Source organism: Acinetobacter sp. YH12131 (assembly GCF_013418635.1).
In the GTDB taxonomy this organism is placed as follows: Bacteria; Pseudomonadota; Gammaproteobacteria; order Pseudomonadales; family Moraxellaceae; genus Acinetobacter; species Acinetobacter towneri.
This window is the reverse complement of sequence record NZ_VPBQ01000021.1, coordinates 1-44,077: the sequence shown is the minus strand read 5'-3', so window position 1 is coordinate 44,077 and position 44,077 is coordinate 1. Positions and strand designations below refer to the sequence as shown.

Below are 44,077 nucleotides of genomic sequence, written 5' to 3'. Positions count from 1 at the left end.
TGATATTGCCAAATATACGAAAGGCACATCCAAAGAATGTAATTTACATAGTCAAACCATTCAGGCTGTAACTGAAGAATTAGTCACCCGAAGAAAGCAATTTAAAAAGGCAAAGCTGAAATGGCGTGTCAGCAATAAAAAATCAGCAAGGCGCTCTTTGGGATGGGTTCCCTTTAAAAAGTTGGCTATCAAATATGCCACTGGATATGTCCAGTATGGAAAACACCAATTTAAGCTTTGGGATAGCTACTGTTTAAGCAAATACACGTTAAAAACAGGTTCATTTGTAGAGGATAGCCGTGGGCGTTGGTATGTATGTCTTGTTGTTGAATCGCCTAAGCAAGATAAATCGACAGCAACCAAAGCGATTGGTATTGATCTAGGCTTAAAAGATATTGCCACCTGTTCTGATGGCACTGTAATTTCAAATCCAAAATTCTATCGAAAATATGAGCAGAAATTAGGTATTGCTCAGAGAGCCAGGAATAAGAAGCGTGTTCGTGCATTACACGCCAAGATTGCAAATAGTCGAAAAGATCATTTGCATAAAGCAAGCACCAAGCTTGTGAATGAAAATGCATTGATTATTGTAGGTGACTTGAGTGCTAAAAAATTAGTAAAAACCAAAATGGCAAAATCTGTTTTGGATACAGGATTTTCGGCACTAAAAACAATGCTCAAGTATAAATGCGAGAACGCAGGCGTATTGTTTGAAGAAGTCCAAGAAGCCTATACCACCCAAATCTGTTCGTGCTGCGGTGAGATCACCTCAAGTAGTCCCAAAGGTAGTACAGATCTTGGAATAAGAGAATGGGAGTGCATGAGCTGTGGTACAGTTCATGATCGAGATATAAACTCAGCTCTAAACATTCTTGCGCTTGGGCATAAGCGTCTAGCTGTAGGAATCACCCTCTTTTAAGGGGGGGAGGATGTCAATTCTCCTGACTGTGTTTTCATCTGTTTGGTGCGAGTGGTTCAGCTGCATCTCGCAATCAATCGGTGTGCATTTTTTTGCATCCATCCCGCAAAAGACAATCTGAAATTGTGTTCATCTTGCCTAGAATTGTGTAGGCGGTAAGTGATGCATAAATTGTCGGCAGACTATTGCTGTTTTGATAAAAAGCCTGTGAAAAACGTGCAGGAAGGTGCAAATTTTCATACAATAAGCCCACCTTGATATTGGTGCAGAGCATGCTTGATACCCAACCAGATTTCCAAAGTAATGAATTTTTGTTAGATCATTATGTGGGCAAAACCCCATTGGTGCGTTTACAGCGTTTGGCAAGTCATACGCAGGCAACGGTTTTGGCAAAACTGGAAGGCAATAACCCTGCGGGTTCTGTTAAAGATCGTCCTGCCTACAACATGATTATGCAGGCAGAAAAACGCGGTGAAATTCAACCAGGCGATACTTTAATTGAGGCAACCAGTGGCAATACCGGCATTGCTTTGGCGATGGTTGCAGCTATGCGTGGCTATAAAATGCAGCTGATCATGCCTGATAATATGAGCCAAGAACGTAAAGATGCCATGCGTGCCTATGGTGCAGAATTGATTGAAGTGACCAAAGCACAAGGCATGGAAGGCGCGCGTGATTTGGCTTTGCAAATGCAGCGCGAAGGCAAAGGCTTGGTGTTGAACCAATTTGGTAATCCAGATAATGTTGAAGCACATTACCTGACCACAGGGCCTGAAATTTGGCAGCAAACGGGTGGTAAAATTACTCACTTTGTCAGTTCTATGGGCACAACAGGCACCATTATGGGGGTGTCTAAATACTTAAAAGAACAAAACCCAGAGATTCAAATTATTGGTTTACAACCTTCAGATGGTTCAAGCATTGCGGGGATTCGCCGTTGGCCTGAAGCATATTTACCAACCATTTTTGACCGCAGTCGTGTTGACCGTATTATTGATATTCCGCAAATTGAAGCGGAAAAAACCATGCGTAAACTGGCGCAAAAAGAAGGCATCAGCGCAGGCACATCATCGGGCGGTGCGGTATGGGCAGCTTTAAAAATTGCCGAAGAAAATCCAGATGCAGTGATTGTTTGTATTATCTGTGACCGTGGTGATCGTTATTTATCGACAGGTTTATTCTCTGTTCAAGATACTGAATCGTGATATTCATTTTTCTATCACCCATTGAGTAAGATTTTATGCGTTTACCTGTGCTGATTTTCGATATAGAAACCGTTACCGATTTGAAGTCAGGCGCGCATTTATATCAACTCGATTTACCCGAAGCAGAGCTTGAACAAGCTTTAATGAAGCTGCGTCGCCAAGAAGCGGGCACCGATTTTCAGCGTTTGCCTTTGCATGAAATTGTATGTATTTCGGGCCTGTGGATTGATGAACACGGCATGAAGCTGTTTTCCTTTAGCCGTGAACACGACAGCGAAGCGACAATGCTGAAAAAGTTTTTGTCTATTTTTGATAAGCGTCATCCGACTTTGGTCAGTTGGAACGGTTCGCAGTTTGACTTGCCAGTGATTTTATTCCGCGCCATGTATCACGGGCTGTCTGCACCAAGTTTATTTGATCAGGGCGAGATTGATCAGCAAAAGCGCTATAACAATTATCAAAACCGTTACCATCAGCGTCATGTCGATTTAATGGATGTGATGGCAATGTTTAATGGTCGTCATTTTCAAAAGTTGGATGACATTGCGTATTTGCTAGGTTTTCCGGGTAAACGTGTAGATGCGGGCTATCATGTTCCTGCATTTATGCAAAGCGGCGAATGGTCAAGGCTGACGCGTTATTGTGAAGGCGATGTCTTAAATACTTGGTTGATTTATTTGCGTTGGCTGCTGCTCAAAGGGCAATTGCTGCTTGAAGAGCATACTTTATGGGTACAGCATACCATTCAATATTTGCATACTCAGCCGCAGCATGCAGACTTTTTAAGCGTGTGGCAGCACAGTTCGCAGCAAACTGAATTTACCCGTACAGATTTTCCTGAACAAAGTGTCACCACGCCTTCAAATGAATCCGTGATGCCTTTTCAATCTTCCCCATCTTCCGATATTTAGACTGATATGAAACATCGCAGTAAAAACCGTACCACGCAGCAGGCTGAATATTGCTTTCAGGTGGAATCGTTGTCACATGAAGGGCGCGGGATTGCACACTACACAGCTCAGTCGGGTCATCCAGCCGAGAAGCAGGGGAAAACAGTTTTTATAGAGGGCGCATTGCCTGGTGAAACAGTACGCGCCAAAATTACGCATAGTAACAAACGCTTAGAAGAAGCCGAGTGTCTAGAAGTGCTGGGTGAGCCTTCGACATTACGGGTTACGCCACAATGTCCACATTATCAGAGTTGCGGTGGTTGTAGCATGCAGCATATTCAGTTGGATGAGCAGATTCATCTCAAACAACAGGTGTTGCAGTCGCATCTGCAACATTTTGCGCAAATTCAGCCTGAAGAATGGTTAGCGCCTTTGCGTTCACAGCGTGAAGATTATCGCCGCAAAGCCCGTGTTGGGGTGCGTTATATTGCCAGTCAAGACAAATTGGTGGTCGGTTTTCGTGAGCGCAATAGCAATAAACTGACCTCAATTGACCGCTGTATGGTGTTGGATCAGGCATTTGGTTCGTTAACACGAATCAAGCAGCTACTCCAAAGTCTAACAGGCAAGGCCCATATTGGTCATATAGAATTGGCGATGGGAGATCAAGAGATTGCTTTGGTGGTGCGGCATACAGAACAACTATCTGCAGCCGATATCAACCAGTTACAGCAGTTTGCGTTACAGAAACACTGGCAATTGTATTTGCAGCCTGAAGGTCCAGACAGTTTGCATCGGGTTGATGATCCGCATGCAGCAATGCGTTTGCATTATCGTTTAGATGATTTTGATGTGAGTTTTGGCTTTCATCCCCAAGACTTTACCCAAGTCAATTCTACAATTAATCCACAAATGGTTAAGCTGGCATGTGATTTGCTTAACTTAAAATCAGGTGATCGGGTGCTTGATCTGTTTTGTGGATTAGGCAACTTTTCATTGCCGCTTGCACGTTGTGTAGGTGCAACAGGAAAGGTGGTTGCTGTAGAGGGTTCAGAGCAAATGGTGCAGCGTGGTGCAGAGAATGCACAACGTAATGATTTAGACAATGTTAAGTTTTATTCACAAGATTTAACAAAAGATTTTTCGCATCATTCTTGGGCAAATCAAGGATTTGAGGCATTATTAATTGACCCTCCGCGTTCAGGCGCAGAGGAAGTGATGTATTATGTGCCCAAATTTGGCGCAGATAGAATCGTTTATGTGTCTTGTAATCCAGCCACACTCGCAAGGGATGCAGGTGTATTGGTCAAGCAGGGCTATCAATTGAAAAAAGCAGGCGTGATGGATATGTTTCCGCATACGGGGCATGTCGAATCCATTGCCTTGTTTGAGAAAGAAAAGCAAATAAACGATTTATAATATGAAGTACATAGAGGTAGGAGAAGGGTATGGTCACAGTACGTGAACAACTTCCTGGACGTTTAAATGAACTGTCTGAGGAAACGACTGTAGAACATGCCGAGCAAGCCCGACAGGATTTAGCAGAATGGCTAGACCGAGTACGCGGGATTTACGATGGGGCGGCACTTGAACAATTAGAACGCGTTGCCAATTACACCCTGAAAAAAGAGCTGGAAACAGACGTCAGTCATCCATCGCATACCTTATATACAGGTATTGAGATGGCGAATATTTTAGCGCACTTGCATGTCGATGAAGACACTTTGTCTGCAGCCATGCTCTATCGTAGCGTGCGTGAAAATGTCATGCAGTTAGATGAAGTGCGTGAAGAATTTGGTGAAGCAGTTTATGGCTTGATCAAAGGCACCTTGTCGATGGGTAAGTTGTCTGAACTGATTGAGAAAAATAAGCGTTTAGAAGACCATTTTAATAATAACCAGCGTGAACATTTAACAGGCATTTATAAAATGCTGATTTCCATGACGGAAGATGTGCGCGTGGTGCTAATTAAACTGGCAGAACGTACCTATTCATTACGTGAGTTGGCAACCGCTTCCAAAGAACGTCAGGAGCGTGTGGCGCGAGAAATTTTAACCATTTACTCGCCATTGGCACACCGTTTAGGCATTGCCCAACTGAAATGGGAACTCGAAGATTTAGCCTTCCGTTATTTGGCGCCAGACCGTTATAAAGAAATTGCGACGTTACTGAATGAAAAGCGTTTGGAGCGTGAAAACTACATTCAAAACGTAATTGAGCAATTGCGTACAGAGCTGGGCAATAATGGTATTCATGCCGAAATTAGCGGGCGGGTGAAACACATTTATTCGATTTATCGAAAAATGAAGAGTAAAAACCTCAGCTTCGATCAGCTCTATGACATTCGTGCTGTACGTGTTTTGGTGAAAACCATTCCAGAGTGTTACCACTCTTTGGGCATCGTACATCAATTGTGGCGGCATATTCCGCACCAGTTTGATGATTACATTACCAATCCAAAAGCCAATGGTTATCGCTCATTGCATACTGCCGTAATTGCAGAAAACAAGTCGCTTGAAGTGCAAATTCGTACCCTAGATATGCACGAAGAAGCCGAGCTTGGGGTATGTTCACACTTTAATTATAAAGAAGGTTCTAAAGCCACAGACCATTCGTTTAATCATCGTTTACATTCTTTGCGTTCTGTTTTGGAGCATTATCAGGAACGTAACGATGCCAGCGCACATAAAGAAGATGATGATTCTGAAAACTTTGAACAAATCCAAGAGTTTGAAGATTTTGAGAAAATTTATGTGTTCAGCCGTGATGGTGATATTAAAGAATTGCCACGTGGCTCAACGGTGCTGGACTTTGCTTATCATGTGCATACCGAAGTCGGCAATAAATGCTATGCCGCACGGGTCAATCAGCGCTATGTGCCGCTCACCTATACTTTAAAAACAGGCGAGCAGGTCGAGATTTTGACCAAAAAAGACCGTGAACCGAACCGTGATTGGTTGGTGAATTCTTTAGGTTATATTAAGACAGCACGTGCGCGCGATAAGCTGCGTCATTGGTTTAGACAGCAAGACCGCAGTAAAAATCTGGAAGTTGGGCGTGAAGTGCTCAATAAAGAATTGTCACGTTTGGCGATTCATCCAAAAAGTATTGATTTAAATGATTATTGCAATCACTTTAACGTCAAAACAGGTGAAGACATTCTGATTGGTTTGGTGAATGGTGATATTAGCCTGCATGCCTTAATTAATCAGGTCAATCGTCACATGCACTTAGATCAGGATGAACCTGAACTGGTGTTGAAGCCAACCTTGAACCCACGTGCCAGCCATACCTTATCGGCACATGGCATTTTGATTGATGGTTTGGATAACGTTGAACTGCATATCGCACAATGCTGTCAGCCTGTGCATGGTGAAGCGATTGCGGGGTATATTACCCTGAACCGTGGTGTGAGTATTCACAAAGTGGCGTGTTCGGACTATGTGCGTATGATTGGCAACGAACCTGAACGTGCGGTAGAAGCCGATTGGGAAATGCAGCCAACCCGTGGTCAAAGCGTGCAAATTGTGGTGGAAGCCTATGACCGCCGTGGTTTGCTCAAAGACTTAACCCAAGTGATTTTTGCCGATCAAATTAACATTCGTCAGGTGAATACTATTTCTGAAAGTGATGGTATTGCCAATATGAAACTGTTAATTGAGGTTAAAGGCTTGGCGCAACTTTCTCGTTTGTTAGCACGTTTAGAGCAGCAACCGGGGATTATCAGCGCACGTCGTTTGGTGCAGGGCAGCTAAGCGACTAAGCTTTAAAAAACCAGCATGTTTGCTGGTTTTTTTCTATCGTATTTCAGCCAAAATGGAGAAGGGCGGATGAATAAAACACCTAAAAAAATTTGTGTGAATGTTAGCCGCATTCAGCAGATTTTTAGCCCCGATCCAAGCACTGCACGCAATGAACAGATTCAGCAACAAAAACAGGCGATTTATCGGCATCGGAATCAATTGTTGTCTGGATACTTGGCACAAGATATTCAAAACAGCGATATTGAGCGTAACCTACATGGTAAACCATTTTTGACGGCATTCCCTCAATTGCAGTTTAACCATAGCCATAGCCGTCAACATTACGCTTTGGCAAGCAGCTTACAGGTGCAAGATCTAGGTATAGATGTCGAAGACTTAGAACGTAAGGTACGTTTTGATGCTTTGGCACAGCATGCGTTTCATCCCAATGAACTCCAATACTGGCAAGATTTGGAACACGATGCTGACTATTGGTTTCGAGTTTGGACCACCAAAGAAGCTGTGCTAAAAGCTTCGGGTTTAGGCATTCGTTTAAGTCTCAATGAGCTGGATACCCGTATGCATCCCAATGCACAGGGCGGCATTTGTCATCATCCACAGATTGGGCATTTTGCCTATCAAAACTTTCGTTTATCAGATTGTATGTTGACCGTAGCATGGCGAGCAGCACCATCTTGCGCAGGCTTTCAATTTCCACAGATTCATATTATTCAGCATTAACATCGCAACGTCAGCGCAAATATCGCAATGCTAAGGCGCAAAAAAGCCTATCCGAAGATAGGCTTGAATGTTGGTGTTAGCAGAAATGCATTATGGAATTTCTTGCTCTTCATCTTCAAATTCAGGTTTGACTTGAACAATGAAGTCCTGACGGTTCAAACCGCGCCATAAGGCAAAGGCTGTACCAATGTAAATAGATGAATATGTTCCGACAAAGACACCCACAAACATCGCAATCGAGAACCATTTCAGACCATCACCACCCATGAGCATCATCGCGACTACAACCAATAATAGGGTCATAGAGGTGTGAATGGTACGACGTAAAGTTTCTGTCAGCGCAATGTTTACCACTTCAAGTGGTGTTGCACCACGGATTTTACGGAAGTTTTCACGAATACGGTCAGATACAACAATGTTATCGTTGAGTGAGAAGCCAATAATCGCCAATAACGCTGCCAATACAGTCAGGTCAAATGGCCATTGCATCATGGCAAAAATACCCAGTGTCACCACAATATCGTGGAACAATGACAGTACCGCACCCATTGCCAGTTTGAATTCAAAGCGAATGGTGACGTATACCAACATCAATAACAGCGCTAAAGCTACAGCGCCCGCAGAACGTACGTACAGCTCATTACCGACTTGACCACCAACCACATCTACCTTTGGCACAGTTGCCGTGTTATTTGGTAGTTGTACCGCAGCAGTAATTGCTTTGGTTAAGTCTTCTGCTTCAACATCTTCTTGCACAGGCATACGTACCATTAGGTCGCGGTCTGAACCAAGCGTTTGTACCACAGGGTCGTTAAAGCCTGCTTTGACCAATGCGTTAGAAACATCGGTGGCTTTTACTGGATTGCTATAGTTGAGTTCTGCAGCAATACCCCCAGTAAAGTCCAAACCTAAGTTTAAACCTTTGGTGGCAATGAAGAAGATACTGGCAACCGTTAATAGAATAGAAAGCAATGCCGCAGGCAAAGCAATCTTCATAAACGGAATCACGCGCTCATCATCAGGGCGGCCATATTTTTTTGAAGGCAGTTGAGTATTCTCAGTCATCAGTGATCTCCTTAAATGCTCAACTTTTTCAAGTTACGTTTTTTGCCGTAGATGATTTGTACAATTGCACGGGTCACTGTAATTGCAGTAAACATCGAGCAGACAATACCAATCATGAGCGTCACAGCAAAGCCTTTGATTGGACCTGTACCAATCGCAAACAGAATGAATGCCACCAAGAATGTGGTTAAGTTCGAGTCGAAAATAGTGTTATACGCTCGGTCATAACCCGCCACAATGGCTTGTTTGGGCGAGGCCCCCCACTTAATTTCTTCTCGTATTCGCTCACAAATCAAGACGTTGGCATCCACCGCCATACCAATGGTAATTACGATACCCGCAATACCCGGCAAGGTGAGTGATGCACCAATCCAAGACATGACGGTTAAAATCATGGCTAAGTTAAACACTAAAGCGAAGTTGGCAATCAGACCAAACAGACGGAAGAACACCACCATCCAGATTGCAACCAAAATGAAGCCAATCTGAGTCGACAATACGCCTTTATCAATGTTTTCTTGACCCAAGCTTGGACCAATCACACGTTCTTCGACAAAGTACATTGGCGCTGCCAAGGCACCTGCACGAAGCATTAAGGCCAATTCAGAGGCTTCTTGCGGGGAATCTAGACCTGTAATACGGAACTGCGAACCCAATACCGCCTGAATGGTTGCAGCATTAATGACGACAGATTCGGTATATGGGGTGCGTACTTCAGTTTGTGTGCCAGTTTCATCGGTCACATAGCTAATACGTTGTTTGTTTTCAATAAACAATACCGCCATACGTTTACCCACAGCGTTACGTGTCGCATCTGCCATGAGCTTACCGCCCGCAGCATCTAGGGTAATGTTAACTTCTGCACCGCCTGTATCTTGGCTAAAGCCACTTGACGCATTTTGAACACGCTCACCCGTTAAAATACGGCTGCGGTTCAATAATAACTGGCGACCACTGTCCAAAGATTCAAAGGCAAAAGCTTCTGTGCCAGGTGGTACGGTACCTGTAGCCTGACCTGTGTACGGATCAATATATTGATCATTTAAGTCAGACACCAAGCGGAATTCGAGGTTCGCAGTACGACCGAGTACACGCTTCGCTTCAGCAGTATCTTGTACGCCTGGCAATTCCACTACAATACGGTTGCTACCTTGAGTTTGTACCAAAGCTTCAGCCACACCTAACTCGTTAATACGGTTACGTAAAGTAGTTAAGTTCTGATTGACCGCATACGACTGAATTTCCTGTTTACGGACATCGGTATAGTTCAGACGTAAGCTAGAGCCTTCTGTGGTGGCTACAGCTTGCTGTGTGTATTCATTGCCGTTACGACGCAAGAAATCCATCACTGCATCACGGTCTGCATTATTGGCAAACTGTAGGGTGATGGTGTTGTTATTCAGCGAAAGGCTATTAAATTTCAGCTTGTTGTCACGCAATTGACGGCGTAAATCGGTGGCTGAAGTTTCCATACGCTGGCTGATGGCCTTGTCCATATCCACTTCTAATAAGAAGTGCACACCACCACGTAAGTCCAGACCGAGTTTCATTGGTTTTGCACCAATTTTTTGTAGCCATTCTGGTGTGGTTGGCGCAAGGTTCAGTGCCACGACATAGTCATCACCTAAACCGCGACGTAAAGCTTCTTTGGCTTTGAGTTGGGCTTCTGAGGTGTCTAAACGCAACAATGCAGCATTGTTGGTAAAGCTGTTGTCATGACTGGCAATATTTTCTGATTGTAAAATTTGCTCTGCTTTTTGTATGATGCTTTGATCAATTTGGGTACCAGCTTTGGCACCTGAAATTTGAACAGCAGGTTCATCTGGATACAAGCTAGGCAGGGCATATAATGTACTCACCACAAGAACAACGAGGATGAGCAGATATTTCCATGCTGGGTAACGCATTTATTTTCTTCTTAAAATGAAAAAGTCGTGCGTGAGCACGACTCTTTTTGATTAGAGGTTGTTTAATGTGCCTTCAGGAAGAACTGAAATGACACTCGCGCGTTGTACTTTTACTTCTACACCACGGTTCAGCTCTACCACTGCAAAATCACCTTCAATTTTCGTGATTTTACCCATAAGACCACCTGCGAATACCACTTCACTGCCTACGCCCAAGCTTTCAATCAGTGTACGATGCTCTTTGGCACGCTTTGATTGTGGACGCCAAATCAGGAAGTAGAAAATTGCAATGAAGACTGCAATCATTAAAAGGTTAGCCACAAGGCTTGGTTGTTGTGCAGCTTCACCTGCTGCGTGAGCGGTCGAAATAAAAAGGCTCATTTCATTTTCCTAAACTAAAAACTGGCGATCAGTGATCTGATAATAAATTGGGTTTGTTCTGCAATTTACCTTGTCTTTTTACTCAGCGCAAATACTGAAAAGACTAATCTTCAGGACAAGGCGGTACTTCTAGGCCACGACGGGCATAAAAGTCCTGTACAAATTCATCGAAAGTGCCGTTATCTAAGGCATTGCGAATATCTTGGGTAAAGCGTTGGTAATAACGTAAGTTATGAATAGTGCCCAACATTGACCCCAACATTTCGCCACATTTTTCTAAATGAAACAAATAAGCGCGGGTAAAGTTCTTGCAAGTATAGCAATCACAATGCGGATCGAGCGGGCTTTGGTCATGACGATACTTACTGTTACGAATACGCACCAAGCCATCGGTTACAAAGTAATGACCATTGCGCGCATTACGGGTTGGCATCACGCAGTCGAACATATCGACGCCACGACGAATTGCTTCCACAATATCTTCTGGCTTGCCGACGCCCATCAAATAACGTGGTTTATCTTCTGGCATTTTAGCTGGCAAATAATCCAGGACTTTGATCATTTCTTCTTTCGGTTCACCCACCGAAAGACCGCCAATGGCATAACCATCAAAACCAATTTCAAGTAAGCCGTTTAAAGATTCAACACGTAAATCTTCGTACATACCGCCTTGAATAATCCCGAACAGCGCGTTGCTGTTTTGTAGTTCATCATGGTGATGGGTTTTACAGCGTTTTGCCCAGCGTAAAGACAATTGCAAAGATTTTTGCGCTTCTTCATGTGTTGCAGGATAAGGCGTACATTCGTCAAAAATCATCACGATGTCAGAGTTCAAGGTTTTTTGAATTTCCATCGAGATTTCTGGCGAAAGAAAAACCTTTGAGCCATCAATAGGCGAACGGAAGGTCACACCTTCTTCTTTAATTTTACGCATTGCGCCTAAGCTAAACACCTGAAAGCCACCAGAGTCAGTCAAAATAGGCTTATCCCATTTGATGAATTCATGTAGACCGCCGTGTTGCTGAATCACTTCTAGCCCTGGACGCAAATATAAATGAAAGGTATTGCCTAAAATAACCTGTGCCTGAATTTCTTCAATATCGCGTGGCAGCATGCCTTTGACTGTGCCATACGTCCCCACAGGCATAAACACAGGGGTTTCTACCACACCATGAGCAAGTGTTAAACGACCACGACGGGCGCGCCCCGACTGACCTAATTTCTCAAACTTCATATATGTTCCAAATCAAGGCGAAAAAACAGTTCGCTGATTGTTCATGCTAAAAGTGCAATATTTTCCTAGATTCTGCACGGAATTGCCAGTTGAGATACGTTTTCCTTGGTAAAAATTGCGAGTAAATATTTTGTTCAAATCCATTGTGCTTACATGGCGTAAAATTGCTGAATACGTTGGGTAATTTCTTTATGTAAGGCAATTTCACCTTGTTCATGATTGTCCATTGCAGCAACGTGCTGAATTAAACGCTGAATATATAAATTACTGTCATTGACATCCTCACCTCCCTTAAACGGAGGTGATTCCTACAGCTAGACGCTTATGCCCAAGCGCAAGAATGTTCATGGCACTATTTAAGTCCCTATCGTGAGTGACACCACACTCACATGACCATTCTCTTATTCCAAGACCTGTCCTACCTCTCGGACTACTTGAGGTGATCTCACCGCAGCACGAACAGATTTGGGTGGTATAGGCTTCATTGACTTCTTCAAACATTACCCCTGCGTTCTCGCATTTATACTTGAGCATTGTTTTTAGTGCTGAAAACCCTGTATCTAAAACAGACTTTGCCATTTTAGTTTTTACAAGCTTTTTGGCACTTAAGTCACCTACAATTATGAGTGCATTATTTTTAACAAGTAATGTACTTGCCTTATGCAAATGGTCTTTACGGCAATTTGCAATCTTGGCGTGTAATGCACGTACACGTTTTTTATTCCTTGCTCGTTGAGCAATACCTAATTTCTTTTCGTATTGGCGATAGAACTTGGGGTTTGAAATAACCGTACCATCAGAACAGGTTGCAATATCTTTTAAACCTAGATCAATACCTATGGCTTTGGTTGCTGTTGGTTTTTCTTGATTCGATGAATCGACCACAAGGCACACGTACCAACGCCCACGGCTGTCCTCAACAAATGAACCAGTTCTAACAGCATATTTGCTTAATCCATAGCTATCCCATAGTTTGAATTGATGTTTACCATATTGAACATATCCATCAGCGTATTTGATCGCTACTTTCTTAAACGGTATCCATCCAAGTGATTTTCTTGCTGACTTCTTGTTGCTAACACGCCATTTGAGTTTGGCTTTCTTAAACTGCTTTCTGCGTGTGATTAATTCTTCGGTGACAGCCTGTATGGTTTGGCTGTGCAAACCACACTCTTTAGATGCGCCTTTGGTGTATTGAGCAATATCAAATGCAGATAGAAACTCACCTTTTCTTTTTAGGTGCTTAAAACTTAAATCATTCACATAATTCCAAACAAAGTTCACCTCAGATGCTAATTTAATCAGCACCTTTGCGTGTTTGTCTTTTATGCGGAGTTTAAGTGTTTTCATGTGCTTATTTTAACAATAATATTTTAAGTAATGAACAACAAAGATATTTAATACGACATTCCATGTCGTATGGCTTACGCCAGTCGCTTATATCCTCGTGCTGAACCACGAGGTTTTACGCTCCAAGTGATAAAACTCGGTTCTAATGTGAGCAAATAGGCTTCATGTGCAATGCTCAAATAATCATACGGTTCCACTTCTAAAAGTTGTGCCAGATCAATCAGCAAGTCTTTATCCACTTGTTGTAGTTTGAGCTTGGGTTGTGCGGTGGATTGTTCCATCGTGGTTTGAGGCGCTTTGTTGTGCAGGAATTCATCGAGCAAAGCACTTGGAGTGTTTAGAAATTGCGCTGAGTGGATTTCTACATCGACCTGTTTGGGCACATGAATAAAAAACAGAATTTGGCTTAAATCTAAGCCATAAGCGCCCGATAAAGATTGTTTAGCCTGCTGAAATATATCCAGTAAAAGTTCAAGATGGTTGTATTGCAGCGTGTCATTGGAATTCAGCAGAGGATTGCCATAGATATGTCGCTGTTTAAAATAATCTGCAAAAATATTTTTAAATTGCTGCAGACCGCTAGAATTGTTGGCTTGAGTGCGATAACGCCATTTTTCTATATTCCATTTATTTACTTCAGATAAATATTGTGCTTCATCTTCCTGTTCATTAAACAGGCTGCGTTGGCTTGAAACAGCTAAATAATCGACCCCAAGATATTCATTAAAGACCAGTACACAGGCATAAATTTGGTCTTGTTCATATTGCTCATAGAGTTGGAAAAACTCTTGAATGAGGGGTTTTTCAGGTTCTGAATATGTTCTAACATTTTATCGGCTTACTTTTTATTTTGGGATTTATGTTTTGAGCAATTGTTGTTTATATTTTGCTCAACCTCATGATTGTGTCAAAGCTGAGAAAAATGTCAATAAGACAAAACAAATTGTAGTCAAAGCTCACTTAAGTTGTTAAATTGTAATTAAAATCAATTCATAGAGGTGGGCTATGAGTGAATTAAACAGTGCACTAAAAGAAGACCAATTCTATAAAACACTTTTGGAAACCACGAATGCAATTCCGTGGCAGATTAACTGGAAAACCAAAGCTTTTAGCTATATTGGCCCACAAATTGAGTCTTTACTGGGTTGGACGCAAGACAGCTGGAAAACTGCACAAGATTGGATTGATCGGATGCATCCTGAAGATCGGGACAAGACCGTGAATATGTGTGTGAGTCTGTCCGATCAAGGCACAGACCACGAAGCGGATTATCGTGCCTTAACCGCTACAGGAGATTATGTCTGGATTCGTGATGTGGTGCATGTGATTCGTGAAAATAACGAAACTGTGGCGATTATTGGGTTTATGTTTGATATTTCTGCGCGTAAACAAATGGAGTTGGAACTCGAAGCGTTGAGTCGCAAAAATCTGGCTTTGAGCTTACAAGACCCGCTGACCTTGGTTGCCAATCGAAAGGCGCTCAGTGAGCGTATAGAAAACGAATTTAAACGTGCTGTGCGTCATCAACATGCATTGTCTCTCTTGTTTATCGACATCGACCATTTCAAGCCTTATAACGACAATTATGGACATTTACAGGGTGATCATTGTTTGATTAGTGTGGCGCAGTTGCTTAAACAACACTTTGCTCGTGCATCTGACTTTGTGGCTCGCTTTGGTGGCGAAGAGTTTGTGGTGCTGTTGCCTGAAACACCATTGGCAGATGCTGTACAACTTGCTGAAAACTTTAGACAGGCAGTATATGCGCTGGAAATTCCACATACCAAGACAGGGGAGACGACCCAAGTTACTGTGAGTATTGGTGTAAATAGCTATCACCAAAATCAGCAGTATCACAATGTGGTCGATTTTCTGCATTCAGCCGATGAATTGTTGTATTTGGCAAAAAACAAAGGACGTAATCAGGTGCAGTATCTGACACAGTCTTGTGTTTAGTCGAAATCTGAAAAAACAGCAAGCTTCGTGCTTGCTGTTTTTATAAATAATTTCAAAGGAGCGGCTTAGAATTAAATGGCTTAAAAGTTTGGACGATAATCAAAACTTTGTGCTGCACTGTTGTCCCGAAAGGCGCGCACAGGTTTTTTCGCTGTGGTTGCAGTGTTAATCATGTTGTTAGGAAAGACCTGAATATAGTTATTAAATAACTCGACATTGCGGTTATAAATAGTAATCGCAGCACCGACATTTTCGTTCTGCTCATCAATTTCATGCATCATTTTTAAATACAGTTGGTCGGCTTTGAGTTCAGGGTAATTTTCGACCACCACATTTAAGCTGCGCATCAATTCTTTGCTCAAGGCTTCAACACGTTGTAATTGGCTGACATCGGCATTGTTGATGTTTAGGTTCATAATATTTTGGCGCAGTTCAGTCACTTTTTCTAAAGTGCCTTTTTCCATACCTGCATATTGTTCGACCACTGGCGCAAGTTCTTCAAGCGTTTTTAACTTCTGTCGTTCAAAACTGGTCACATCTGCCCAAGCGCGGATGGTGGCGTTGTGGTGGCGTACGATGTTGTTACGAATCATGATGCCCAGCATCACCAAGACGATGACAACCAAAAGAAAAATTGCGATACCCATGTTTTGCCCCAAGACGATTTTCTTAGTCCAGAAAATCAACCAAATCTGTCTGTAATTGTTCTAAATAAGGTAATTTAAAAGTGCGTAAGTGTCCACGCAATGCGGAAATATCTTGAATATTTTTTGCTTTACTGGAAATTTCAAACAGGTTGCGATTGCCTAAAAAACAGAGCGTGTTCCGCTCAGGGTGAAATAACAAATCACCTTGCTGATGCTGAAAAAAATCATTCAGTTTTAACACCATTGCAGGGCTGAGCGTACGCGCCAGTTGAATTGCATCACTGCCAAAAAAGTTGAGTTTTTGATTCAGGCGAATGTCACTGGTATGCCACGGCACATGATAAGGCGCACCAAAGGTTTTATTGTTTGAGGTAACGGCTAAACCTTGTAGCTGCACATCAAAGACAAATACGCCCGATAAATGTCGCACCACTTCACGTACTTTGTAGTCATTGCCATTTTGATCTTTAATGCGGGTTTCACTGACATAGCGATATTCAAATACCAAAACCTGATGCTGCTTGCCTTGTTGATCTTGCCAAACTGTACTGGCGTAGCGGCGAATTTCATTGGACAGATTCCCCAAATTAAATAAAGGGAACAGACTTTTTAAATGGGCAATCAAATAAACGGGTTGTAGGGTTCGGGCAAGATGTTGCGGTGGTTGCTGCCATGCCAGTTGATAGCGCTGTGCAATGCTTTCTTGTTCTAAAAAAGTGATGACTTCTTCAATGGGGTCGTCTTGTTCATAGGTAATAAATGCCCAGAAGATACAGCCTAACCCAATCAGCAAGCAGAATTGCAGCCAAATATTACTCGGTTGAATCAAGAGCAATAAACAGAACAACACACCTATAATGCCAAGCAGGACAGGCAAAACATTTTCAAACTTGAGGGTGATGTCATCTTGCCAAGGGTGTAAGCCATCTAAAATATCTTGATGGCTTTGTGCTTTTTTTCCAATATCCCATAACCGCGCGATATTACGAAATACCCGTTGATTCTTCTTGCGTCGAATATGAATGGAGTGTTGCACGGTATTGAGCGGCATGGCGGTTTCTTTTACAGTTTGAAAATTAAGTCTGAGCTTGATCAATCAGCATGGCATCGCCATAGCTAAAGAAACGATAGCGTTCCGCCACAGCATGTTGATACGCCTGCATGACATTTTCACGGCTTGAAAGCGCAGATACCAACATTAATAAGGTGGATTCAGGCAAGTGGAAATTGGTGATTAGACGATCCACCACTTTAAACTGATAACCTGGGTAAATAAAAATTTGCGTATCACCCGACCACGCTGCAAGTTTGCCTGCATGGGCTTGGGCAGCACTTTCCACGGCACGGGTGGCAGTTGTGCCCACTGAAATAACTTTGTTGCCTCGTGCTTTGGTTTCACGAATCAGCGCTACGGCAGCTTCAGAAACTTCACACCATTCACTGTGCATGATGTGATTGGCAATATCATCGGTACGTACAGGCAGGAATGTGCCTGCGCCCACATGCAAGGTCACAAAGGTTTTTTGAATGCCTTTATCTGCTAGCTGTTGCAGTAAGGCTTCATCAAAGTGCAAGCTGGCAGTGGGTGCGGCAACACTAGCGAGTTTTGTTGGGTCGTTAAATACGGTTTGATAACGCTCGGTATCAATCGCTTCTGCTTCGCGGTTAAAGTAGGGTGGAATCGGCAACTGACCGTAGGCATCCAATACGTCTAAAATAGGCTGCGAAAACTCGACAATAAATAAGTTTTCATGGCGACCTTGTACGGTCACTTTTACAGCATCAGGCCCAATAAACAGTTCTGCACCTGCTTTTGGTGAGTTGCTGGCTTTAATATGGCAATGGGCAATAAATTGATCTTGCAGACGTTCTACCAAGACTTCCACTGCACCGCCTGTGGCACGTTTACCTTTAAGACGCGCTTTCATGACTTTGGTATCGTTAAGTACCAGTAAATCGCCCGCTTCGAGTAAATTCAGTAGGTTGGTAAATTGATGGTCATGATACTGACCTTGAGCATCAAGATGCAGCAGACGAGAGGCGCTACGACTTGCTAGTGGGTAACGAGCAATGAGTTCATCGGGGAGATTAAAATTAAAGTCAGAAAGCTGCATGATAAAAACAAGTTAGAACACTGGGAAAACTGCGCCTAGTATATGCTTTTTTAGGTTTTATGGATGAAATTGGTCGATTATAAATCAAAAAAATGACAGCTGATTTAATTTTAAACAATTGCAAAAAACTTGCGTTGACAAGCTGTCAAAAAAGTTTATTATACCCATCAACACCTACCCGAGGTGGTGAAATTGGTAGACGCGGCGGACTCAAAATCCGCTGTCAGAGATGACGTGTCGGTTCGAGTCCGACCCTCGGGACCATATAAAGGAAAAGCCCTCAAGCATATTAAGACTTGGGGGCTTTTTTATTGTCTGTATATTAATGGGGTGTGCCATTTTTTAGCTCCAGTCTTAATGATTCCATTAGCCACAATTCAGGTGGTCACTTTGGAAAATGAGTACCCAAATGAGTACCTGATTTTTCATTGGTACTCATGGTGGAATCAGATGCTAAGCTTAAATTATTAGATCAATACAATAATCAAATGTGATTGATCGGGTGTCTTATAGGGCTTGTAGTACTTAAAAGCTTTATTCACTATCTAAAGCTACTTTGATGACATCTGCAATTGTCTCAGTGGTGACGCCTCTTTTTCGAGCATTCTCAGAATGGAGCCAAGTTGCTAAGTCTTTATTGCCTTTAGATGCATTGCAGCCAATACAGCACAATGCAATATTGGATAAGGTTGTAATTCTTATATCGTTGATAATGTGTTCCCAAGACTTCTTATTAGCTCTTTCAGTGCCAAACTTTTTGCCGCAATATACACAGCACAGGTCTCGCTCCGAGACCGCATCTTCTATGTGCTTTGGTATTCCCCACGAATTTGCCATTTTAGGTTTTCCTTATTTTATGGCTCTAGTTGAATGAAAAATCCTAACCTTTGATAACTCACATTCATAAAATTTAGATCTAAGCATAAAATGAAATAGTTGTCATAACACTATATAAATGAGGGTGTAAAAAAACCAGCGCCGAAGCGCTGGTTTTTTACATCACTAACTTAGGTTAGTTTTGCATCATCTTATTGAGCTGCATCAAGAGCAGCATTGAATGTTGCGCTTGGACGCATTACTGCATTCACTTTAGCTTGATCTACTGCGTAGTAACCACCGATATCAACCGATTTACCTTGTACTTCCGCAAGTTCAGCAACAATTTTGTCTTCGTTTGCAGCTAAAGCTTGTGCAAGTGGTGCAAACTTCGCTTTCAACTCAGCATCTTCGTCTTGAGCAGCAAGTGCTTCTGCCCAGAATTTTGCCAAGTAGAAGTGGCTGCCACGGTTGTCCAGTTCGCCAGTACGACGTGATGGAGACTTGTCGTTATCAAGTAATTTGCTGGTCGCTTGATCAAGAGTTGATGCAAGTAATTTCGCACGAGTATTATCTTCTTTAATACCCATTTCTTCTAAAGAAGCAGCAAGCGCAAGGAACTCACCTAATGAATCCCAACGTAAGTGGTTTTCTTCAACAAGTTGTTGTACGTGTTTAGGCGCAGAACCACCCGCACCAGTTTCGTACATACCACCACCCGCCATTAACGGAACGATAGATAACATTTTCGCAGAAGTACCAAGCTCCATAATTGGGAACAAGTCAGTGAGGTAGTCACGTAAGATGTTACCTGTTACAGAAATGGTGTCTAAACCACGCGCAACACGCTCAAGCGTATAACGCATCGCACGAACTTGTGACATGATTTGAATATCTAAACCAGTCGTGTCGTGATCTTTTAAGTATTTTTGAACTTTCTTGATCACTTCGTTTTCGTGTGGACGGTACGGGTCTAACCAGAAAATTGCTGGCATACCAGAGTTACGTGCACGTGTTACTGCAAGTTTAACCCAGTCGCGAATAGGTGCATCTTTCACCTGACACATACGCCAGATGTCGCCTTCTTCTACGTTTTGAGTCATCAACACTTCACCCGTGTCAATGTCGGTGATGTTTGCAACACCTGCAGCAGGAACTTCAAAAGTCTTGTCGTGTGAGCCGTATTCTTCAGCTTTTTGCGCCATCAAACCTACGTTTGGCACAGTACCCATCGTACGTGGGTCGAAGTTACCATTCCACTTACAGAAATTGATCATTTCTTGGTAAATACGCGCGAAAGTAGATTCAGGCATTACTGCTTTACAGTCGTAAGGTTTACCGTCAGCACCCCACATTTTACCGCCACCACGAATCATTGCAGGCATAGAAGCATCTACAATTACGTCGTTTGGAGAGTGGAAGTTGGTGATGCCTTTTGCAGAATCCACCATTGCAAGTGCAGGGCGGTGTTCTTGGCATGCGTGTAAATCTTCGATGATTTCTTCACGTAAAGAAGTTGGTAAGGTTTCGATCTTTTCATAAAGACCTGCCATACCGTTGTTGACGTTAATGCCAAGTTCTTCAAACAATTTACCGTGTTTTTCAAACGCTTCTTTATAGTAAATTTTCACACAGTGACCGAATACAATCGGGTGTGAAACTTTCATCATGGTCGCTTTTACGTGTAAAGAGAACAAAATGCCTGCTTCTTTACAATCATCCAATTCTTTTTCATAGAAGTCGCAAAGCGCTTTCTTGCTCATGAACATAGAATCGATGATTTCGCCATCAAGTAACGCTACTTTTTCTTTCAATACAATGGTTTCACCAGAATGAGTGATGAGTTCCATTTTTACGTTACGTGCGCGGTCAAGCGTCATTGATTTTTCGCCATGGTAGAAGTCACCTTCATCCATGTGTGAAACGTGAGTTTGTGACCATTGCTTCCATTCACCCATAGAGTGAGGGTGTTTTTTTGCATAGTTTTTCACTGCAGCAGGTGCACGACGGTCAGAGTTACCTTCACGTAATACAGGGTTTACTGCTGAACCTAAGCATTTACCAAAACGAGCGAGTAAAGCTTTCTCTTCTTCAGTATCCGCATTTTCAGGATAGTCAGGAATTGCATAGCCTTTTGCTTGTAATTCCTTGATACATGCAATTAACTGAGCAACTGAAGCACTGATGTTCGGAAGTTTGATGATATTGGTATCTGGATCTTGCGTGAGACGTCCAAGCTCTGCGAGGTTGTCGGCTACCTTCTGTTCTTCGCTTAGGTATTCCGAGAATTCAGAGAGTACGCGTGCTGCGACAGAGATATCACTCTTGACAATCTCGATGCCAGCAGGCTTAGTAAAGGTCTCAATGATCGGCAGTAGAGAGTAGGTCGCCAACAATGGCGCCTCATCGGTCAGTGTATAAATGATTTTTGACTTTCCACCAGCCATATATAGCCCCTTGCTTTGATTGAGTTTTTTAGGAGCGAGATAATGACTCAGCCCCTGCGAACCGATTTGCCTAATTTAACCTTGAGAGTATCGACTCTCTATGCATTTCAGTCAACGTAATTACAGTGATGACGCCATTTCGCTACGAAATGATGTGTCGCATTTGTGCGAATCAAGACACGGTTTAATGTAAAAACGAGCCTATTTAAACCTAAAAATCGCCTTGAGTATTTAGTGTTGAAATACTAATCAAATCGTATGATGAAGATATGACATCAAAAATATATGTATATTTTATTATAAATTAACCAGTTGAGGGTTCGACTTAAGTCGTATGTTTGATAAATAATCGATGAAAATGATACGTAGATATATTTAGTTTATTTATTTTGTAAATTTATCAATATTTTACATTATTTTTTTACAGTATGAGGTAATGTAAATTCTTGTATAGAAGTTTAGATTTTCTTTAAAAACGGCTGCAAATCTACAGATAAAAAGCCTGATTGATATTTTAAAAGTTTAGATCTATTTTTATGGTCTAAATTTTACAAAAATCGGCGTATTTTTTTGCTGCTTTGAAGCAGTTCGATTCCTCTGAAAGCGTGGTTCATCATGATCTCAACTCTTATTCATACATAGATGAAAAAAAAGCATGAAAGAAGAGGCAGCGATTTGTTGCACAGTTTTTAAATTGTTTTGAAAGCTTATGTTTTGTGTTAAAGTTTGTAGGTTAACTCTGAATTCAATGGACGAATTTTGAAGAGAAAATAATTCATAACGTGTCAAACTTTAATTAACGAGGCAAAAATGAAAATACAGTTGCTTGAAATTGGTCCCGAAACGGAGCAACTCAGTGCTTGCACACTCTCGTTATTATTGGGCGTACATACGCCAACTAACCAAATTGATGGTTTTTTGAAGCTTGCCCGTCAAATGTTGCAGGTTGAGCATGCTATTTTAACCTTTCGCAATGAACCTTATATTTGGTATTCCAGTCACGAAACTTTTAAAGCTTTTCATTCCAATCCAAATGCACAGCTAGGTGCATTCTTTCAGGGTCAGCAATTGATTGAACCCAAGCATCCGCAATATGCTAACTTTGTGCAGCATATTGCAAGTTTGGGTATAGAGGCTGAACGCTTAATTGCCTTGGACTTGCTTAAAACCGATGGTGAATCGATTGGTCAGCTGTTGTTGTTTGATCATCATCATGAAGAATTCAGTTTGGGCGCAGTACCTACGGTTGCCGAGTTCGCAGCAGGTTTGGTGCGTTATACTGAATTAAAAGTTGATTATGTCGGGTTAAAAGAACTGTATGAGCAGCAGTCGGCTTTAAATTTTAGTAAAACTAAGTTTTTCCAGATTATTGCACATGACCTGCGTGCACCCTTTCATGGTTTATTGGGTTTTTCTGAAGTTTTGGCGCAAGAGCGTGAAACTTTGGATGATTCGAGTATTCAAAATATTGCGGACTATTTATTCGATACCGCGCAATCGACCTACAATTTATTGGAAAGTCTGTTGAATTGGGCAATGGCTGAGGGCGGACGGTTTGTCTACCATCCAATCAATTTTGAGTTGAAGCAATCGACTAAAATTGTCTGTGATGTTTTAAGAAGTCTAGCCATTAAAAAGAATATTGAGCTAATTGATCAGGTGGATGAAGGCATAAAAGTCTATGCAGACATCAACATGATTACCTCGGTGATTCAAAATTTGGTGTCGAATGCGCTGAAATTTACCTTTACCGATGGCACAGGCAAAGTCATTTTACGTGCAGAGCAAACAGAAACCAGTGTGGATATTTATATTCAAGATACGGGTTTGGGCATGACTGCACAACAACTCGAAACGCTGTTCGAGCCTAAACTTACTGTTAGTTTTAAAGGCACTGCAGGTGAAAAGGGTATTGGTTTAGGTTTGGTGTTGTGTAAGCGTTTTGTCGATTTGAACCACGGGCAAATTGTGGTGGAATCGAAAGAAGGTGTGGGAACGACTTTTAAAGTCAGTTTGCCAATTGCGACCAGTAGCCATCAAGTATTAAGTAAAGAAGCGTTATTATCTGAGAAAACTTAATTTCAAAGTTTATATACAAAGCAAGCAAAAGCCTGTGGATGTTTAAAATCATCCACAGGCTTTTTTTATCGTGATCAATTTAGATCAACTCTTGCATTATTGAATGTTTTGAATCGGACTACCACCCAACGCTTGCAATAAAGTCACATAGGCGTTGTATTGGTTTTGCTTGGTCTGCAATAAACTTAAACGTGCATTGCGGGTGGTTTCTTGTGCATCTAGCAGGTTTTTTAAGGCAATCGCACCATGCCGATAACGCACCTCAGTTAAGCGTTCAGTTTTCTCTGCCAGTGCTAAATTGCGGCTTTGCAGCGCGACTTGTTGATTCAGCGCGGTTCGTGCTGACAGTGCATTTTCGACATCGGCAAAGGCTTTATATAAAGTTTGTCGATATTGCACAATGGCTTTTTCATATTCCAAAGCATTCACTTTTAGATCGCGCTGCATATCATTCCATTGCAAAAATGGCAGGGTTAAACCTGCACCTAAAGTGGCAATTGGGTTTTTTAGGGCATCGTTTAAAGAGGTATGCGCGCCTGTACCGACACCTGTACTGAGTGTGCCTGTAAGACTGATGGATGGGTAATAACTGGCTCGATTGGCATCTTTATTGGCCAAGGCTTTACGTAAACGTAATTCGGCTGCACGTAAGTCGGGACGACGTGACAGCAGTTCTGCAGGTAAGCCAGCAGTAATATTCGGTAAACGAACAGCGGCTAAACTCTGTGGTTCATTGATATTCAACATTTGCACAGGTTGATGCAGTAAAACTGCCAAGGCGGTGCGTGTTTCAACTTTTTGCTGTGCAATTTGGCTCAAGGTTGATTTTTGACTTTGCAGGGCTTGTTCGGCTTGGTTTAAATCCAATCCTGAAACTGCACCCGCGCGATATTGCGCACTGACCAATTGATACGTTTTTTGCGTACTGGCAAGGTTTTGTTGTGCGACAACATAGCGTTCATTTAAATAACCCAATTGCCAATATAAATTGGCAGTGGTTGCAATCAGGCTTTGTGCGGTGGCTTGTAAGTCTTGTTGGGTGGCTAAGGCTTCCCAACGTGCAGCTTCAGTCTGATTGGCAAGTTTACCGAATAAGTCCAATTCATAGCTCAGTCCGGGATAATTCAGCGAAATCCCACGCGCTGTATCACCATTGCCCTCTAAACTAAATTGATGCCCTGTAGAAATACCTGCATTGCCAATCCGGACACCTTGCTGACTTTGGCTTTGTTTGGCTTGTAATCTGGCTTGTTGTAAATTCAGTCCTGCAACCGCGAGGTCACTGTTGCGCGCCAAGACTTGTTCAACCAATTGATTTAAAGCAGCATCGTGAAAGAGTGTCCACCAACGGTCTGTATTTAGTTGTGCAAGGACTTGCTGGCTTTTTTGCTGCTGCTCAAACTGTTGAGGAATATTTACAGCAGGTGCCTGATAAGGTGTTTTGACTACGGCTGCACAACCCACTAAGCTGCTGCCAAGAAAAAGCGCAGTGACGAGTTGGCTGAATTGTCGTGACTTCTGGTTAAATCGCATCATCATTCCTTACTCTAATTCCTTATTCTCTAGATAGCGCATCGACAGGGTTCAGTTGGGCAGCATTACGTGCAGGAATAAAACCGAACACAATTCCAATCAGGCTTGAACAGACAAAAGCGGCTACAATCGAGGTGGTGGAGTACGCCATTTGAAAGGTTCCACCTGCCACATGATTAATCAATTGCCCAATTCCGAGTGCGAGCAAGACGCCAAGTACACCGCCTAAAATACACACCAAAATGGCTTCAATTAAAAATTGCTGCAAAATATCGCTTTGTCGTGCGCCGACTGCCATGCGTACCCCAATTTCTTGGGTGCGTTCTGTGACAGAGACCAACATGATGTTCATTACGCCAATTCCACCGACCACCAGTGAAATCACTGCAATAGCAGAAACCAGTAAGGTCATGGTGGCGGTAGTTTGCTGAATGGTTTCACGGATACTGTCGGCATTTTGAGTAAATACATCCTGCGCACCATGACGCTGTACCAACAGACTTAGGATGGCATTTTCTGCTGCAGCACTTGGATATTCATCTTTGACTCGTACAATAATGCTGCGCACATGGCTTTGACCGAGCATGCGACTCATTACCGTAGAGTAAGGCAAATACACATTTAAGCTGTCGGCATTGCCCATCATGCTTTTTTGTTCTTCGACCACGCCAATAATACGGCTGGGTACACTGCCTAATAAAATCACTTGCCCAACTGGGTTGCTGCCATCACTAAAGAAAGTATTTTTGGTATTGTGATCAATCACCACATCTTGCGCTTGTTCCAGTACGCTGTGTTTGTCAAAAGGCTGACCCGACTGGAAATTCATGCCGCGTACATAGAAAAAGTCTTCACTCACACCATTGACTGTGGCAGAAGCTTCTGTGTCTTTAAAGCGTACTGTGACATTGCTGTTGACTGAAGGGCTGACACCATCGACATAAGGTTGTTCTGCTAAAGCATCGGCATCGGCAGGAACCAGTGTTCTGACTTGAGAGGAGCGAGAGGTGTCCCCAAAACCTCGCCCCTGAAATACGGTGATGGTATTGGTGCCTAAACTGCTGATATTTTCTAAAATTTGTTTCTGTGAACCATTGCCGAGTGCCACAACAGATACAACTGAAGCGATCCCGATAATAATCCCGAGCATGGTTAAAAAGGTACGCATGCGATGCGCATTCATCGCCAGCAGTGCCATGCGGAAGGCTTCACCTAAACGATCAATTACAGAGCGCCAAGCTGAAGTTCTTTTTTGTGGCGAATGTTGCAAGGTTTGTTGGGCAATATCATGCTGATTGGCAGGTGTGTTGGGCTGATCAGAAATAATAAGCCCATCACTGATTTCAATAATCCGTGTGGCATTTTTAGCGACATTATGGTCATGTGTGACCAAGATGATAGTGTGACCTTTGGCATTCAGCTCACGCAAAATCCGCATCACTTCAATACCGCTATTCTTGTCGAGTGCACCTGTGGGTTCATCGGCAAGAATCACATCACCACCATTCATCAAGGCACGTGCAATCGATACACGTTGTTGTTGTCCACCTGAAAGCTGACTTGGACGGTTTTGAGTTTTATCGGCTAGACCTAAGTCACTGAGCAACGCAGTCGCGCGTGCTTGTCGTTCTTCAACATCGACACCTGCATAAATTGCAGGCACTTCGACGTTGCCCGCAGCGCTTAAATCGCCCAATAAGTGATAGCGCTGGAAAATAAAACCAAAATATTCACGACGGAGCTGTGCCAGTTCATCGGCTTCAAGTTGTCTGGTTTCACGTCCTTTGACTTTATAGCTGCCAGTGGTGGGTTGATCCAGACAGCCCAAAATATTCATGAGGGTGGATTTTCCCGAACCCGACTGACCTACAATGGCAACCAATTCACCTGGGTAAATTTTCAGATCAATGCCTTTGAGAATCTGCACTGTAGATTCACCCGCAGGGAATTCACGGGTCAGATTGGTGACCTCTAACAGAGGTTGTGACTGACTCATCTTACATTCTCACTGATGGGCCAACACGACCACCACGCTTCGCCGCATCGTTTGAGGTGTCAGAACCATCGGCAATAATGACTTGATCGCCCAGTTTTAGGCCGCGAATGACTTGTACCGTTGCACGGTTGTTTAAGCCAAGCAATACCGATTGTGGTCGAGCTGAACCATCGGCTTGTAGCACGCGTACCATGCCTAAAGAGGCTTTACCTTGATCAACCAAGGCTTTTTCATTGGCTGTCAATTCCAAACGGGCAGGGCGTTTGGCAGAGCTGGCATCGGTATTGTTGCGTTCAGTACGTGCGTTGCTGTCTGAGTTATTGCTGTTGCTACGACTGCGTGAACGGTTTGCACCTTGAACTGCAGCAGCAGGAATGGTCAGTACATTGCGTGCCTCTGCCAAAACAATGGACACTTGTGCGGTCATATTGATGCGTAGCTTGCCGTCTTCATTTGGTACGTCAAATAAAGCGTTGTAGTACACGGCAGAACTTGAAGATGATGAGGTGTTGTTATTGCTTTCGGTATTGATGGATTTGGGTGCAGGTTCTACCTGACGTAAAGTAGCGTAATGTTTTTTCTCGCTGTTGCCCAAGGTAGTGAAATAAACTGTTTGACCTTCTTCGACCTTCATCACATCTGCTTCAGAAATTTCTGCTTTCACGGTCATGGTGTCAAGTTTAGCTAATTTAACAATCGTGGGTGCGCTTTGATTAGCGTTCACGGTTTGACCTTCTTCGGTCACAATTGCGACGACAGTGCCATCCATCGGGGCAAGAATACGGGTGTAACCTAAATTTTCTTTAGACGTGTCTAAAGTTAGGCGTGATTGTTCAATTTGAGCGTTAATGGCAGCAATTTCTGCTTGCGAGGTTTTATAGTTAGCTAAGGCCGTTTCAAGTTCGGCGCGTGATGTCGCATCTTGCGCATACATGGCTTGTTGACGTTGATATTCTGCTGCGACTTTGGCGAGATTGGCTTGTCTGACTGCCAATTGTGCCTGCTGATTTTTAATGCTGGCTTGTGCGGTTTTAAATTCATTTTCTTGACGTACCGAATCAATTTGGGCAATCAATTGGCCTTGTTTGACCTGATCACCCAATTCGACATACATTTTTTTGACTTGACCTGAAACTTGCGCACCAACACTGACCATTTTGGTGGCTTCAAGTACGCCTGTTGCCAACACCGCACTTTCAATATCTCCACGGCTCACTTCGGCAGTAATGTATTGCGGTTGTTGTTCTTTGGGTTTTAAAAAATACCAAGCGGCAAATGCTAGCATCAGCGCAATGATAATTCCCGCAATAAGTTTGGTCGATTTTATTTTTGGCATGAGTCAAAAAACAGAAAAAGAAATTAAAAGGATTATAGAAGTGAAATAAGGATAAATCGTGAATTTTTTGAAGAAACTGCAAATGAGAATTATTTATTAGTGGTTTGAGCTAGATTTAATACAGTCTGAGTACGGTATTACATCCATAAAAAAAGTGAAAATAGCATCTATTAACGAGGTGGGGTAGTTTGTTTCATCTCTATGATAATTTTATGAATTTTTATGATAAATGCTGAAAAATACAACTATGGTCTAAGTTGCTTAAAAAACCTTATTTTCTATATGGATTTAAGAATTAAAAGCTGCTAGTATCAAATTCCATAAAATAATTATGGATTTAATCATTAGGATAATACGGCATCGGGACGATGCAATAAAACATGATGTTAAGCAAAAAATCTGAGGGGTAAATCATGGAGTGGAGTGAGAAATTTAATATCGGAATTGATGTGATTGACAATCAACATCGACAAATTCTGGACTATATTAATGCGCTGGAAAAAATTCGGGCGACAGGTGCGCGGGAGCAAATCAAAGAAGTCTTGGATGACTTGATTGACTATACGCAATCGCATTTTAGCTTTGAAGAAAACTTGTTGTCACAGGTCAATTATCAATACTTACCATCACATCGTGGTATTCACGAACTCTTTGTGAAGCGTTTGAATGATTGCCGTCAGCGTTTTGCCAATGGCGAATCGGTAGAACATGATTTGTATCGTTTGTTGTCTAAATGGTTGATTAACCATATTCAGCATGATGATCAGGATTATGTCGATGCGGTACGCGACAATATGCTGCATTATTTGCGTTCACAGGAACAGAAAAAAGGCAAAAGTTGGTTTGCACGTTTCTTTAGCTAATCCTCTGAAAAGCAGATGATTTTAAAAATTATTTGATGAAGTCTGCTTAATTAAGCCGAGTGAGAAGCAAACAGCGTTTTACCACAGAGTTCTGTAATGGCTTGTAGCACCAAATGTTCAGGGTTTTCCTTGGACATCCCTTTGATGGCGGCATCAATACGCAATAATAGGGCGGGCCATTGCAAGAAACTATTTGGATTTAAACGTCGCAAAGCTTGCTGATAAACACTGACTTTGTTTTTCCAAATACCCAGTTGCAAAGCATTTTGTGGTTGTTCAAATAATTGCATCAGTAAGCGCATTTCTTTGCTGATGCTCCACAAAATTAAACTCATGGCTTCACCCGAAGCCATGAGGTATTGAAAAATTTTCATAGCTTGCGCTAGATTTCCCGTCAGTAAAGCATCATTTAAATCATAAGTGCTATAACGAGATTGATCTTGTAAACAGGCATGCAAATGTTCAATTTGAATCTGTTGAATTTCAGGAAAGGTGTCACTCACCCGCATCAAGCTATTTTTGGCAGCCAAAAGGTTGTGTTCATGGTGCTGCTCTAACCATTGCCATGCATCATGCCCTAATTGGATACCTAATTTTTCTGCTTCTATGGCCAAAATCTGCTGTCGATCTTTGGGGTAATTGGCGGTCAGCGCAACATTGACTCCGTTGGCATCAATCAACTGGAAAAAACTGGATTTTAAGCTGTTGCTGTCCTGTTTGGGCATGATCACCAACAGCAAATTCTGTTCATTATGCTGAATATAGCTTTTCAGTTGTTTTAGGGTGGTGGCATCAGGCTTGATGTTGCCGTGCACTTCTACGGCCAATTGGCTAGAAAACAAGGATAAGCTATTTAAAGCATTAAATACATTTTTCCAGTCGCTAACGCTATTTAAATCATAGCGTTGGCGTTCGATCTCTTGTTTTTGCCAACTTGCACGAAAAGCATCCAGCAAGTTTTGCTCGAGTAAAGGTTCTTGACCATGCAAAATCCATGCGCCACGTGCTTCATCAACACGTTTTAGGGCTTGTAGATAGTCAAGTTTCATAGATTAATCTGAACTCAAGTCGCTTATTTACTAGGTGTGTAAACTGGTGGATTGACCAAAGGTAAACGGTTAGATGAAATTTGACGCACAATTTGCTGCGCAACATCATCAATAATCACTTCTCTTAAAAATTTTTGTTCCTGATCATCAGTGTTTACTGTTGCCACATCATATTGGTAACTACGGCTTGCCATGACGGTACGGGGTTCAGTCACAGGGTTGCCTTGCGCATCTTCAATGCGGAATGTCACACTTAAACGTAATAAAGTTTCAACCAATTTACCATTCAACTCTAGGCGACGTGGAGTATATTCCAATACACGCAACACATAAGCATTTGGGTCATTACTGAGTTGGACGCCTGCTGTGCCCATGTGAATAGAGAGCTTTTCTTCTAATTCTTCGGCATTGCTAGGGAGTGCCAGACTCATTTTTGAATAGGCCACTGGCGCAATGCTTGGATTGGTGCCTTTTAAATGAAAACCACAGCCGACTAAACCAGCACTGAGTCCGCAAGTTAAAACAATGACTGCTAAACGTTGGCTAAAGTGCATGTGTTGTCCTCTGTAATATTCTTGAAGGTTTAAAAGCGGAAGTTGAGAATATCTTGATTGTAGGTGCAAAGCCCGTTGACTGACAACGGGCTTTGTTTGGAAATTGTGAAATCCTTCAGAAAGTTCCTTCTCCTCAGGGATGAGGAATATATTCCGCAAGAGGATGAGGGGTTATATATTTACCTCTCTCTAGCCCTCTCCTAAAAGGAGATGGAACTTAAGGATTTAAACTACCAAATTCACTAACTTATTTGGTACTACAATTTCTTTCTTGGTTGGGCCAGTCAAGAAAGGTTGTACTTCTGGTAAAGCTTTGGCCAGTGCAAGGATGTCCTCTTTAGATGCATCTACAGCTACATCTAGCTTGCCACGTAATTTACCATTGACTTGCACCACAATCGTTTGTGTGTTGCGGGTTAAGGCAGACTCATCTACGGTTGGGAAGAGGGTTGAAGTTAACTCAATTCCGAACTGTGCCAATAAGGTCTGGCTTAAGTGTGGTGCAAAAGGTGCGAGCAAGGTTAATAAGGTCACAATCGCTTCACGCTCAACGGCAAGGTCTTGTTCATCTTGTGCTTCAAACTTGTTGCAAGCATTCAAGAGTTCCATCAATGCTGCAATTGCAGTGTTGAATGCATGACGACGCTCAATATCATCGCCCACTTTTTGAATGGTTTCATGGGTTTTGCGACGTAAGTCCTGCGCTGCTGTAGCAAGTTTGCTGCTTTCAATAGCTGTTGCATTGCTGCCTTTTTCAAGGAAGCCTGCCGCCAAACGCCATACACGTTTTAAGAAGCGGTTAGCACCTTCAACACCTGCATCTGACCATTCTAAAGACTGATCAGGTGGTGCTGCGAACATCATAAACACACGTGCAGTATCTGCACCGTATTGGTCAATAATCGCTTGCGGGTCGATACCGTTGTTTTTCGATTTCGACATTTTTTCCTGACCGCCAACAATCACAGCTTGACCATCGCCCATATATTTTGCAGAAAGCACACGGCCTTTTTCGTCTTTTTCAAGTTCGATGTCGGCAGGGTTAAACCAAGTTTTCTTACCGCTTTCTGCTTCACGGTAGAAGGTATCTGCCAGTACCATGCCTTGAGTCAGCAAATTGGTGAATGGTTCATTGCCTTGAACTACACCTTCATCACGCATAAGTTTGTGGAAGAAGCGTGCATACAATAAGTGAAGGATCGCATGTTCTACACCACCAATATATTGGTTTACAGGCAACCAAGTTTGCGCAGCTTCTGGTTTGACCATACCGCCAGTAAAGTCTGGAGATGCATAGCGTGCGTAGTACCAAGATGATTCTACAAAAGTATCCAAAGTGTCGGTTTCACGACGTGCTTCGCCACCACAGCAAGGGCAGGTGGTTTGGTAGAATTCAGGCATTTTATTGAGTGGGTTGCCTGAACCATCTGGCACAACATCGGTAGGTAAAATCACAGGCAGTTGATCTTCTGGAACAGGGACTTGGCCACACTTTTCACAGTTGATCATTGGAATTGGGCAACCCCAATAACGTTGGCGTGAAACACCCCAGTCACGTAAGCGGAATTGTACTTTTACATTGGCTAAACCTTGTGGTTCTAATTTTGCCAATAGTGCATCAAATGCTGCTTGGAAATCTAAACCATCAAATTCGCCTGAATTGACCAATTTACCTTCTTTAGAGCCGTACCATTCTTGCCACTGAGTTGCGTTAAAGTCCGTATCTTCAGCACCTTTGGCATCAATCACTTGAATAATTGGCAATTGGAATTTATTAGCAAACTCAAAGTCGCGTTCATCGTGTGAAGGCACGGCCATTACTGCGCCAGAACCGTAAGACATCAACACATAGTTGGCAATCCAAACTGGTAACTCTTTACCTGTCACAGGATGCTTCACAAATAAGCCTGTTGCCATGCCTTTTTTCTCGGCAGTGGCAAGGTCAGCTTCTGCCACAGAACCCATGCGGCATTCTTCAATAAAGGCTTTTAATTGTGCATTGTTTTCTGCTGCTTTTAACGCCATAGGATGCTCTGCAGCAACAGCCACATAAGTTGCACCCATTAACGTGTCAGCACGCGTTGTAAATACAGTCAGACCATCTGCATAAATTTCAGGATTTGCCGAAGGAAAGGTAATTTCCATCCCTTGAGAGCGGCCAATCCAGTTACGCTGCATGGTCAAGACTTGTTGCGGCCAACCATCTTTTAAAGTTTCTAAATCGTCTAATAATTCTTGGGCATAATCGGTAATGCGGAAGTAGTACATTGGAATATCGCGTTTTTCTACCAATGCACCTGAACGCCAACCACGGCCATTTTCGACCTGTTCATTGGCCAAAACTGTTTGATCGACAGGATCCCAGTTGACTGTCGAGAGTTTGCGATAAATTAACCCTTTTTTATACAGTTGCACGAATAACCATTGTTCCCAGTGGTAATACTCTGGAGTACAAGTGGCAAATTCACGATCCCAATCTATTGCCAAACCTAGTTTTTTCAATTGGTCGCGCATGTAGGCGATATTTTCAAAAGTCCATTTAGCTGGGGCAACCTGATGCGCAATCGCTGCGTTTTCTGCAGGTAAACCAAAAGCATCCCAACCCATAGGTTGTAAGACGGTTTCACCTTTTAAACGGTGAAAACGGCTAATTACATCACCAATGGTGTAGTTACGCACGTGACCCATGTGCAGTTTGCCGCTTGGGTAAGGGAACATCGAGAGGATATAACGATGTGGACCTTCGACTGTGTCGGCAACTTTAAAGGCTTTGCGAGATTCCCAGTCGCTTTGGACTTGGGGTTCAATCGCACTGGCTTGATATTCAGGGTCAATGTGAGTAGTCATAAGGTTAAATCAGGAATAAACGGTTAAAAAAAGTGTGTCACACAGCATAGCGCAAAATGCAGCTAAATTGAATTTTGCGCGTTGGATTGTGCAGGAAAATTTAAGCGAGTCGTACTTTATGGCTTAAAACTTAAAAAACTTGTGGGTTGGCACGTTCTTGTTGTGCCTGATTTAAAGCTGCATTGGCTTCACGTTGTTGCTGATCCATAGCTGGATTTCCTGCAGGATGATTTGTGGTAGGTGTCGCATGTTGGTTTGTTGTATTTGCAGCAGTAGGTGCAGGGTTGTCAGCAGGATTTGCAGGAGTGGCAACGGTTGGTGCTGAATTTCTCCAGCCATAGGTGTCGACTTTGCCTTTTTTCTTGGCAGTTTTTGGTGGAGGTGTGGTGGTGTAATGGGTCGAACCTTTTGCATCGACCCATTTATAGTATTGTTTTGCAGATACCGCACTGGTGCCTAAAATTAACATCAAGCTTGCAGAAAGATAACTCAAGCGACGAACGTGGTTTTTCATTGTAAATGTCCTGAGTAAAGGTGCAAAAGCAGACCTGAATAAACTAAAGATGAAATTGCCTAAATTTTAGCAAGGATGTGTCAGGATGACAGCACTTTTAGGGGCTTTTTTACACGATAACCTGCGCTATTTGATGAAGAGCGAAACGGCTTTAAAAATAGACGATGTTCATGGTGCTGTGTTCATTAAAAATGACGTCAAATTTAAAGCCAATTCATAAATAAACAATGTCTATTTTTTTTGACTTATTCTTTATTATTATGATTTTAATGTCAAAATTTTATAGAAAATAAGGCAAGTGTCTGAAATTATATGTTTTATATGGGGATATTGGATTTGAGTGGAAATTGTGAAGTGCAGCACAAAGCTTAAAAAATGCACTGTTTATGAATAAAGCAGAAAAAGCCGATTTTTAAACTTGACTTTAGTCGATGAAACTACAAAAATGCACACTTTAGTTTTATGTGCCTTAGATCGATCACCCTTCGAATAAGTGTCATGTCATGCAATGGGCAACTTCTCTAGCCGAGAAGCTGAACAAAGCTTATAAAATGTGTTTACCCCAACACGTTTTAGATCTCATATTGCTTATACGGTAATCAGATCGGAAATTTTTCCTATTGCCATGAAAACTATGAAATATGTGTGCTATAACAGTGCAGGAATTAATGAACAAAACACTGCAGGTGTCTCCCATTTTGCAGTGATAAGACTAGGGTGAATCACGTTGGAACTTTTATCTGGTGGTGAAATGCTCGTTCGCGCATTGGCGGACGAAGGCGTTGAGCATGTTTTTGGATACCCAGGCGGCGCAGTACTTCATATTTACGATGCGTTCTTTCAACAAGACAAAATTAATCATTATCTTGTGCGCCATGAGCAAGCTGCTGGTCATATGGCAGATGCATACTCGCGCGTAACAGGTAAAACAGGTGTGGTACTGGTGACTTCAGGTCCTGGTGCAACCAACACGGTAACTCCAATTGCAACGGCTTATATGGACTCAATCCCAATGGTGATTTTGTCTGGTCAGGTTGCAACACACTTAATTGGTGAAGATGCCTTCCAAGAAACCGATATGGTGGGTATTTCACGTCCGATTGTAAAACACAGTTTCCAAGTGCGTCATGCAAGCGAAATTCCTTCAGTGATTAAGAAGGCATTCTATATTGCATCTTCAGGTCGTCCTGGTCCTGTGGTGGTTGATATTCCTAAGGATGCAACCAACCCAGCAGAAAAATTTGCTTACGAATACCCAGAAAAAGTGAAGATGCGTTCGTATCAACCACCGCATCGTGGTCACTCAGGTCAAATTCGCAAAGCAATTGATGAGCTATTAAATGCCAAACGTCCTGTGATTTATTCAGGCGGTGGTGTTGTACAAGGCAATGCTTCTGAGCAATTGACTGAACTTGCACACATCTTGGGCTTCCCTGTAACCAATACATTAATGGGCTTGGGCGCGTTCCCGGGTAATGATCCACAATTTATTGGTATGTTGGGCATGCATGGTACGTATGAAGCCAACATGACCATGCACAATGCCGATGTGATTTTGTGTATTGGTGCACGTTTTGATGACCGTGTAACCAATAACCCTGCAAAATTCTGTCCAAATGCCAAAGTCATTCATATTGACATTGACCCTGCGACAATTTCAAAAACCATCATGGCACACATTCCAATTGTAGGTGCGGTTGAACCTGTACTTCAGGAAATGTTGGTTCAATTGAAGCAATTAAATGTGTCCAAGCCAAACCCTGAAGCGATTGCTGCATGGTGGAATCAGATTAATGAATGGCGTAAAGTTCATGGTTTGAAATATGACAAACCAACCGATGGCACGATGAAGCCGCAACAAGTGGTTGAAGCTTTAGACAAAGTGACCAATGGTGATGCGATCATTACTTCTGACGTAGGTCAGCACCAAATGTTTGGCGCGAACTACTATAAGTACAAGCGTCCACGTCAATGGTTGAACTCTGGTGGTCTAGGTACTATGGGTGTAGGTTTACCGTATGCTATGGCGGCTAAACTGGCGTATCCAGATCAACAGGTTGTATGTATCACGGGTGAAGCATCGATTCAGATGTGTATCCAAGAGCTTTCTACCTGTAAGCAATATGGTTTAAACGTTAAGATCTTATGCTTGAATAACCAAGCTTTAGGTATGGTTAAACAATGGCAAGACATGAACTATGAAGGTCGTCACTCAAGTTCTTATGTTGACTCATTGCCTGACTTCCCTAAATTGATGGAAGCTTATGGTCACGTTGGTATTCAAATTAACCATGCCGATGAGCTTGAGTCTAAGCTTGCAGAAGCGATGGCGATTAATGACAAATGCGTATTCATTAACGTAATGGTTGACCGTACAGAGCACGTTTATCCGATGCAAATTGCGGGTCAATCCATGAAAGATATGTGGTTAGGTAAAGGGGAGCGCACAGAATGAGACACATTATTTCCGTTCTCGTTGAAAACGAATCAGGTGCGCTTTCTCGTTTAGTGGGTTTATTCTCTCAGCGTGGTTATAACATTGAGACTTTAAACGTTGCACCAACCGAAGACCCAACGCTTTCACGTTTAACACTGACCACGTATGGTGATGATCATAAAATTGAGCAAATCACCAAACAACTGAATAAATTGGTTGAAGTGGTTAAAGTGGTCGACCTGTCAGAAGGCCCGCATATTGAACGCGAATTGATGCTGATTAAAGTCAAAGCATCGGGTGCTGCACGTGCTGAAATTAAACGTACTGCAGACATCTTCCGTGGTCAAATTGTGGATGTCACACCAACGACTTATACGGTGCAGCTTGCGGGTACAACTGAAAAATTAGATGGTTTTATTGACGCGATTGCTGAAAACACCATTTTAGAAGTTGTGCGTTCAGGTGTGTCAGGTATCGCACGCGGCGAAAAAGTTTTAACCATTTAACTAAATTTCATAGTTAATTTTACTCATCGAATTCATTCCATCTCAAAGGATGGAGAGCTTACTCAAGTACTGAATAGACAAGTACTTGAGTAAGATAGGAATCCTAAGCATTTTAGCGGAGACAGCAATGCAAATTTTTTACGATAAAGACTGCGACTTATCTATCATTCAATCTAAGAAAGTAGCGATCATTGGTTACGGTTCACAAGGTCACGCGCACGCGCTTAACCTTAAAGATTCTGGCGTAGACGTAACTGTAGGTTTACGTGCTGGTTCTGCTTCTTGGAAAAAAGCTGAAAATTCGGGTCTTAAAGTTTCTGAAGTTCCTGCTGCTGTTGCTCAAGCTGACTTAGTTATGATTTTGACTCCAGATGAGTTCCAATCACAACTTTATCGTGACGTGATTGAGCCAAACATCAAGCAAGGCGCAACTTTAGCATTTGCTCACGGCTTCTCTGTACTTTATAACCAAGTTGTTCCACGTGCAGACTTAGATGTAATCATGGTTGCACCTAAAGCACCTGGTCACACTGTACGTTCTGAATTCCAACGTGGTTCAGGTGTTCCTGATCTTATCGCGATTCATCAAGATGCTTCTGGTAATGCACGTAACGTTGCACTTTCTTACGCTTCAGGTGTGGGTGGTGGTCGTACAGGTATCATCGAAACTTCTTTCCGTGAAGAAACTGAAACTGACTTATTTGGTGAGCAAGCAGTTCTTTGTGGTGGTGCTGTTGAATTGGTTAAAATGGGCTTCGAAACTCTTGTTGAAGCTGGTTATGCACCAGAAATGGCTTACTTCGAATGCTTACACGAGCTTAAATTGATCGTTGACTTGATGTTCGAAGGCGGTATCGCTGACATGAACTATTCAGTATCTAACAACGCTGAATATGGCGAGTATGTAACTGGTACTGAAGTGATTAACGAACAATCACGTGAAGCAATGCGCAATGCACTTAAACGTATTCAATCTGGTGAATATGCGAAAATGTTCATCCAAGAAGGTGCGTTGAACTACCCATCAATGACTGCTCGTCGTCGTCAAAACGCGGCTCACGGTATTGAAGTAACGGGTAACAAGTTACGTGCGATGATGCCTTGGATCCAAGCAAACAAAATCGTAGACAAAGAGAAAAACTAAGTTTTAGTTTAATCTTTAAAAAACCCTTATTGTATATAAGGGTTTTTTTATGAGTGAAGTAAAGGATGTTACGTGCCTTGCGCTTCGCTCAGAACTGTGTTTTCACTCCTTGCGCTGTAAGCGTCCGCTGAACCCCATGCCTATTTTTTAATTTGAGTTGGATTTCCAGCGATGTGGCGTAATTCTTCTATTTGGGTCGCTTTATGCGTCGGCAGCCTTTTCAGCACATCACTTAAATAGGCATACGGATCCAAGCCATTCAGCTTTGATGACTGGATTAAAGTCATGATATTCGCCGCTCGCTGGCCGCTGCGCAGCGAGCCAGCAAACAGCCAGTTCTTGCGCCCTAAGGCCCAAGGTCGCATTTGATTCTCTACCCAATTATTGCAAATCGGTAGATTGCCATCATCCAAATAGCGGATTAAAGCTGGCCAACGCTTCAGAGTGTAATTGATGACCTTGGCGGTGGGAGAACTCGATGGCACCGTCAGATGATGTTGGTTGAGCCATTCATATAGTTGTTGCATCACCGGTTGGCTATGCTGTTGTCGGTATTCGCGGCGGTCTTCCGCTGTACCATCGGTCTTTTTCCTGAGTTCTGCTTCTATGGCATACAGTTTCTGAATCAGCACTAATGCCTGTTCAGCGACCTGACTTTTCCCGGTCACATGCAGTTCATGGAATTTACTGTTAGCGGCAATGTAAAAATGACCCCCCCCCAACAGCATTTGAAAATTGACCCCCTTGGTTAATATAGTGGTCTTTTTGGACTGCTCAACATGTTAACTTTGGAGCAAGCAGTGACAATCCAAATACTTCATCAACAAGGTCAATCTATTAAGGCAATTTGAACCGTACCGGGTTTGTCGGAGACTCAATATTCTGAGAGACTATTCCGATGAAAAAACCAAACTATACTCCCGAAATTAGAGAAAGAGCGGTTCAATTACTCATTGAATCTGAAAAGGCGGATTCAAACCCTGTGACAGTTCAATGAAGTTTATATTTCGAGTCATTGAGGATATGTAGCTTTGCTTACTTTAAATGCTTTGATCTAGTAAAATGATGCTATTCGTGCTTTAGATCTGGTGGGTGAATATGCATATTTTATATGTGAGCGATGGTAAGGCAGGTCATCGCTCTCAAGCATTGGGTCTTTTTAAGGCAATGCACAAGCAAACAAATATTGATCTGACTTTTGAAGAAATTTCAATTGATCATTTACCACTGTTGAGTTTATTGACCGCATATAAAAAACAAAAACATGCTGCAGTATCGCAGCCACCTGATTATATTTTTGGAGTAGGTAGTCATACGCAATTACGTGTTTTATTGATGGGCAAAGTTTTTCCATGTGCGAAAACTGTCATTTTAATGAAACCCAATTTTCCATTATCTTGGTTTGATCATGTGGTTATTCCTGAACATGATGGTGTGCTAGAGCGGGAAAATGTGATTGTTACACAAGGTGCGTTGAATCCCATTGAAAATGAGCAGCGACACATTCCAAACCGTATTTTGATTGCATTAGGTGGTTCATCTAAACGGCATCTTTGGAATGCAGATAAGGTATTGTCTGCGATTGAACAGATTGTGCTGCAGAATAAGCAGTGTGAGATTATTTTGACGAGTTCTAGGCGTACACCTGCTGATTTTTTAGTGACATTGGCTCAGCAAAGTTTTGCTTCACAACTGCAAATTTTTCCAGTTGAACAAACGCCGCAGGGCTGGATTTTTGAAGAAATGCAAAAAGCGGAAGCTGTTTGGGTGACTGAAGATAGTGTGTCTATGATATATGAGGCACTCACCGCAGGTTGTAAAGTCGGGCTTATTCAGATAGATCGAGTGAAAGAGGATCGTATCACCCGTTCGGTACAGCATTTGCTTGATCAAAAACTTGTATCGAATGCTAGACAAATTGCTGAATTATATTCTACGACTGCTTTTAAAGAAGCAGAGCGTGTGGCGAATAGGATGCTAGTTAAATGAGTTGTAGTTGTTTAAATTGTTATGATGGACTAGCTTATATCCTATTATTCTTTTTTAACAACGATTAAAATATACCAATCTATAAATGGAACATTCATTTGTTTCTTGAGTGATTTATGAAAATATTACATATTGCGAATTTTGGATTCAACAAACAAGGTGCTCATTTTTATTGTACAGACCGTAAGATTTCTGCGGGTTTGATTGAAAATGGTCATTTTGTATATGACTTTAGTTTTCGTGATATGGCTAGAATGGGAACTATTTTTAAAACAAAAAAATTAGGGGCAAATTGGGCAAATAAAGAAGTTCTTAAAATAGTTTCTAATTTAGAACCAGATCTAGTTTTGATTGGACATAGCGATTTAATGAGTCCAACGGTGTTAAAAGAGATAAAGCAACAATTCCCAAAGACAAAAATTGCATTTTGGTATGTTGATCCTTTGTATTTGGAGCAAAAACTTGGTTTTGTTCGTGAATTTTCTCCATATTTAGATGCTATTTTTTGTACGACTGGTGGAGAATATCTTCAAAAATTGAAACAGCCAAATTTAAAAGTAGCTTATTTTCCTAACGTCGGGCATTCAAATGTTGAAATACTAAAACAATTTGAATCTACAAATATTGATAAAGAATTTATATTCTGTGGTGTTGTTTATAAAGAACCAGAACGTGAAAAATTTTTGAAAGACTTGGCAAATACTCTCCAAGCACATTCATTGAAATACCAATATTATGGTTGTTTTGAGCAAGCTGGCGTGTATGGAAAAGGTTATTATAAAGTGCTTTCAGAAGCGCGTATGGGGTTAAATTATTCACGTAAAAACGATGTAACTTTATACAGTTCAGATCGTATTGTGCAGTTAACGGGTAATGGCCTGTTGACTTTTAGCCCTCGTATCCCTGATTTTGAAAAACTGTATAGTGAACAAGAAATTGTCTATTTTAACGACCAAAATGATTTAGCTGAAAAAATTAAGTACTATGCAGATCATCCTGATGAGGCAAGAAAAATTGCAGAATTGGGTTGGAGCAAAACGCGTCATAGTTTTAATGCTAAACGTATTACTCAATTTATGCTTGAAGTTACTTTTGATCAGCCGTTATCTGAAGCATATGAGTGGGCATATGAGGTGTATATCTAATGTGGTTTGTTTATGTGGTACTTGGTTTAATTGTTTTTGCTGCAATACTTTACTTATTGGGTAATTATACCTTTTGGTTACCATTACGCAGTGCAAAATTGCCACGTATCGTGATGTTGCATCAAGTAACCCCCCATGCAGAAGCTTCAGGTATGAATATGCCACCGGCTAAATTTGAACAGTTGTTGCAGTATTTGGTAAAAAAACGGGCTATTTTTTGTTTCGTTTCCGAACTTGACCAGTATGAGGGGCAGAGTAATGTTTTTGCCTTATCATTTGATGATGGCTTTCAGGATAACTACCAGTATGCATTTCCTTTACTCAAAAAATATAATGTGAAGGCAACAATTTATTTAGCAACACAAATTGAAGGTATTGAAAAGTTAAATACAGCACAAATTCAAGAAATGTCAGCTTCTGGCTTAATTGAGTTTGGTGCACATACTCAGCATCATGTAAATTTGCTGAAATTGTCTGATGAGGAAGCATTTGCTGAAATGCAGGCATCAAAAAAAGATGTAGAAGTTTTAGTCGGGAAATGTCTAAGCTTTGCTTATCCATTTGGGCGTTTTAATGAGAAGCATCAACAAATGGCAAAAAAAATTGGTTTTAAAAATGCTGTATCTACACGTAAAAAAGTAGAAGCTTATACAGAAACTAATCAATTTAATATTCCACGTGTCAGTACACATGGCGCAATGAATGCTTTGCAAATGCGTATTGCTTTAGCCAAAGGACGATATAAATTATGATTCCTTGTAGTGTTTATATCGTAACATTAAATTGTGCTGAATGGCTTGAGAGTACACTGGAAAGTGTAAAAGACTTTTCAGAGGTCATTATTTTAGACTCAGGCAGTACAGATCATACTTATGCTATTGCAGAATCATTTCCCAATACGCGGATTTCTCATCAAGATTGGCAGGGCTATGCTGGTCAAAAAAGCTTAGCTTTGGCGCAATGTAAAAATGATTGGGTTTTAAATTTAGATGGTGATGAAGTTTTATCTTCTGAATTAAAAGCTGAAATTGAGCAAACGATACAAAGTAATCAATTTGATGCTTTAATTACACCAATTAACGATGTGTTTTTAGGTGTTCCCAATAGTAAACATACAAAAAAGCATGCCAAGGTACGTTTTTTTCGCAAGTCTAAAGGGCGATATGACTTAGAAAATAAAGTGCATGAAAATGTGATTGTAGATGGTCAGAGTGTTCGTGCAGAAGGTGATATTTACCATTATGGTGAATCAAGTATTCTTATTAAAGTTGAAAAGAATAATCAATATTCTGAATTAAAAGCACAAGAAAAATACCAAAAGGGTAAAGCGCCGAGTTTATTAAAGTTGGTTTTAGTCATGCCTCTCACTTTTGTAAAGTCTTATTTTATTAGACGTAGCTGCTTAAATGGGTGGAGGGGCTTTGTAAACAGCATGGTAAATGCTTTTTATGCATTTTTAAAGGAAGCTAAATTATTTGAGCAACATCATAAAATGAAAAATAAACAGGATAATCTATGAAGATTGTTCAAGTTTTGGCAACAAGTGGTGGTGTTGGTGGTTTAGAACAACACACTTTTAACTTGGTTAACGAATTATCTCAGCAACATGAAGTACATATTATTGCACACCCTTGCTACGTGGATAAATTTAATGCGCATGTATGTTTTCATGCTGTAGATTTTTCTCGTAGTCGTTGGAATATATTTTTACTTTGCCAGCTAAAATCTATTATTAATAAAATTCATCCAGATATTGTACATGCACAAGCAGGAAAAGCTGCTGAATTGGTCTCTAAAATAAGAACATGGCTAAAACCTGTTAAATTTGTAACAACAGTCCATGGTACGAAAAAGAACAAATCAATTTATACTTTTGCAGATGCCGTTATTGCAGTAAGTCAGGCTTTAACGCAAGAAATTCCTAGTGAAAAAGCATATGTGGTTTATAATGGGGTATATACACAACCAAATTTATCTGACGAGCAAAAACAACAACTAAAATCTGAAATTTATACTCAATATTCTTTATTAAATTCTTCTAAAAAAATAGTAATGTGTATTGGACGTTTAGAGCCTGTAAAAAATATAAGTTTACTGCTTGACGCAATGTCTAATATAGATGCACATCTTTTTATTGTTGGTAATGGGTCATTACGTTCAGATTTAGAGCAACAAACAGCAGCACAAAAAATGCTAGATCGTGTTGCTTTTTTAGGTTTTAGGACAGATGCTCGTGATTTAATCCAAATCGCTGATGTTGTTGTATTGTCCTCGGATCGTGAAGGATTTCCATTAGTGATGGTTGAAGCTTTACAAGCAAATAAAACGATGGCATCTACTCGTGTAAATGGTGTTATTGAATGGTTGCCAGAGCCATATCTTGCAAATATAGGACAAGCGAAAGAGTTACAACAAGCAATAGAAAATGCTTTAACTGTACAAGCACAAGCGGACTTTTCTCCTTTATTTATGAAAGCAAAGCAAGAGTTAACTGTTACAGCCATGGCACAGCAAACGCTCAATATTTATGAGCATTTGCTAAAATAACCCCAGTTACGGATAAGCCAAAGATTTAATCACATGAATTTTAGGCTTATTCTTTTGGCAAAGTTGATACGCACATAGTGAAGAAAATACGCCTGCTAAAAAACCAGCAATCGAACGATGTTT

Annotated in this window: 36 protein-coding genes, 1 tRNA gene and 2 pseudogenes; 19 read left to right on the top strand and 20 right to left on the bottom strand. The window is 41.7% G+C overall.

Translation table 11 applies throughout. The annotated features are described in order from the left end of the window. From FTU66_RS12250 to FTU66_RS12225, 6 genes are all read left to right on the top strand, one after another. Nucleotides 1-919: RNA-guided endonuclease TnpB family protein (locus FTU66_RS12250; RefSeq protein WP_180112875.1), on the top strand; the 919-nt coding region annotated here is incomplete at its 5' end. Nucleotides 920-1,191: 272 nt separating this feature from the next. After that, nucleotides 1,192-2,124, top strand: coding sequence for a cysteine synthase CysM (cysM, locus tag FTU66_RS12245; RefSeq protein ID WP_180112874.1), 933 nt, complete (start codon nt 1,192-1,194; stop codon nt 2,122-2,124). Nucleotides 2,125-2,159: 35 nt separating this feature from the next. After that, nucleotides 2,160-3,035: a 3'-5' exonuclease gene (locus FTU66_RS12240; RefSeq protein WP_004974933.1), complete on the top strand. Its 876-nt coding sequence runs from the start codon at nt 2,160-2,162 to the stop codon at nt 3,033-3,035. A 6-nt stretch (nt 3,036-3,041) separates the two neighbouring features. Then, nucleotides 3,042-4,433: a 23S rRNA (uracil(1939)-C(5))-methyltransferase RlmD gene (gene rlmD / locus FTU66_RS12235; protein WP_131261992.1), complete on the top strand. Its 1,392-nt coding sequence runs from the start codon at nt 3,042-3,044 to the stop codon at nt 4,431-4,433. 29 nt (nt 4,434-4,462) lie between these two features. Next, on the top strand, nt 4,463-6,769 hold the full coding sequence (locus FTU66_RS12230; RefSeq protein WP_004974935.1) for a bifunctional (p)ppGpp synthetase/guanosine-3',5'-bis(diphosphate) 3'-pyrophosphohydrolase: 2,307 nt from the start codon (nt 4,463-4,465) through the stop codon (nt 6,767-6,769). Between the two features lie 75 nt (nt 6,770-6,844). Further along, nucleotides 6,845-7,498 carry a 4'-phosphopantetheinyl transferase superfamily protein gene (locus FTU66_RS12225; RefSeq protein ID WP_180112873.1) on the top strand — a complete coding sequence of 218 codons (654 nt, stop codon included), beginning with the start codon at nt 6,845-6,847 and terminating at the stop codon, nt 7,496-7,498. Nucleotides 7,499-7,588: 90 nt separating this feature from the next. Here the strand turns inward: FTU66_RS12225 and secF are convergent, their stop codons facing one another. From secF to FTU66_RS13680, 6 genes are all read right to left on the bottom strand, one after another. Beyond that, nucleotides 7,589-8,566, bottom strand: a complete 978-nt coding sequence (gene secF, locus FTU66_RS12220) for a protein translocase subunit SecF (RefSeq protein WP_179990724.1) — start codon at nt 8,564-8,566, stop codon at nt 7,589-7,591. 8 nt (nt 8,567-8,574) lie between these two features. Next, on the bottom strand, nt 8,575-10,470 hold the full coding sequence (secD, locus tag FTU66_RS12215) for a protein translocase subunit SecD (RefSeq protein ID WP_180062574.1): 1,896 nt from the start codon (nt 10,468-10,470) through the stop codon (nt 8,575-8,577). Between the two features lie 51 nt (nt 10,471-10,521). After that, nucleotides 10,522-10,851 (bottom strand): preprotein translocase subunit YajC, encoded by a 330-nt coding sequence (gene yajC, locus FTU66_RS12210; protein WP_004974939.1) that lies wholly within the window; start codon nt 10,849-10,851, stop codon nt 10,522-10,524. Nucleotides 10,852-10,954: 103 nt separating this feature from the next. Beyond that, the gene (gene tgt, locus FTU66_RS12205; protein WP_004974942.1) at nt 10,955-12,085 is read right to left on the bottom strand and encodes a tRNA guanosine(34) transglycosylase Tgt; all 1,131 of its coding nucleotides are present in this window, start codon (nt 12,083-12,085) and stop codon (nt 10,955-10,957) included. 291 nt (nt 12,086-12,376) lie between these two features. Beyond that, the gene (locus FTU66_RS12200; protein ID WP_167846297.1) at nt 12,377-13,435 is read right to left on the bottom strand and encodes an RNA-guided endonuclease TnpB family protein; all 1,059 of its coding nucleotides are present in this window, start codon (nt 13,433-13,435) and stop codon (nt 12,377-12,379) included. A 74-nt stretch (nt 13,436-13,509) separates the two neighbouring features. Beyond that, nucleotides 13,510-13,818: a hypothetical protein gene (locus tag FTU66_RS13680; protein WP_180008994.1), complete on the bottom strand. Its 309-nt coding sequence runs from the start codon at nt 13,816-13,818 to the stop codon at nt 13,510-13,512. 622 nt (nt 13,819-14,440) lie between these two features. On the opposite strand from FTU66_RS13680, the gene FTU66_RS12190 reads away from it, so the two are divergent. Beyond that, complete coding sequence (locus FTU66_RS12190) at nt 14,441-15,391, top strand: sensor domain-containing diguanylate cyclase (RefSeq protein WP_167846296.1); 951 nt, start codon at nt 14,441-14,443, stop codon at nt 15,389-15,391. An 80-nt stretch (nt 15,392-15,471) separates the two neighbouring features. Here FTU66_RS12190 and FTU66_RS12185 read toward each other — a convergent pair whose 3' ends face one another. From FTU66_RS12185 to queA, 3 genes are read right to left on the bottom strand one after another with little or no spacing between them, the layout of a single operon-like run. Further along, nucleotides 15,472-16,038 carry a LemA family protein gene (locus FTU66_RS12185; protein WP_163141230.1) on the bottom strand — a complete coding sequence of 189 codons (567 nt, stop codon included), beginning with the start codon at nt 16,036-16,038 and terminating at the stop codon, nt 15,472-15,474. A gap of 22 nt (nt 16,039-16,060) precedes the next feature. Beyond that, complete coding sequence (locus FTU66_RS12180) at nt 16,061-17,089, bottom strand: hypothetical protein (RefSeq protein WP_180112872.1); 1,029 nt, start codon at nt 17,087-17,089, stop codon at nt 16,061-16,063. 25 nt (nt 17,090-17,114) lie between these two features. Further along, entirely contained in the window at nt 17,115-18,152 is a 1,038-nt protein-coding gene (gene queA, locus FTU66_RS12175) for a tRNA preQ1(34) S-adenosylmethionine ribosyltransferase-isomerase QueA (RefSeq protein ID WP_180112871.1), read from the bottom strand. A 177-nt stretch (nt 18,153-18,329) separates the two neighbouring features. Here queA and FTU66_RS12170 point away from each other — a divergent pair. After that, nucleotides 18,330-18,416: transfer RNA gene (locus tag FTU66_RS12170), tRNA-Leu, on the top strand. Nucleotides 18,417-18,686: 270 nt separating this feature from the next. Here the strand turns inward: FTU66_RS12170 and FTU66_RS12165 are convergent. Beyond that, complete coding sequence (locus tag FTU66_RS12165) at nt 18,687-18,989, bottom strand: HNH endonuclease (RefSeq protein ID WP_167846288.1); 303 nt, start codon at nt 18,987-18,989, stop codon at nt 18,687-18,689. A gap of 191 nt (nt 18,990-19,180) precedes the next feature. Continuing rightward, the gene (locus FTU66_RS12160) at nt 19,181-21,415 is read right to left on the bottom strand and encodes an NADP-dependent isocitrate dehydrogenase (protein ID WP_167846287.1); all 2,235 of its coding nucleotides are present in this window, start codon (nt 21,413-21,415) and stop codon (nt 19,181-19,183) included. 810 nt (nt 21,416-22,225) lie between these two features. On the opposite strand from FTU66_RS12160, the gene FTU66_RS12155 reads away from it, so the two are divergent. Beyond that, complete coding sequence (locus FTU66_RS12155; protein WP_167846286.1) at nt 22,226-23,494, top strand: sensor histidine kinase KdpD; 1,269 nt, start codon at nt 22,226-22,228, stop codon at nt 23,492-23,494. Nucleotides 23,495-23,590: 96 nt separating this feature from the next. Here the strand turns inward: FTU66_RS12155 and FTU66_RS12150 are convergent, their stop codons facing one another. Genes FTU66_RS12150 through FTU66_RS12140 form a run of 3 tightly spaced genes read right to left on the bottom strand, consistent with a single transcriptional unit; the run spans nt 23,591 to nt 28,359 of the window. Next, nucleotides 23,591-25,027, bottom strand: coding sequence for an efflux transporter outer membrane subunit (locus FTU66_RS12150; protein ID WP_180112876.1), 1,437 nt, complete (start codon nt 25,025-25,027; stop codon nt 23,591-23,593). A 22-nt stretch (nt 25,028-25,049) separates the two neighbouring features. Beyond that, nucleotides 25,050-27,023, bottom strand: coding sequence for a MacB family efflux pump subunit (locus FTU66_RS12145; RefSeq protein ID WP_179990020.1), 1,974 nt, complete (start codon nt 27,021-27,023; stop codon nt 25,050-25,052). Between the two features lies 1 nt (nt 27,024). Then, nucleotides 27,025-28,359, bottom strand: coding sequence for an efflux RND transporter periplasmic adaptor subunit (locus FTU66_RS12140; protein WP_180112870.1), 1,335 nt, complete (start codon nt 28,357-28,359; stop codon nt 27,025-27,027). 413 nt (nt 28,360-28,772) lie between these two features. On the opposite strand from FTU66_RS12140, the gene FTU66_RS12135 reads away from it, so the two are divergent. After that, nucleotides 28,773-29,222, top strand: coding sequence for a bacteriohemerythrin (locus tag FTU66_RS12135; RefSeq protein ID WP_004974971.1), 450 nt, complete (start codon nt 28,773-28,775; stop codon nt 29,220-29,222). A 50-nt stretch (nt 29,223-29,272) separates the two neighbouring features. Here the strand turns inward: FTU66_RS12135 and holA are convergent, their stop codons facing one another. The 4 genes from holA to FTU66_RS12115 form a co-directional block, all read right to left on the bottom strand. Next, nucleotides 29,273-30,271 (bottom strand): DNA polymerase III subunit delta, encoded by a 999-nt coding sequence (gene holA / locus FTU66_RS12130; protein WP_180112869.1) that lies wholly within the window; start codon nt 30,269-30,271, stop codon nt 29,273-29,275. Between the two features lie 23 nt (nt 30,272-30,294). Continuing rightward, nucleotides 30,295-30,825, bottom strand: a complete 531-nt coding sequence (lptE, locus tag FTU66_RS12125) for an LPS assembly lipoprotein LptE (RefSeq protein ID WP_168419087.1) — start codon at nt 30,823-30,825, stop codon at nt 30,295-30,297. A 225-nt stretch (nt 30,826-31,050) separates the two neighbouring features. Further along, complete coding sequence (gene leuS / locus FTU66_RS12120) at nt 31,051-33,672, bottom strand: leucine--tRNA ligase (RefSeq protein ID WP_180112868.1); 2,622 nt, start codon at nt 33,670-33,672, stop codon at nt 31,051-31,053. Nucleotides 33,673-33,802: 130 nt separating this feature from the next. Then, nucleotides 33,803-34,141, bottom strand: a complete 339-nt coding sequence (locus FTU66_RS12115) for a DUF4124 domain-containing protein (RefSeq protein ID WP_373684828.1) — start codon at nt 34,139-34,141, stop codon at nt 33,803-33,805. 130 nt (nt 34,142-34,271) lie between these two features. Here FTU66_RS12115 and FTU66_RS13675 point away from each other — a divergent pair, with 130 nt between their 5' ends. The 4 genes from FTU66_RS13675 to ilvC all read left to right on the top strand — a co-directional run bounded on the left by FTU66_RS13675 (nt 34,272) and on the right by ilvC (nt 38,273). Further along, nucleotides 34,272-34,406, top strand: a complete 135-nt coding sequence (locus FTU66_RS13675) for a hypothetical protein (RefSeq protein WP_257222110.1) — start codon at nt 34,272-34,274, stop codon at nt 34,404-34,406. A 507-nt stretch (nt 34,407-34,913) separates the two neighbouring features. Further along, the gene (locus tag FTU66_RS12110; RefSeq protein WP_096902629.1) at nt 34,914-36,641 is read left to right on the top strand and encodes an acetolactate synthase 3 large subunit; all 1,728 of its coding nucleotides are present in this window, start codon (nt 34,914-34,916) and stop codon (nt 36,639-36,641) included. Further along, complete coding sequence (ilvN, locus tag FTU66_RS12105) at nt 36,638-37,129, top strand: acetolactate synthase small subunit (RefSeq protein ID WP_004974986.1); 492 nt, start codon at nt 36,638-36,640, stop codon at nt 37,127-37,129. Before FTU66_RS12110 ends, ilvN begins: the two co-directional genes overlap by 4 nt. 127 nt (nt 37,130-37,256) lie before the next feature. Then, the gene (gene ilvC, locus FTU66_RS12100; RefSeq protein WP_004974988.1) at nt 37,257-38,273 is read left to right on the top strand and encodes a ketol-acid reductoisomerase; all 1,017 of its coding nucleotides are present in this window, start codon (nt 37,257-37,259) and stop codon (nt 38,271-38,273) included. Between the two features lie 147 nt (nt 38,274-38,420). Here ilvC and FTU66_RS12095 read toward each other — a convergent pair. Beyond that, nucleotides 38,421-38,968, bottom strand: a pseudogene (locus FTU66_RS12095) (transposase); the annotation flags it as partial. A gap of 403 nt (nt 38,969-39,371) precedes the next feature. Here FTU66_RS12095 and FTU66_RS12090 point away from each other — a divergent pair. From FTU66_RS12090 to FTU66_RS12070, 5 genes are all read left to right on the top strand, one after another. Then, entirely contained in the window at nt 39,372-40,262 is an 891-nt protein-coding gene (locus FTU66_RS12090) for a mitochondrial fission ELM1 family protein (protein ID WP_180112866.1), read from the top strand. 116 nt (nt 40,263-40,378) lie between these two features. Then, nucleotides 40,379-41,407 (top strand): glycosyltransferase, encoded by a 1,029-nt coding sequence (locus tag FTU66_RS12085; protein ID WP_178318717.1) that lies wholly within the window; start codon nt 40,379-40,381, stop codon nt 41,405-41,407. Further along, a complete protein-coding gene (locus FTU66_RS12080) occupies nt 41,407-42,159 on the top strand; it encodes a polysaccharide deacetylase family protein (RefSeq protein WP_180112865.1) in 753 nt (250 codons plus the stop codon). Before FTU66_RS12085 ends, FTU66_RS12080 begins: the two co-directional genes overlap by 1 nt. After that, the gene (locus FTU66_RS12075; protein WP_180112864.1) at nt 42,156-42,926 is read left to right on the top strand and encodes a glycosyltransferase family 2 protein; all 771 of its coding nucleotides are present in this window, start codon (nt 42,156-42,158) and stop codon (nt 42,924-42,926) included. Before FTU66_RS12080 ends, FTU66_RS12075 begins: the two co-directional genes overlap by 4 nt. Continuing rightward, the gene (locus FTU66_RS12070; protein ID WP_180112863.1) at nt 42,923-43,954 is read left to right on the top strand and encodes a glycosyltransferase; all 1,032 of its coding nucleotides are present in this window, start codon (nt 42,923-42,925) and stop codon (nt 43,952-43,954) included. Before FTU66_RS12075 ends, FTU66_RS12070 begins: the two co-directional genes overlap by 4 nt. 6 nt (nt 43,955-43,960) lie before the next feature. On the opposite strand, the pseudogene FTU66_RS12065 reads toward FTU66_RS12070, so the two are convergent. Continuing rightward, nucleotides 43,961-44,077, bottom strand: a pseudogene (locus tag FTU66_RS12065) (IS982 family transposase); the annotation flags it as partial.

Excerpts from the sequence above, each read along its gene's own strand:
- cysM (WP_180112874.1), top strand. The coding sequence starts at position 1,192 with ATGCTTGATACCCAACCAGATTTCCAAAGTAATGAATTTTTGTTAGAT.
- FTU66_RS12240 (WP_004974933.1), top strand. The coding sequence starts at position 2,160 with ATGCGTTTACCTGTGCTGATTTTCGATATAGAAACCGTTACCGATTTG.
- rlmD (WP_131261992.1), top strand. The coding sequence starts at position 3,042 with ATGAAACATCGCAGTAAAAACCGTACCACGCAGCAGGCTGAATATTGC.
- FTU66_RS12230 (WP_004974935.1), top strand. The coding sequence starts at position 4,463 with ATGGTCACAGTACGTGAACAACTTCCTGGACGTTTAAATGAACTGTCT.
- FTU66_RS12225 (WP_180112873.1), top strand. The coding sequence starts at position 6,845 with ATGAATAAAACACCTAAAAAAATTTGTGTGAATGTTAGCCGCATTCAG.
- secD (WP_180062574.1), bottom strand. The coding sequence starts at position 10,470 with ATGCGTTACCCAGCATGGAAATATCTGCTCATCCTCGTTGTTCTTGTG.
- yajC (WP_004974939.1), bottom strand. The coding sequence starts at position 10,851 with ATGAGCCTTTTTATTTCGACCGCTCACGCAGCAGGTGAAGCTGCACAA.
- tgt (WP_004974942.1), bottom strand. The coding sequence starts at position 12,085 with ATGAAGTTTGAGAAATTAGGTCAGTCGGGGCGCGCCCGTCGTGGTCGT.
- FTU66_RS12200 (WP_167846297.1), bottom strand. The coding sequence starts at position 13,435 with ATGAAAACACTTAAACTCCGCATAAAAGACAAACACGCAAAGGTGCTG.
- FTU66_RS12190 (WP_167846296.1), top strand. The coding sequence starts at position 14,441 with ATGAGTGAATTAAACAGTGCACTAAAAGAAGACCAATTCTATAAAACA.
- FTU66_RS12185 (WP_163141230.1), bottom strand. The coding sequence starts at position 16,038 with ATGGGTATCGCAATTTTTCTTTTGGTTGTCATCGTCTTGGTGATGCTG.
- FTU66_RS12180 (WP_180112872.1), bottom strand. The coding sequence starts at position 17,089 with ATGCCGCTCAATACCGTGCAACACTCCATTCATATTCGACGCAAGAAG.
- queA (WP_180112871.1), bottom strand. The coding sequence starts at position 18,152 with ATGCAGCTTTCTGACTTTAATTTTAATCTCCCCGATGAACTCATTGCT.
- FTU66_RS12165 (WP_167846288.1), bottom strand. The coding sequence starts at position 18,989 with ATGGCAAATTCGTGGGGAATACCAAAGCACATAGAAGATGCGGTCTCG.
- FTU66_RS12160 (WP_167846287.1), bottom strand. The coding sequence starts at position 21,415 with ATGGCTGGTGGAAAGTCAAAAATCATTTATACACTGACCGATGAGGCG.
- FTU66_RS12155 (WP_167846286.1), top strand. The coding sequence starts at position 22,226 with ATGAAAATACAGTTGCTTGAAATTGGTCCCGAAACGGAGCAACTCAGT.
- FTU66_RS12150 (WP_180112876.1), bottom strand. The coding sequence starts at position 25,027 with ATGCGATTTAACCAGAAGTCACGACAATTCAGCCAACTCGTCACTGCG.
- FTU66_RS12145 (WP_179990020.1), bottom strand. The coding sequence starts at position 27,023 with ATGAGTCAGTCACAACCTCTGTTAGAGGTCACCAATCTGACCCGTGAA.
- FTU66_RS12140 (WP_180112870.1), bottom strand. The coding sequence starts at position 28,359 with ATGCCAAAAATAAAATCGACCAAACTTATTGCGGGAATTATCATTGCG.
- FTU66_RS12135 (WP_004974971.1), top strand. The coding sequence starts at position 28,773 with ATGGAGTGGAGTGAGAAATTTAATATCGGAATTGATGTGATTGACAAT.
- holA (WP_180112869.1), bottom strand. The coding sequence starts at position 30,271 with ATGAAACTTGACTATCTACAAGCCCTAAAACGTGTTGATGAAGCACGT.
- lptE (WP_168419087.1), bottom strand. The coding sequence starts at position 30,825 with ATGCACTTTAGCCAACGTTTAGCAGTCATTGTTTTAACTTGCGGACTC.
- leuS (WP_180112868.1), bottom strand. The coding sequence starts at position 33,672 with ATGACTACTCACATTGACCCTGAATATCAAGCCAGTGCGATTGAACCC.
- FTU66_RS12115 (WP_373684828.1), bottom strand. The coding sequence starts at position 34,141 with ATGTTAATTTTAGGCACCAGTGCGGTATCTGCAAAACAATACTATAAA.
- FTU66_RS13675 (WP_257222110.1), top strand. The coding sequence starts at position 34,272 with ATGACAGCACTTTTAGGGGCTTTTTTACACGATAACCTGCGCTATTTG.
- ilvN (WP_004974986.1), top strand. The coding sequence starts at position 36,638 with ATGAGACACATTATTTCCGTTCTCGTTGAAAACGAATCAGGTGCGCTT.
- ilvC (WP_004974988.1), top strand. The coding sequence starts at position 37,257 with ATGCAAATTTTTTACGATAAAGACTGCGACTTATCTATCATTCAATCT.
- FTU66_RS12090 (WP_180112866.1), top strand. The coding sequence starts at position 39,372 with ATGCATATTTTATATGTGAGCGATGGTAAGGCAGGTCATCGCTCTCAA.
- FTU66_RS12085 (WP_178318717.1), top strand. The coding sequence starts at position 40,379 with ATGAAAATATTACATATTGCGAATTTTGGATTCAACAAACAAGGTGCT.
- FTU66_RS12080 (WP_180112865.1), top strand. The coding sequence starts at position 41,407 with ATGTGGTTTGTTTATGTGGTACTTGGTTTAATTGTTTTTGCTGCAATA.
- FTU66_RS12075 (WP_180112864.1), top strand. The coding sequence starts at position 42,156 with ATGATTCCTTGTAGTGTTTATATCGTAACATTAAATTGTGCTGAATGG.
- FTU66_RS12070 (WP_180112863.1), top strand. The coding sequence starts at position 42,923 with ATGAAGATTGTTCAAGTTTTGGCAACAAGTGGTGGTGTTGGTGGTTTA.